Genomic DNA, 56885 nt, shown 5'->3' on the forward strand with positions numbered 1-56885 from the left:
ACGGTCTGCCGCCAGGAAGGCGGGGCTGCAATGATGGCCGATGCCTGGGGCAAGCTCACCGGCAAGCCGGGCATCTGCATGGTGACCCGTGGTCCCGGGGCTACCAACGCTTCTGCCGGTGTCCACGTGGCGGCGCAGGATTCCACGCCGATGATCCTGTTCATCGGACAGATCGAGCGCGGCATGCGCGAGCGTGAAGCCTTTCAGGAAATCGACTACCGCCAGATGTTCGGCGGCATCGCCAAATGGGTCGCGGAGATCGATCACGCGGATCGCGTACCGGAGTTCATTTCGCGCGCCTACCATGTCGCCACGTCCGGTCGTCCGGGACCGGTGGTGCTGGCGCTTCCGGAAGACATGCTGGTCGAAAAGGCGGATGCCCCGCAGCCGCCTGCGTGGACCCAGGTCGAAACGCATCCGGGCCTCACCCAGATGGCGGACCTGCAGAAGCGCCTTTGGGCGGCCGAGCGGCCGATCGCCATTCTGGGCGGCAGCCGCTGGTCGGAAGAGGCCGTCGCCGGCTTTACCCGCTTTGCCGAACGTTTCGACCTGCCGGTTGCCTGCTCGTTCCGCCGCCAGATGCTGTTCGACAACCTGCATCCGAACTATGCCGGCGATGTCGGTATCGGCATCAATCCGAAGCTGCTGGCACGGGTCAAGTCCTCCGACCTGATCCTGCTTGTCGGTGGCCGCTTGTCGGAAATGCCGAGCCAGTCCTATTCGCTGCTCGACATTCCCTCTCCCACACAGCAACTGGTGCATGTCCATCCGGATGCCGAGGAACTTGGCCGGGTCTACCGGCCGACGCAGGCAATTCATGCCAGCCCGACTGCCTTCTGCAAGGCGGCCGAAGGCCTCCAGCCGCCGTCCGAACTGAAGGGCGCAGGCGAAGCGGCCAAGGCCCATCAGGATTATCTGGACTGGTCCGGTGCCCGGCCACAGGTACCCGGCAACCTCCAGATGGCCGGCGTCATGGAATGGCTGGAAGCCAACCTGCCGGAAGATGCGGTCTGCACCAATGGGGCCGGCAACTACGCCACCTGGCTGCACCGCTTCCACCGGTTCCGTCGCTACGCCACCCAGGCAGCGCCGACGAGCGGTTCCATGGGATATGGCCTGCCGGCAGCCGTTTCCGCCAAGCTTGCCTTTCCGGAGCGCGAAGTCGTCTGTTTTGCAGGCGATGGCTGCCTGCAGATGACCATGCAGGAGTTTGGCACCGCCTGTCAGGACGGCGCCAACATCATCGTGCTTGTGATCGACAACGGCATGTACGGCACCATCCGCATGCATCAGGAACGCACCTATCCCGGTCGCCCGTCGGCAACCAAGCTGGTCAATCCGGATTTCGCAGCGCTTGCCCGCAGCTATGGTGCCTTCGGTGAGACAGTCGAGACGACAGACGCTTTCGGTCCTGCATACGAACGAGCCCGTGCCGCCGGCACACCCGCAATCCTGCATCTGAAGCTCGACCCGGAAGCCATCACCCCGGCCGCCAGCCTCAGCCAGATCCGCGCGGCGGCGCAGGGAAAGTAAAAGCCCAGCCTTGAACGAAAAAAGCACGCCCGTTACCCGGGCGTGCTTTTTCATTTATAGGGGGCTTCGATGCCTACCTCAGCACCTGCGGCAGCCACAGGGTGATGATCGGAAAACAGACCAGCAGGATTACGCGCAGGATCTCGGCACAGAAGAACGGTGCAACGCCCTTGAAGGTCTCGATCATCGGCGTTTCCCGGTCGAGCGAGGAGATGACGAAGACATTCATGCCGACCGGTGGCGTGATCAGGCCGAGTTCGACCACGATCAGGGCGAGTACGCCGAACCAGATCTTCAGGTCCTCCGTGCTCATGCCGAAGCCTGCCCCTTCCGCTCCCTGGTAGATGCCGCCGTTGATCTCGACCAGTACCGGCCAGAAGAACGGGATCACCAGCAGGATCATAGACAGGCTGTCCATCAGGCAGCCGAGCAGGATGAGCGCGATCAGCAGCAGGATCAGAACCGTCATCGGTTCGAGCCCGGAGTTGGCGATCCAGGAAGCGGTTTCCTGAGGCAGGCCAACGCGGGACATGAAGATCTTGAGGAGTTCCGCCCCAAGGATGATCAGATAGATCATGCCTGAAGTGGACGCGGTTTCCTTGAGCGCCTGAATGAAGTCGTGGCCGGACAGCTTGCGTTGCAAGAGCCCGAACAGCAGGACCAGAAAAACGCCGACGGCAGCTGCCGGTGTCGGGTTGAAAAATCCGAAGTAGATGCCGCCGATGACCAGCCCGAAGATGATCAGCACCGGGATCATGCCGGCAGTCGCCTCCAGGAATTCCTTGCGGTCGGCAACACCTCCCTTGGGCCCGGCTTCCGGCTTGATGGTAACATAGAGGGCGATGGTCAGAAGGAAGAGAACCACCGCCAGCAGGCCTGGCAGAAATGCTGCCATGAACATGGTGACGATGTTTGCTTCCACGATGATGGCATAGATGATCAGCACGACCGAGGGCGGGATCAGGATGCCGAGCACGCCGCCCGCGGCGAGCGTTCCTGTCGCCAGCGCACCGGAATAATTGTAACGCTTGAGTTCCGGCAGCGCGACCTTGCCCATGGTGGAGGCGGTTGCAAGCGACGAGCCGCAGACCGCACCGAACCCGGCGCAGCCGGCGATGGCCGCCATGGCCGTGCCGCCGCGCAGCCAGCCGAGCCAGGCATTGGCCCCCCGGAACAAAGCCTGGCTAAGGCCGGTCTTCGAGGCGATCGCCCCCATCAGGACGAACATCGGCACGACGGAAAGGTCGTAGATGGAGAACTGGCCGTAGGCGAGGGTCTTCAGCTGGCTGAGGACGAGGGCGGGGCCGTTCAGCATCATGGTGCCGACACCGCCGACAAGGATCATCGCATAGGCAATGGGCATGCGGATCGCGATCAGGGCGATCAGCACCACGAGAGCGCCAAGCCCGAGGACAAGTGCGTCCGTCATTCTAGTGGTGTCCTCTCGACAGCGCGGTCATGTCCTGCAGCAGCGTGACCAGCGCGGCCAGTGCCAGCAGGGCAAGCGATATCAGGATCGGCACGAAGGCCATCCAGTGCGGGATCTGCAGGATGGTGGTGGTGTAGTCGTAGTTCTTCTGGTCCAGCATGCCGTAATACATGCGCCAGATCAGCAGCAGCGCAAACACAAGGGCAACCAGCGACCCGAGCAGGGTGAAGAAGGCAATCACCCGTCTGGACGCGCCGGCGGTGAAGATGTCCGCCGAGACGTTTGCCCCGACCAACTGGCAATAGGGCAGGAACGCGAAGACCGCGATGGCCACGCCCATTTCGGTCAGCTCGAAATCACCCGGAAACGGTGTGCCGAAAACCGAGCCGATGATCGACAGCATGTTGACAGCAACGACCAGCAACAGCACGGCGCCGCCAAGGAGTGCCCAGAGCGTTATCAGGCGGCTGGCAGCCCCGGTGAACCCGGAACTGCTGGCTTTGAGAGTGTTCGACATCAGTTGGCCGAGTGGCTGGCCACCGCTGCGCGGGCCTTTTCAACCAGCGCGGCACCGTCGATACCCTTTGCGGAGACTTCCTCGACCCAGCGGTCGGCAACGGGTGCCAGCGCCTGACGGAAAGCTTCGGTCTCTTCCTCGGTCAAGGTGACGTGGGTGTTGCCTGCCTTGGTGGCCAGACCGATCCCGAAATCATCCGAAGCAGCCCAGATTTCGCCAACCTTCACGATCCACTCGGGACCGGAGGCATCGCGAAAGGCCTTCTGAATGTCTTCCGGCAGACCATCCCAGCGTTCCTGGTTCATGGAAACCTGGAAGGTGGTGGTGCCGAAACGCTCCTTGTCGACGCCTTCGATCTGGTACTCGGTCTGCTCCTGGATCTTCAGCGGCGGAATGATTTCCCAAGGAATGAAGGCGCCGTCGATAACACCCTTCTGCAGCGCAGGCGGCAGTTCCGGAACCGGCATGGCGACCGGCGAAGCGCCGAGTGCCTCGATCACCCAGGCACCGGTACGGGTCGGGATACGGATCTTCTTGCCGGCGAGGTCTGCCGGGGAGTGAACTTCCGTGTCGCGCATGTGAATGGCCTGGCCGGCATGCACATGCAGGAACATTACTTCAACGCCCTTGTATTCGTCCTTCAGGTCCGTTTCGTACAGATCCATCAGCGCCTGGTTTGTGGCCGCCGGATCGTTGGTGTGAATGCCCGGAAGTTCGAACACCTCGGTGCGCGGGAAGAGGCCAGGCGTATAGCCGTTCACGGTCCAGACCAGATCGACCACGCCGTCACGCACCTGGTTGATCAGTTCGGGCGGACGGCCGCCAAGCGTCATGGCCGGATAGATTTCGATATGGACCTTGCCACCGGAATTTTCTTCCACCTGCTTGGCCCACGGCACCAGCATCTGCGTGTGCGCAGGGGCTTTCTCACCCAGAAAGTGGTGCAGCTTGAATTCGTAATCGGCCGCGGCTGCGGACGATGCGCCGGCGGCGATCATGGCAGCGGCCAGAAACGCGTTCTTGAGAATGCTCATGTTGTCTCCTCCCATCGGAAGCTCTTGTCGACTCCCGGTCTGTAACTTGCTGGCCAACCTTCAATGTGTGCGATCGCGGAACGCCCTTCAACGAAGTCGGAAGACCTTTCGGGCGCACCTCTTGCAGATTTGCAGCCAGCAGGGAACGTAGCTCCGCGATCATCTTCACTAATTAGTTTGGTAATGTAAAATGAGATAATAGCCATTATACTTTCCAATTCTGGAAAGAAAATTCCTTGTTCCCATTGCCGTTTTTTATCGTCTAGGGTGCGCGTCAAAGCAGATGCGAAGGCGGCGGTTCGCGGAGGGGCTCCTCTCCCGCAAGAGCCTGAATTGCCTCGCAATTTCTGCATTCTGCATCCAAAAGGAACATGGGAGGACGGCATGGCCGACAGGATGGACAGCACCACAATTACCGCGGGTGGAGCGGTGTTCGGCAAGTTGAAGGCGCTCGGTGTCGACTATGTCTTCGCAAATTCCGGCACAGATTTTCCACCGATCATCGAGGGACTGATCGAGGCAACACAGAACGGGCTCGACCTTCCGGTGCCGATCACGGTGCCGCACGAACATGTTGCCGTCGGTATGGCACACGGCTTTTACCAGATCTCCGGCAGGATCCAGTCCGTCATGCTGCACACCAACGTGGGGCTCTCCAACGGCATTACCGGCGCCATCAACGCCTGGTGCGATCAGATCCCCGTGCTGATGATGTCCGGTCGCACGCCGGTGATGGAAGCCGGCCGCTTTGGCGCGCGCACGGTGCCGATCGGCTGGGGACAGGAAATGTTCGACCAGACCGCGCTGATCCGCGAAGTCACCAAATGGGACTACGAGTTGCGTTTTCCCGAGCAGATCGCGGATCTCTTCGACCGGGGCTGGGCGATTGCCAATTCCACGCCCAAGGGCCCCGTCTATCTCAGCCTGCCGCGTGAAGTTCTGTGCGAGCAAACTCCGCCGGACGGCCTTGATACCCCGTCGAAACAGTCACCGGTCATCGCAGCACCGGAACCCTCGTCCCTGAGGCGCGCGGCAGACCTGCTGGCGCAGGCCAAAAGCCCGCTGATCATCAGTCAGCGAGGAGCCGGATCGGAAGAGGCCTTTGCAGCCCTCGGACGGTTTCTGACGGACTGGGCCCTGCCGCTGTCGCATTATTGGGCAAACCAGCTTTCCGTGCCCCTGTCGCATCCGATGCAGGTCGGCGCGTCGCCGGAAGCCCTGCTTGCCGAGGCGGACGTGGTGCTGGTGATGAACTCTCTGGCGCCCTGGTGGCCGGACAAGGTCGCCCTTCGCGATGATGTCACCGTGATCCAGCTCGGGCCGGATCCCCTGTTCACCCGCACGCCTATCCGCAACTTCCAGGCGGATGTGACCCTGGCAGGAGAAACCGCTCAGACGCTGCTGGCCCTGATTGCCGAAATGCAGAGCCGTCCGCGTGACGAAGCCGTTTTGAACGCCCGCAGACATCGTATTGCCGAACTGTCGTCCGCCAATCGAGCGGAGGTTGTCGCCCGGGCCAAGCGCGGCAATGCCGGCCCGATGAGCAAGGACTGGGTCAGTCTTTGCCTTGGCCGCGCCATCAAGGGGCGGAGGGCCACAATCTTCCATGAGCTTGGTTGTCCGCTCGAGCCGCTCGACCTGGAGCAGCCGAACAGCTACTTCCAGGAACCGCATTCCGGGGGGCTAGGATGGGGTCTCGCAGCGGCGCTTGGCGCACAGCTTGCCGACCGCGACCGGCTGGTCTTCGCAACCATCGGCGACGGCAGCTACATGTTCGCCAACCCGACGGCCTGCCACATGGTTGCCGAAGCGCATGAGTTGCCGGTGATCACCCTTGTGCTGAACAACGAGGAGTGGGGCGCAGTGCGTCACTCGGTGGTGGGCACTTACAAGGATGGTCTTGCCAGCAAGGCCAACGATGTGCCGCTGACGTCCCTTCGGCCAAGCCCGGATTTCACCAGAACCGCGGAGGCCAGCCGCGCCTACACCGAAACGGTGACGGAAGGCGACGCGCTGCCGGCAGCGCTGGAACGTGCCATCAAGGTGGCGACGGAGGAAAAGCGGCAAGTTCTGCTCAACATCGCCATCGCGCGGGCTTGAGGCGCGGGTTCAATTGATCGGAAGAATAAGAAAATCAAGGGACGATTATCTTGTTTTTCCGAAAGGAGCTCTTCGGACATGCCCCGTGGTCCGGCCTCGAAAGGCAGGTCATAGTTCCCGGTAACTGGTTTTGTTGAAGAAGAAGGTTGGCCGTGTCCCAGTCCATGCCCCCAAGATCCTATTACGCGCCGACCGGCGGTCATCCCGGTCAGGAAACACTCCTGACAGACCGGGCTGTCTTTACCGATGCCTATGCGGTCATCCCGAAAGGCACCATGCGTGACATCGTCACCAGCTATCTGCCGTTCTGGGACAAGACCCGCCTGTGGGTGCTGTCGCGCCCATTGTCAGGTTTTGCCGAAACCTTCTCGCAATATATCGTCGAAGTGTCGCCGGGTGGCGGCTCTGACCGGCCGGAGACAGACCCTTCCGCCGAAGGTGTGCTGTTCGTTGTCGAAGGTGAGGCTGTCCTGACAGCCGACGGACAGCGATACGACCTGAGGCCCGGAAGCTACGCCTTCCTGCCGCCGCAAACCGACTGGAGCCTGAAGAACACAGGCAGTGAACCGGTGCGGTTCCACTGGGTCCGCAAGGCGTTCGAGCCTGTTGAGGGCCTGGAGCGACCAACACTTTTCGTCACCCACGAAAACGACATCGAACCGCGGGCAATGCCCGGCACGGACGGCAAATGGGCGACGACCCGCTTCGTCGATCCGGAAGACGTGCGCCACGACATGCACGTCAACATCGTCACCTTCCAGCCGGGTGCCGTCATCCCGTTCGCGGAAACCCATGTGATGGAACACGGGCTTTATGTCCTGGAAGGCAAGGCGGTCTATCGCCTCAACCAGGACTGGGTCGAGGTGGAAGCCGGCGACTACATGTGGCTACGCGCCTTCTGCCCGCAGGCCTGCTATGCCGGTGGCCCGGGCCCGTTCCGCTACCTCCTCTACAAGGACGTCAACCGCCACATGAAGCTGCAGGCGGCAGGCCGTTTCGAGGCCAGTTCCCGGCAGAGCTTCCGCAGCGCCGCGGAGTAAAGAGAAAAGCCCCTTCCTCCTTGCACCCTCATCCTTCGAGACGGACCTGACGGTCCTCCTCAGGATGAGGGAGAGGGTGGGATTGGCCGCTTCAGGGTGTGGGTGTAACGAACTCCTCTGGATCAGGTCGGGAGTGAAGCAAGCGCCCTCATCCCACGGTCTTCGTTTGCGGCGGAGCGATTTCGCCGCCGAGGGCGGCGGTCAGTGCAGCGGCCGCCGCCTTCACCGCTTCTGCGAAGGGTCCGATCCTGTCCGGGCTGACCCGGCTGGTCGGGCCCGAGACGGACAGACCGGCGACAGCTTCGCCATAGTGATTGAACACGGGTGCCGCGATGCAACGCATTCCGAGGTTCTTTTCTTCCCCGTCGATCGAGAACCCGCGTGCACGGATCGCTTCCAGGTCCGCGGTCAGCAGGCCCGCGTCACACAATGTGTGCTCGGTGAAGCGTTCCCGGTCGGTCTGCTTCAGGATACGCTTGCATTGATCCTCGTCCATGAAAGCCAGAAGCGCCTTGCCGATGCCGGAGGCATGTAGCGGTGACAAGGTGCCGGGCGGGAAGAAGGCACGAATGCTTTCGTGGGTTTCGACCTGGCTGACAAACAGCACCTGGTCCGCCTGTGCCACACCAAGATTGGCCGTTTCCCCTGTCTGCTCCATCAGGGAGCGCAGGACAGGACGCGCCCGTTCCACCAGACTGGTGCGCCTTAAAAATCGTGCGCCGATGATGAAGGCGCCCGGACCTATGTGCCAGAGCTGCTGCGCCTGGTCGAATTCCACCAGGCCACGTGTCTCCAGCGTGAACAGGATGCGATAGAGCGTTGCCGTGGATTCTCCAAGCTGATCCGACAGGGCTGAAAGAGAGACGCCGGACTGGGAGCTCAGATGCTCGAACACCGCCATCGCCCGGTCGAGCGACTTGATGGTGTTCTGTTCGGTCTTGTCGTCCCAGGCACGCGGTCGCCCACGGGCGCGTCTGGTGGCGGAACTATCGGATTTGAGATCTGTCATCAGCTCATTTTTTCGGAATTTGAAAAATCAATTCACCATATGAAAAATATAACATACTGACAAGATTGGCAATTTATACAAAATCTATTTTTGAAAAAATATTTTAAAAAAATTGCGGAGCTTCGCCCCTGCACGGTACCGTTTCTCAAAATTCATAAGAGGAAACGGCCATGAGCTTCCAAAATCCTGTTTTCATTCCCGGCCCCACCAACATGCCGGAAGCGCTCCGCAGAGCGTGCGACATGCCGACCCTGGACCATCGCTCGCCGCTGTTCGGACAGATCCTGCAGCCCGCGCTTGCAGGCGTCAAAAAGGTGCTGAAGACGGAAATCGCCGAGGTGTTCCTGTTTCCGTCGACCGGAACCGGCGGCTGGGAAACCGCGATCACCAACTGCTTGAGCTCCGGCGACAAGATCCTGGCTGCCCGCAACGGCATGTTCAGCCATCGCTGGATCGACATGTGCCAGCGCCACGGCCTAAAGGTTGAGGTTGTCGAGGCAGCCTGGGGCACGGGGCTGCCGGCAGACCGCTACGAGGAAATACTCGCCGCGGACACAAACCACGAGATCAAGGCGGTGCTGGCAACCCACAACGAAACCGCGACCGGCGTCAAATCCGACATTGCCGCGGTGCGCCGCGCGCTGAATGCCGCGAAGCATCCGGCGCTGCTCTTTGTCGATGGCGTCAGCTCGATTGCCTCGATGGATTTCCGCATGGACGAATGGGGTGTCGATGCCGCGGTCACGGGCTCCCAGAAAGGCTTCATGTTGCCACCGGGGCTTGCCATCATCGCCCTGTCGCCAAAGGCACAGGCTGCCGTTGAAAGCGCCCGGTTGCCGCGCACCTTCTTCGATGTTCGCGACATGATGAAAGCCTACGCCAACAACGCCTATCCCTACACGCCGGCCGTCGGCCTGATGAACGGGTTGAAGCAGAGCTGCGACATGCTGCTGGCAGAGGGCCTCGACAATGTCTTTGCCCGGCACCACCGCATTGCAGAAGGCGTGCGTGCCGCGGTCCGGGCCTGGGGCCTGGAGCTTTGTGCGCAGACACCGGACGTCTATTCGGATTCGGTCAGCGCGATCCGTACGCCCGAGGGCTTCAACGCCACCGGCATCGTTACCCACGCCGCCGCGAAATACGGCGTCGCCTTCGGCGTCGGCCTCGGAGAGGTCGCAGGCAAGGTGTTCCGTATCGGCCACCTGGGCAGCCTGACCGACGTCATGATGCTGTCGGGGCTGGCGACCGCCGAAATGGTCATGGCCGATCTCGGCCTCGACATCCAACTGGGCTCCGGTGTTGCGGCCGCCCAGGAAGTCTATCGCAGCGACAGCGCCATTGCCTCGAAGGAAGCCGCATGAAAACCGACGCCTTGACCCAGTACATCCCGACGCTTGAGGACATGCTCGTCGCTCATGAGCGCATCAAGCCGCATATCCACCGCACGCCGGTTCTGACCTCCTCGTTCCTGAACGAGCTGACCGGTGCGGAACTGTTCTTCAAATGCGAGAACTTCCAGAAGGCAGGCGCCTTCAAGGTGCGCGGTGCATCCAACGCCGTCTTCGGTCTGGACGAGGAAACCGCCAAGGCCGGTGTGGCGACCCATTCCTCCGGCAACCACGCGCTCAGCCTGTCCTATGCGGCTGGCCGGCGGGGCATTCCGTGCCACGTGGTCATGCCGAGAACGGCGCCACAGGCCAAGAAGGATGCCGTTCGTGGGTACGGCGGCATCATCACCGAGTGTGAACCGTCCACCTCCAGCCGCGAAGCGGTCTTTGCGGAGGTCGAGGCCCGGACCGGAGCGGAATTTGTTCATCCCTACAATGACCCGCGTGTCATCGCCGGTCAGGGCACCTGTTCCAAGGAATTGATGGAGCAGACAGATGGTCTTGATGCGGTTGTCGCACCGATCGGCGGTGGCGGCATGGTCTCAGGTACCTGCCTGACCCTGTCGAACCTGGCGCCCGAAGTGAAGATCTTTGCTGCCGAACCGGAGCAGGCAGATGATGCTGCCCGCAGTTTCAAGGCGGGTCACATCATTGCCGACGACGCTCCGGAAACTGTTGCCGACGGGCTGAAGGTGCCGCTCAAGGAGCTGACCTGGCACTTCGTCTCGAACCACGTCACCGACATCCTGACCGCGTCGGAACAGGAAATCGTCGACGCCATGCGTCTGATCTGGGCGCGGATGAAGATCGTCATGGAACCGTCTTCCGCCGTGCCGCTGGCAACGATCCTGAAGAACAGGGACGTCTTTGCCGGCAAACGCGTCGGCATCATCATCACCGGCGGCAATGTCGATCTCGGTAAATTACCCTGGAGCATCCTGCGTTCCGAGGACCGCAGCTAAGATGCTCCATCGCCCTAAAAACGATCAACTTTTCAGCTTTCGGATGAATTCCGAAAGCTGGTTGATCTGGAATGCCTGAGCCATTTGGAGAAGAAAAATGAACGCACAAACCGGATTTGAAAAACTCGAAGTCGGCTTCGACATTCCCGCCCTGCCCGGCATGGACGAGGCCGATATCCAGACGCCTTGCCTGGTGCTCGATCTCGATGCACTGGAGCGCAACATCAAGAAGATGGGCGACTACGCCAAGGCCCACGGCATGCGTCACCGGGTGCATGGCAAGATGCACAAGTCGGTCGATGTCGCAAAGCTGCAGGAACGGCTCGGCGGTGCTGTCGGGGTCTGCTGCCAGAAGGTTTCGGAAGCCGAGGTCTTTGCCCGTGGCGGTATCAAGGACATCCTGGTGTCGAACCAGGTTCGCGACAAGGCCAAGATCGATCGTCTGGCCCGGCTGCCCAAATTTGGCTGCCGCACCATCGTCTGTGTCGATGATCTTGCCAATGTTGCCGATCTGTCTGAAGCCGCTGCAAAGCACGGCACCACGCTGGAAGTCTTCATCGAGATCGATTGCGGTGCCGGTCGTTGCGGCGTTACCACGAGCGAGGCGGTTGTCGAAATCGCCAAGGCAGTGGACGCGGCAAGGAACCTGAAGTTCAGCGGCATCCAGGCCTACCAGGGCGCCATGCAGCACATCGACAGCTATGAAGCCCGCAAGGACAAGCTCGACATTGCCATTGCGATGGTCAAGGACGCCGTCGAGGCGTTGAAGAAGGAAGGCCTGGAGCCGGAACTCGTTTCAGGTGGCGGCACGGGCTCCTACTATTTTGAATCCAATTCGGGCGTCTACAACGAGCTGCAATGCGGTTCCTATGCCTTCATGGATGCAGACTACGGCCGCATTCTCGATAAGGACGGCAAGCGCATCGACCAGGGGGAATGGGAAAATGCCTTCTTCATCCTGACCCAGGTGATGAGCCACGCGAAAGCCGACAAGGCGATCTGTGATGCGGGCCTCAAAGCCCAGTCCGTCGACAGCGGTCTGCCGTTCATCTACGGCCGCAACGATGTCGAATACATCAAGTGCTCGGACGAGCACGGGGTCATTGCCGACCCGAAGGGTGTTCTGCAGGTGGGCGAGAAGCTGAAGCTGGTGCCCGGCCACTGCGACCCGACCGCCAACGTCCACGACTGGTATGTCGGCGTGCGGGGCGGCAAGGTTGAGACGGTCTGGCCGGTCTCGGCCCGCGGCAAGGCTTACTGAAGTTACGACTTAAGGCCTCCCTTTCGTCATCCCGGCCAAGCGCAGCGCGAGCCGGGACCGGAGAGCCACCTGGTCTTCGGGTTTAACCCGATACGCCCCGGCTCACCGATCCCGGATCTCCGCTACGCTGCGTCCGGGATGACGATGGAGGGTTTGGCATTAAGTGCACAAACGAACACCAACACCTCATCCTGAGGAGGGCAGACAAGCCCGTCTCGAAGGATGGGCCAAACACTCCGAGCGAGCCGCCTATCCTTCGAGACGGCGCTTCGCACCTCCTCAGGATGAGGTCGGGGGAAGACGATGTTTTGCTGGAGACACACATGATCATCGTTCCTGAAAAGGAAATCGCCGGCCTGATCGGCCGCCAGGAATCCTTTGACGCTGTCGAAAGCGTCTTTGCTGCCATGGCGGGCGGGGCGGCCTATAATTTTCCGGTTATTCGCGAGGCAATCGGCCATGCCGATGCGCTATACGGGTTCAAGTCGGGCTTCGACCGGTCCTCGCTCGCGCTCGGCCTGAAATCCGGCGGATACTGGCCGGGCAACATGGCAAAGGGCCTGACCAACCACCAGTCGACCGTGTTCCTGTTCGATGCCGATACCGGCAAGGCGAAGGCCGTCGTCGGCGGCAACCTGCTGACCGCCCTCAGAACAGCGGCAGCATCTGCGGTTTCCATCAAGCATCTGGCACGCAAGGACGCGAAGGTGCTTGGCATGATCGGAGCCGGCCACCAGTCCGCATTCCAGATGCGGGCCGCTGCCGAACAGCGCGACTTCGAAAAGGTTCTCGGCTGGAACCTTCATCCGGAGATGCTGGTGCGTCTGGAGGAAACGGCGAACGAACTCGGTCTGCCCTACGAATCTGTCGATCTGGCCAGGCTGGGTGCGGAAGCCGACGTGATCATCTCGATCACTTCCAGCTTCGATCCGATCCTGATGGAAGAGCATGTTTCGCCGGGCACGCATATCGCGTGCATGGGCACCGATACCAAGGGCAAACAAGAAGTCGATGTTGCGCTTGTTGCCAAGGCAAAGCTCTTCACGGATGAAGTCGCTCAGTCAGCGACGATCGGTGAATGCCAGCATGCGGTGGCCAGCGGAATTGTCTCTGAGGACAATATAATTGAGATCGGCGCGGTCATTAATGGTAATCATCCAGGCAGGACGTCGCAGAGCGATATCACCCTCTTCGACGGTACCGGCGTCGGCCTTCAGGATCTTGCCGTGGCATCCGCCGCGGTCGATCTGGCAATCCAGAAGGGCGTCGCGATCGAAGTGGATTTCTAGACGGACCGTGGAAAATGCGGATTGTGATCAACGGGTTCGGCCGGATCGGCCGGACCCTCTTGCGTCAAGTGCTGAAGCTTCCGGAAACGGAACGCATCGAGGTGGTGCGGATCAACGATATCGCACCGCTTGAGACCTGTGCCTATCTCTTCAAGTATGACAGCGTCTTCGGTCCGTGGACGGGCGAAGTAACAGCGGGCGAGGGCACCTTGACGGTAGACGGACGCGAGATTGTCTTCTCCGCCGAGCCCGATTTGTCTTTCCTTGATCTTTCCCAGGTGGACGTGGTGCTGGAATGCACCGGCAAGGCTGACACGCGCGAGATCGCGGAACGTGGCCTGAAAGCCGGCGCTGCCAACGTGTTGATTTCAGGCCCCTCCAGGGCAGCCGATATCACCCTGGTGCTTGGCGCGAACGAAGACCAGCTAGGCGACCACCGCATCGTCTCCAACGGTTCCTGCACCACCAATGCCCTCGCTCCGCTGCTACGCGGTCTTGATGATGCTATCGGCATCAAGAGCGGGCACATGACCACCATCCACTGCTACACCGGCAGTCAGCCGATGGTGGACGCCCCGAGGGGGCCGCTGGAGCGCAGTCGTGCCGGCGGCGTCTCCATGGTGCCCACCACCACCAGCGCCACCAAGCTTGTCGGCAAGGTTCTGCCGCAGCTTGAGGGCAAGATCAGCGGCGCTGCGGTCCGGGTGCCAGCGATCAGCGTTTCCGCGGTCGACCTGACGGTGACGCTCGCACAGCCCGTGAAGGCCCCCTTCAACACCAGACTGCTCGAGATCTTTTCCGGCAATCCTGTGATCGGCTTCGTACGGGACCGGGTGGTATCGACGGACATGCGTGCGCGACCTGAATCCCTGGTTATCCATCTGCCTGAAACGCTCGAGGCCAATGACTACCAGGTGCGTATTTTCGGCTGGTACGACAACGAATGGGGCTTTTCCGCCCGCATGATCGACATGGCACGGCTGATGGCGGGGCGGTAGGGACACAATTTCTCCTCGCCTGTCATTGCGCACAAGTACAGCTTGGCTGTACGCAGATCCGGAACCCAGCGCATCAGCGTGAGCGAAGCGAACACCTCTCAAAAATAGAGACGCGTTTTCAGCGCGAAATATGTCTGGGTTCCGGATCTGCGTCCGGCTGCGCCTCCCTTGTCCGGAATGACGGAGGGGGAAATTTCCAACTGCTGAAACGCCTGAAATTCTTCCCTGCAGACCCCCTCCATCGTCATCCCGGCCAAACGAAGTGCGAGCCGGGATCGGGTCCACAGAGGACGGGGGTCTTTTACGTTGCATATCGACAGACCCCGGATTTCCGCTGCGCTGCGTCCGGGATGACGTGCAAGAAGTCATAAAAAAGGGCCGCTCACGCGGCCCTTTCTCATACTGGTATGGCTTGTCCTTACGCGGTTTCTTCCTTCGGCAGGGAGCCGCGTCCGTGGCCCGAGAGACCGCCGGAGACCTCTTCGGTGGATTCGTCGGAGAGTTCTTCCGGCAGCACCAGGTTGAGGACGATGGCGATCAGGGCAGCCGGCAGCAGGCCGCTGGTCAGAAGGATACGTGCGGTGTCCGGCATGTGCTGCAGGGCGCCCGGTTCCAGCTGCAGGCCGAGACCGATGGAAAGCGAAATGGCGAAGATCACCATGTTGCGCCGGTTCCAGTTCACATCCGACAGCATCGAGATACCGGCGGCAACAACCATGCCGAACATCACGATGACACCCCCGCCGAGAACCTCGATCGGAACGGTGCGGATGACCGCGCCGACCTTCGGGATCAGACCGCAGACGATCAGGAAGATCGCGCCGATGGTCACCACATGGCGGCTCATGACGCCGGTCATGGCGATGAGGCCGACGTTCTGGCTGAAAGAGGTGTTCGGGAAACCGCCGAAGAAACCGGCGACAGCCGTGCCGAGACCGTCGGCAAACGTCGCACCGGCGATTTCCTTGTCGGTCGCTTCCCGGCCGGCGCCACCCTTGGTGATGCCGGATACATCGCCCACGGTTTCCACCGCGGAAACGAAGGCCATCAGGCAGAAGCCGAGCACGGCCGCGAACGAGAATTCGAAGCCGTATTTGAACGGCTGCGGCAGGGCAAAGACGGCCGCACGGTCCCAGGACGTGGAGACGGCTTCAAAGGTCAGCATGCCGGTGGCAAGGGCGAAGATGTAACCGGCGATCAGACCGAGCAGAACCGCGGAGACCGACATCATGCCCCTGCCGAAGAACTTCAGCCCGAGTGTCACCACGATCACCACCAGAGCGGCCGCCCAGTTGAGCAGCGAGCCGTATTCCGGCGTGCCGATGGCGGGGACGCCGCCGGCGGCATACTGGATGCCCACCTGAACCAGCGCGAGACCGATCATCGTCACCACAAGTCCTGTCACCAGGGGAGGCAGGGCGAAGCGGATCTTGCCGATGACGAGGCCAAGGCACGCATGGAAGAAACCGCCGATGATCACGCCCCCGAACAGAGCCGCGAGACCGTCGACCCCCTTGCCGGCAACAAGCGGAATCATGATCGGCAGGAAGGCAAAGGATGTGCCTTGAACGATCGGCAATGCCGCACCGACCGGGCCGAGGGTGATCGTCTGCAACAGGGTCGCGACGCCGGCAAAGACCATCGACATCTGGATGAGATAAAGCAGTTCGGGAAAGTCGGGAGAATTGGACCCGAAGCCGAACCCGGCTGCACCGGCCACGATGATGGCAGGTGTGACGTTGGAGACGAACATGGCCAGGACATGCTGGATGCCGAGCGGGATCGCCTTGTAAAGCGGTGGCGTGTAATTGGGATCCCGGAGCTGCTCCGGAGATCCGATCGATGAATTAGACATTTCTGCTCCTCTGAAGGTCGTGTGAACGTCTCCGCCTCGTTGAGCGGGCAGGGATCGTTCTGAAAGGGAGGCTTATTCCTTGTTGTCGGCCTCCACTGTCCAAGGGTCGGGAAACCAGTGTTCCTCCAGGTTGGTTCCTTCCCCGATGCGGTCCACGACCGCGTAGCGGCCCGCTTGCCAGAGCGGGGCCAAAACACCGTGCCAGGTGCCGCGATACAGGTTGATCGCCTGTCCGGGCTGGCTGATGAATGCCTTCAGGTTGACCGGCTGGCCATTCTCGTCGTCAGCGACGACAACCAGCATCGGCACACCGTCCAGCGGTATGAAGGCCTGACTGCCTTCCGGGTGTCGCTCGACCATGTCGACGACATAGGGAAACGACCGGGCCTTGGCATCGAACAGGCTGATGCCTGCCCGGCCTTCGCCGAAGTCGAGCTTCGCCCGGTCATGATGACGGCCGCACATGCCCTGATTTATGATTTTGTCGGGTGCGCCCGCCACCTCGAGAACATCGCCATAGGGGGCGAAGGCCTCTGCGGTCAGGATCGATGGGGCAATGAGACGGCTCACGGCAGCAGGTCCTTGAGCCGGAACTGGGCAATCCGTTCCACCTGGCGACAGGCTTCCTTGAATTCGGTCGCCCGGTCGTTGTCGATCCGGCGCTGGAAGGCAGCCATGATCGAGGCCTTGTCATGATCGCGCACTGCGATAATGAACGGGAAGCCGTGTTTTTCGACGTAGGTATTGTTCAGCCGGGTAAAGGTCTCGCGTTCCTCGTCGGTCAGCATGTCGAGACCGGCGCTGGCCTGCTCGTTGGTGCTTTCCGCCGTCAGGCGGCCTGCCTGTGCCAGCTTTCCGGCCAGATCCGGGTGGGCAGTCAGAACGCCGAGGCGCTCTTCCTCGCTTGCGGAGCGGAACATGCGGCACAGCGCGTTGTGAACACCGGCGGCACAGTCATGAGCCGGGCCGAGTTCCAGCTCGAAGGCACGTTCGGCGATCCAGGGGGAGTGCTCGAAGATGCCGCCGAAGGTTTTGACGAACTCGGCTTTTTCCATGCGGCTGGGGCGAAGACCCTTCTGCGGCGGGTGTGTCTTGGCCCAATGGTCAGCGATCTCGATGCGGCGCGGGCACCAGACGCCTTCATGAGCCTGGATATGATCGATGAACTTCTTCAGCGCCATGATCTTGCCCGGACGGCCGACGAGGCGGCAATGCAGGCCGATGGACATCATCTTCGGCGTGTCCGTCGTGCCTTCCTCATAAAGCATGTCGAAGGCGTTCTTCAGATAGAGGAAGAAATCCTCTCCATCCGTCCATCCCGGTGCCGTCGCGAAGCGCATGTCGTTGGCTTCCAGCGTATAGGGAATGATCAGCTGATCACGGCCATCGGAATCCAGCCAATAGGGCAGATCATCATCATAGGTGTCTGAAATATAGGCAAAACCGCCCTCCTCGGCGACGAGGCGAACGGTGTTTTCCGAGCAACGGCCCGTGTACCAGCCGAGCGGGCGACTGCCGACCACTTCCGTGTGCAGGCGGATCGCCTCGGCAATGGCCGCACGTTCCTCTGCTTCGGGCATATCCTTGTGTTCGACCCACTTCAGGCCATGGCTGGCGATTTCCCAACCAGCGTCCTTCATTGCCTGTACCTGTTCCGGGCTGCGGGCCAAAGCGGAAGCGACACCATAGATGGTCAGCGGAATATCGGCCCGCGTAAACAGCCGGTGCAGGCGCCAGAAACCGGCGCGGGCGCCGTATTCATAGATGGATTCCATGTTCCAGTGACGCTTGCCCTGCCACTGGGCCGCACCCGGAATATCAGACAGGAACGCCTCGGACGCCGCATCGCCATGCAGCACGCAATTCTCGCCGCCTTCCTCGTAATTCAACACGAACTGGACAGCGACCCTGGCCCCGCCTGGCCACTTTGGATCCGGCGGGTTCTGACCATAGCCACGCATGTTCCGGGAATAGCGATTCAAGACGGACCTCCTCGTGATACCAACGTGTTTTGAACCAAGCAAAGACTATGCCTCATTCAAGGGCTGGCATGTTGTCTTCTTATAAAACAGAATAATGGACATGACTTTCTCGTCTTTTTAGAAAGTGCTTCCTGTGAACCACGGGTGCCCTTCGATTGAGGCCCACAGCATCATGCGCGCAAACTGACATTTGGAGGAGGCCAAGATGGCCGGTTACCTGACGACTCACGTGCTCGACACCGCCCAGGGTTGCCCTGGAAAAGGCATCAAGATCGATCTTTATGCAATTGATGGTGACAACAGGACCTACGTCCGCAGCCTGGAAACCAACGACGACGGCCGCACCAACAGCCCGATCCTGCCGAAAGACGAATTCAAGACCGGAACCTACGAGCTGGTGTTCCATGTCGGCGCCTATTTCGACGCCGCAGGAATCGCTTTGCCGGACCCGAAGTTTCTCGACACGGTGCCGCTGCGGTTCGGCATGTCGGAAGAAGCCCACTACCACGTGCCGCTTCTGGTCTCGCCATTCAGCTATTCGACCTATCGGGGGAGTTGAGGAAAGTCGCTGTTTCGAGTGTCTTTCCAAAGTTTCAGCCTCATCCTGAGGAGCGAGCCTGCTCGCGTCTCGAAGGATGGGACCCTTGCTCGAAACAAGCGGCCCATCCTTCGAGACGGACCTAAGGTCCTCCTCAGGATGAGGTTTTTTGCTGTGCTGGGGTATCGACAGCTTCGATCGGTGATCACCCGTCCGGACAAGGTTGAAGCGCTACCGGCTAATCGATTTCATTCTGCTTTCCGCGGACTTCTTGGAACGCCTCGGCAGGCAATCCATTGCCCGTCTCCTTCTTCATGATGATTTCACGGTGCGGATACGGGATGCCGACGTTGTTTTCCTTGAAGGTGTCCCAAAGCGCCAGCAACACCTTGCCGCGTACGTTGGTGAGGCCCTGTTGCGGATCGCGGATCCAGAAACGCAGGACGAAGTCGAGTGAACTGTCGCCGAAGCCCGTAAGCCAGCAGACCGGACGGCGGGAGCCTTCCACCCGGCCGACCGTCATCGCCGCTTCGATGGCAAGCTTCGAAACTTCATGCGGGTCGGCGTCGTAGGAGACGCCGAAATTGACGTCAAGGCGGACAAGTTCGTCGCTGAAGGACCAGTTGATCACACGGTGGGTGATGAAGTCCTCGTTCGGGATCAGATATTCGCGTCCGTCCCGCGTTACCACTGAAACGAAGCGGGCGCGCAACTCGCGGATCCAGCCGAACGTGCCCTCCAGCGAGATGGTGTCGCCGGGTTTGATCGACTTGTCGAGCAGGATGATGATGCCGGAAATGAAGTTGGAAATGACCTTCTGCAGGCCGAACCCGAGACCGAGGCCGACCGCCCCGGTAAAGACGGTGAAGGCGGAGAGATCGATGCCAACCGAGGAAAGCGCAATCGTTCCGGCCACCAGGATCAGCCCGAACTTGGCGACCTTGCCGATCAACACGCGGATCGACGGGGTCAGCTCATCCGACTTTTGTACCTGCTCATCGAAATAGCGCCCGAGGACCACCGCGACCCAGACGGTTGCAAACAGCAAGAGAACCGCCTTCAGGATCAGCAGCAAGGACAACCGCATCTCGCCGAGTGGCAATGCCAGACTGTCGAGGAAGGTGCCGGCCTCGTCGTCAAAGCCCAGAATGACCAGCGCAACATAGATCCAGGCGAGCCAGCTGAGCGTTCTTGCCACCAGCCGGTTGCGGATAACCCTCGACAGAACCGAGACAAACAGCCAGGCGAGCGACAGCGACAGGGCGATCGCGATGAAATGGCTCCGGCTCGGCCAGGTGACGCTGCGCATCACCGTAAGCGCAATGAACAGGAACAGGCTGAAGAAGATCCACTCGATCCGCCGGAGCAGGGCCACCACCACACGAAGCAAGCCCGGATGGCCCCTGATTTCACGTGCACGGGCTTCAAGCCTCGGCTCGACGCGAAGGCTCAGCAGCTTGGCCAGGCCGAACAGAACTACGATGATGGCGAGCTGATAGGCAAACCAGGGCGCAGTCAGGTAGCTGAGAGCCAGCGTGGCCCAGGATTGAAGTTCGGCAACGAAACTTTCGAGGTTCATCAAACCACCCGTCCGTCTGTTTCCCGTCGAAGCATCAACAGCTTAACAGCATTCCTGGCCCGCGGCCAAGGCGGCTGCAAAACGCGTGCTTCTTCGAGAAGGATACGGCGCGGCCGTGCAGGTGGTTCACACAGGCGGCTTTAGCTGGCGCTGTCGATCTCCAGCTCAGCGCGGAAACGGGACACCCAGTCGGCATTGGTGGCATCTGCCAGTTTGGCAACGCCGGGCACGACACCCTCCGCTGCTGACGCTTCCAGGCCGAGCCGTTGAAGAACCAGTCTCAGCGTGGCCTGCGGATCTGCCGAAAGCGCGTCATAGGTAACCCGAAGTGGGGAAATGCCCTGGATTTCGAACCAGGCTTGCCAGTCGCGGTCAAACCGGGTGAAGCGATCGTGACAGGCGCGGATTTCAGCGGCGTCATATTGCAATTCGCGCGGTTCCGACAATCGCTCGAGCTCGGTGCCGTCCGGAGCCCTGTGCCAGAGGCCGGATTGCTCGGCGCGAACGAAGGAAACCGCCTGGTCGACCTTGTCAGCACGGGTCAGGTGAATGAACAGCGTCTTGCCGAAGGCTGCTTCAAGACGTGCAAGATCGCTTTCATGAGCCGGATGCAGGATGGCCAGCTGTTTCATGAAGAAATCGAAGCTGTGCCGCTGCAGCCGCAGGCCAAAAAGACCTTTGCCCCGCGTGCCCTTTTCGATAGCTGCCGCAAAGATGCGGCGCAGCGTTGCCTGCTCGTTTTCCCCCGGCACAACATCGATATTCAGGTCCTCAAGCCAATCCTCCTGGGACGGTACGTGAAAATAGGAGCCCGGGTGCCCGGAAACACCCGTCGCCGCCAGAAGCTTGCAGAGCAGCGTGCTGCCGCTACGGGGGGAGGTGCACAGGATGTAGGACGAGTAGCCGATCATGGGGTGTTCATTTCAAGGATCGACGACAGGTGCAAGACAGCTGAAGCAAAGCGAGGGGATTGCACTGGACACAGGCTTGAACTTGCGACGGATTTTGATCAAGAGGTGTCCGGCGGGCAACACTCTGTCCGTGAATTTGCCAGAGAGGATCGCTCATCCCGAGGTTGGCCGATGCCTCGAACTATTGGCGGCAAATCCGGAGCAAGCGGCCCATCCTTCGAGACAGCGCTGCGCGCTTCCTCAGGATGAGGGGGCTGGGGGGCTGGAAGATCGTCTCTGTTGCCGGACAGGTTTTGGGATACCTTGACAACCGCGCAGACGTTTCGTTTGCCATAGCCGGCAGTGCCGTTTTCGTTCAATCCCCGCCCCCCAAGGCCGTCACCCCGGACAAGCGCAGCGCAGATCCGGGGCCTACTCGCAGAGGCAGCTCGCTGAAGCGGTCGCATTGAGAACCACGCCTGAATTCTGGAAATGAGCAGACCCCGGGTCTCGCGTTGCTCGCCCGGAGGGACTTCAAAGGGATTAACACCGGCGTATGTTTGCGTCTGAGGTCTTGCTGGCAAGCACTCAAGTTACGCCAAGCGACGACTGTCACACCGCCATCAGTCGCAGGCGGCGGTGATAATGATCTCGACCTTCAACTCCGTCCGGGCAAGTTTGGATTCGCCGCAGGCCCGTGCAGGGGCATGTCCTTCGGGCACCCAGGCGTCCCAGACGGAGTTCATGTCGGCGAAGTCGCTCATGTCCGACAGCCAGACGATGGCTTGCAGAATATTCTTGCGTGAGGACCCTGCCTTTTCCAGCAAAGTGTCGATGCGCGAAAGGCAATCCCGGGTCTGGTCGACGACGCTCGTGCCATCGCCCACCTGTCCGCACAAATAGGCAACGCCGTTGTGCTTGACGATTTTGCTCATGCGGGGGCCGGTTTCGATGCGTTCTATCATGTGACGGGTTCCTGTTCGTCGGTTTCTAGATCTGTCATGGCCGCCAGTTCACCGAGTGTGACCGGTTTCAGGGGTGGCCGGATGCGGTAATAGCCGGTGCCGTCCTGTGAACGTCCACTTTCGTCCGCGAGAAGGTTCGTGACCGTCAGGCCACAATAGCGGCCCTGGCACGGGCCCATGCCGGGCCGTCCGAAAGCTTTGGTCTGGTTGGGTCCAAGGCAGCCCAGACCGGCATAGCGGCGAATATCGCCTGCTGTGACTTCCTCACAGCGGCAGACGATGGTGTCGTCGGCAGGCAGCAAGGCTTCGCGGAAAGGCGGATAGGCCCTGTCTATGAATGGCCGGGCGGCAAGTTCGGTTTCCAGTTGCCGATTCAGTGGGGCGGCGTTCCGGTCACGATCTGCCGGCGTGGTTTTACCGAGATCGCAAGCGATTGCCAGAGCGGCCAGCCTGCCTTGAAGTTGCGCAGCTGTTGCACCGCCAATACCCGCGCTATCACCGGCAATGAATACGTCCGGAAGCTGCGTGCGGCCCCAGCCATCCTTTTCCGGCACGAAGCATTGCTGAACTGCGTTCCAGTGATGCGGCACATCGATGGAGCGTGCAGCCTGAGTGTTAGGAACCACACCATGATGCAGCAGCACCGTTGCACACTCCAGCCTGTGCCGTTTGCCTTCCGATGTGAAGCTTATCGTTTCGGCCTGCGCCTTGCCGTCAATGGCAATTGCCGATGCGCCGGTGTAGCGGGGAACGCCCGCCTTGCGGATTTCGGCAAGCAGACCCAACCCCTTGGCAAGTAGTCGCCAGCTGCGCAGCGCTCCGGACAAATGCCGAAGCGCTGCCCGCCTGTCGGCGAATGTCTGTGTTTCCACCAGAGCCAGGGGCGGTGTGCCTGCCCGGTACATCTGGGCGGCGACCAGATAAAGCAGGGGACCGCTTCCGGCCAGAACCGCCCTTTCGCACATGAGGCCGGATTGCTTCAACAGGATCTGCGCCGCACCTGCGGTCATCACGCCCGGCAGGGTCCAGCCCGGGACTGGCATCGGCCGTTCCAGCGCGCCGGTGGCTATCAGCAGGCGTCTGGCTTTTGCGGCGGAGGCAGCACCGTCTCGTGTGAAGGAGACGCGTGGCCCTTTTTCGATTTGCCACGCGGTTGCGCCGCTCAGATGCCGGATCATCGGATGATCCAGCTCCTCGGTGAGAGCCTTTCCCTTGGTGTAATCGCTGCCAAGGATCTGCGCCCGGCCTTCCGGCACGCTTCCGACGCTGCGATAGATCTGTCCGCCGGACCGGGCCTGCTCGTCCAGAAGCAGAACGGAAAGCCCAGCATCCGCCGCCGTTCTGGCAGCCGCCATTCCCGCCGGACCGGCGCCGAGGACAAGGAGATCAGCTTCAAGCATCACCATCTCCTCCGGTGCCCGGCATGCCAATATTCATGCCGGCGGTCACCTCAGTCATACAGGCCTGGCGGGTGACACCGTCGATTTCGACAAGGCAATCGAAACAGGCGCCCATCATGCAGAACGGCCCACGCTCTGCGCCTGAAACGGGCGTCTGCCGGAAGGAACGGACACCGGCAGCCAGAAGTTCGGCTGCCAGATTACCGCCGTCGCGCAGCATCAGGTCCTTGCCGGCGAAGCGAACGCGGACCCGCCCGGCACTTTGTTCCAGCTCACGAAAGGGCGAAGCGGTCTTCACTGAACACCTCCAGGTCTGGCGCCGTGTTTGTCTTTTCCAGCCAGTCGGGCAGGAAAGAGGCATGGGCGGCGGCTAGCGTGATGCCGCTATGACAGGTCACGAGGAACGCGCCCGGCATCTCCGGACTTTCCTGATAAATCGGTAGGCCGTCAGGCGAGAGAACGCGCAAGGCACCCCAGCTGCGCACCAGTTGAGCCTTGGCCAGAATGGGATAGGCGGCGATCGCTTCGGCCGCGAGACCGGCAAGCCCCTTGGCGGTGACCTTGTCGTTGAAGCCGACTTCTTCGTTGGTCGCGCCGATTTGTATGCCACCTTCATCGACCTGGCGTGCAATCAGGGACGGCCGGTTGAGGATTCTGGGCAGTTTTTCCGTAATCAGAACCTGGCCGCGCTGCGGCCGGATAGGCGCCTTGAAGCCGAGTTTCGGGCCGAGTGCAGCCGAACCGAGACCGGCAGCCAGCACCAGCTTGTTCGCTTCGACCACGGTGCCATCGCTGCAGTTGATCCTGAAAGAGCTGTCACGCGTGACTGTGTCGACCGTCTTCCCGTTCAGCACGGTTCCACCGTTGCCGCGTACACCGGCAGCAAGGCCTCGCAGCAACTTCAACGGATTGGCGTGGCCGTCCTGATGATGAAGAATGGCCCCGGCGACTTTCGGGCCGACTTCCGGCTCTTCCCGGCGCAGTTCGTTGTGGCCCAGGATTTCATAAGGATAATCACCGCCAAGCTTTGCCTTCAGAATTTCATACTGGGCAACTGTCTCGGCTAGTGTCTCGTCCGAGAAATGGAGATCGTAGCCGCCCTTCTGCTCCAGCGCAGCGTCAAAGCCGGTGGCTTCGCGCAAGCTGGCTGCGAAATCTGCCCACGCGGCGGCGGAGCGCTGCGACCAGCGGGCATAGGCAGGCTGTTTCATGCCCTTGGATTGCACCCAGACGAGGCCAAAGTTGCCCCGGCTGGCGCGGAAACTGCCGTCGTCACCGTCAAGAACGGTGACCGACCTGCCGCGCTGGAGCAGACCCCAGGCAACGGAAAGCCCCACGACGCCTCCACCAATGATGGCGTAGTCCGATTCCATGATGTTTCCCGAATAAGATCAATGTCCGGGCGGCGGTTGCCGCCCGGCGGTTCACGGCTGTCAGTTAAGGGCCTTGTCGAGGATCGACTGGCCCCACTCCTGACCGACATCGTTGAGAAGCTCCGGCCAGACCGTTTCGCGAACCTTGGCAGCCATGCCTGCAAGCTGTTCGTCGGTGAGTTCAACCACATTCGCGTCGAGTTCGTCGGCAAGACGCTGTTCCCATTTGCCCTGGTCTTCCTCGGCAACAACCCAGCGTGCAGCCTCGAAGTCTTCAGCAGCCTTCTTCATGGCCGCCTGGTCGTCTTCATCGAGACCGGAAAGAGCCTCGTTGGAGATGATCATGAACCAGACCTCGAAATGAGTGTTCGCTGGAATGTAGGACTTGGTCACGTCCCGGAACGACGCGTAGTAGCCTTCCGCGCCGGAGCCGATGACACCGTCGACCACACCGACCTGAATGGCCGTGAAGGCTTCGGAGAAGGGGATCGGTGCCGGAATATAGCCGAGCGCCTCACCGGTGAGCTGGAAGCTCTTGATGCCTGGAACACGAACCTTGATGCCCTTTGGCTCGGTGGTGCCCGGTGTGACAGCGTCGCGGTTGAGCGAAATACCGCCGAAATAGACCGGGTAGGCCGCGAGCATGGTGATGTCCTGCTTTGAGAACAGTTCGGCCATGGTTTCGTGCAGCACACCGTCGGGACCGTAGATCTTGCGGGCGTCTTCCCAGTTGGAGGCAAGGAACGGCACGGACGCGATCTGCATGCGCCTGTCCGTGCCGGTTGCCGCCGGCTGGGTTGCCATTTCGATGGCGCCGACGGAAACACGTTCCTGGACGGTGGTGTAGTCGCCCAAGGCCGAAGCGGCGTAGATCTCGATGTTGACGTCGCCGCCGGTGGCTTCCTTCACGGCTTCGGCATAGGCCTTCAGTTCAACGTCGATGGTCGCGCCCTGTGGGCGGACGTGGCTCATCTTGAAATCGGCCGCCTGGGCAGCTCCGGAAAGTCCGATCAGTGTTGCGACGGCAGTCGCGGTCAGAAATTTCTTCATGTTGGTGTTCCCCGTGGTTTTCATGTTTGTCCTCCCAAGAAAGTCGGTTCGATTCTGTGTTTATGAGCCGGCTCAGTAGCCAAAGAGACGCGGCAGGTAGAGTGAAAGATCCGGCCAGAAAGAGGTCAGGAAGACCACCGGCACATATCCTGTCAGCACAAGGAACATCGCCGGCGGAATGACCTTGGTGACCTTCACCTTGCCGATGCGTGCGCCGAGATAGAGGATCGACGCATAGGGCGGGGTGACCCCGCCCATGGCGGTGTTGACACCCATGATCGCGGCGAACTGGACCGGGCTGATATCGAGCGCCTGCATCAGCGGCAGCAGAAGCGGCGCCACCAGGATGATGGCGGTGGCATCGTTGACGACCATGCCGATCAGGAACAGCAGGATGTTGATCAGGATCAGCAGAACGATCTTGTTCTCGGTGATGCCGAAGATGACGCTGACCAGTTTCTGCGGCACGCCCTCATAGACGAACATCTGTCCCAGGATCATGGAAAACAGGATCATCAGCATGATCGCGCCAACTGCCGTCGCCGCTTCCTTGCCGGCAAAGAGGAAGTTGTCGAGACGCAGGCCCTTGTAGATCAGGAAGCCGACCGGGATTGCGTAGATGACCGCAAGAGCGGCGGATTCGGTCGGTGTCATGATGCCGCCGTAGATGCCGCCAAGGATCATCACCGGCATCAGGAGGGCCGGAAAGGCATAGATGCCGCGTTTCGTGATATCGGCGGTGAACTCCCGCGCAGTCGGCTTTTCGTCCAGAACCAGGTTGAACTTGCGCGCCATCCAGAGGTTCACGGCCGAGAAGTTGAACATGATCAAGAGGCCCGGGCCGAGCGTTGCCAGGAAACAGGCTGCAATCGACGTGTCCGTTACCCAGCCGAACAGGATCATGGAGAGAGACGGCGGGATCAATAGGCCGAGGATCGACGAGTTTGCGATCAGCGCGGTGGCGTATTCCCTCGGATAACCGCGCTTTTCCATTTCGGGAATGAGCAGAGGCCCAATGGCGGAAATACCGGTGAGGCCCGAACCGGAAATCGCACCGATTATGGCGCAGCTGACCGCCGCAACGACGCCCAGACCGCCACGGACATGACCGACAAAGGCATTGACGAACCGCAGCAAGGCCGCCGCAATTCCGCTTTCCGACATGATGGTGCCGGCCAGAACGAACAGAGGAATGGCAAGCAGCGCCGGGTTGCCGAGCTGCTGGAAGCCCCAGAGTACCATGCCTTTCATGGTAACGTCGCCGATGAAATACATGACCATCAGTGCGGCGCCGAAGCACCAGGGCAGCGGGACGCCCAGGGTCAGCGTGATAACCAGAACAAGAATGGCCAGAAGCGCGATCTCGATCATCGTGCGCCTCCTTCCGCCGTCCGCAGGCTGCGGACATGCATCAGCAGATAGGTGACGGTGTAGGCCATCATCAGCACCAGCCCGACGACCAGCGCGACATCTGCATAGAAGGTCGGGATGTAAAGGGTCGGGCTCTCGCGCCAGACCCGCCAGGCATAGCGGGTGTAGTCCCACGCCCAGGTCAGCAGCCAGATGCCGACAACGAGGCTGATCAACTCGCCGACGATGGCCAGTATGGTGTGCTGGCGCTCTGTCTTGAGAAAGATTTCAAGGACGTTGGCGCGGATGTGGCTGTTTTCCCGCGAGGCGTTGACCGCGCCGAAAATATAGAGCCACAGCGTCGGATACATGATCGTTTCTTCCAGCCCCATCACCGGGACCTGAAGCACGTAGCGCGTGACGACCTGAACAAACTGGCCAAGCGCAACGATCAGGATCAGAGCCGTCAAAAGGCACTGCGTGAACCGTTCCAAAACCACCCCCGTATTGTTGGCGCCCTTTTTTTTGGCGCTCGAACACCCTCTGTCTGGAAGGGGAGTATGGAGTTGGCTAATCCATAAAGGCAAATTCGAAATATTGCTACTTTGATAGAGTGACTTTATAGTTTGGTTATGAACCTCTCCTTCCGCCAATTGCAGACTTTCGTGCAGGTAATGCGCACCGGATCCGTCTCCGAAGCAGGGCGTGCGCTGGGGCGAACGCAGCCTGCCGTCAGCGCCATGATCGCAGGGCTGGAACGGGAGGTCGGCTTCCAGCTGTTCGAGCGCGAACGCGGCCGCCTCGTGCCCAAGCCCGAAGCGCATTATTTTCTGGAGGAAGCGGAGTTTCTGCTGGAACGGCTGACACGTTCCACCCGCACGCTGCAGGACATCGGCAACCTGGAAAAGGGCAAGCTGCGTATTGCCTGCAATCCGGCTGCCTCCAGTTTCTTCATGCCCCGGGTTCTGGCCAACTTCTTGCGGGACAAACCTGACATCGAGGCCTCGCTGATGATGCGCTCATCGCCCGTCGTCACCGATTGGATCGCCTCCCAGCAATACGATATCGGCTTTGCCGAAACACCGGAGCCGCGGCGAACCATTATCTCGGAGGTCTTTGCCTTGCCGGGGGTTTGCGCCGTGCCGAAGGACGATCCGCTTGCCCGCAAGAAAGTCATCACACCCGCTGATCTTGACGGCAAGCCGATGGCGATGCTGTTTGACGATCACTCGATCAGCGAACAGACCCGCAAGGCCTTCAATGAGGCGGGAGCAAGGCTCAACAAGCGCTTCGAGCTCAGGACGTTCCTGCCCGCGCTGCAGCTGGTTTCCGAAGGTCTGTGCTACACGATCTGCGAGGGACTGTCGGCGATCAGCCACCAGGAAAGTTTCGGCGACCAGAACAGCCTGGTCTTCCGGCCTTTCAAGCCGGAGTGCTTTCTCAACATGTCGCTGCTTACCCCGGCCAACCGGCCGCTTTCCCTTCTGGTGGAAAGCTTTGCTGAGGTTTTGCGTGCCGAGATCAAGGCACTTGTGGAGAGAGCCGCCGGTCTCCGCGATCTTTCTTGAGGTCTTGGTGAAGAGGTGAGACGGCTAACCCTCAGTGGGCGTTTGCCAACTCCGCAAGTGATTTCTGGATATGCGCCACCATGAAATCCAGGAACAGGCGTACTTTCGGGTCCTGGCGGCGGCGGTGCGTGTAAAGGCAGGCCATCTGCACCGGGATCGGCGGTTCGTTTTCCAGCACCGGCACCAGTTTGCCCGAAGCCAGATAGTCGGCAACTTCAAACGCCGGTTTCAGCACGATGCCGTGGCCTTCCAGCGCCCAGCCGGTCAGGACATCGCCATGGTCGGATTCGAACGGGCCGGACACTGCGACGCGCTTGACGCCATTTTCCGTCTGCAGCGGCCACTGGAATTCCGGTGCACCGGGATAACGCATGTTGAGGCAGTCATGGCGGCCGGCGGCAAGCTCGTCGCTTGTTTTCGGGTTGCCCTTGCGGGCGAGATACTCCGGAGAGGCGCAAAGCAGCCGGTCGCAATCGGCGATCTTTCGGATCTTGAGATTGGAATCTTCCGGCAGGCCAAGGAAGAACGCGGCATCGAGACCTTCGCCCGTCAGGTCGACCTTGCGGTCGGACAGGCGCAGGCGAATGTCGATCAGCGGATTGGCTTCCTTGAATTTCGGGATCGCCGGGGCGATCAGCCGCTGGCCCATGCCGATGGGGGCGGCAACAAACAGCGTGCCGCGCGGTGAACGGGTGACATTGCTGATCTCCGCTTCTGCTTCTTCCACCGCCTCGATTATTTTTGTTGCACCGCGATAGAACAAGTTGCCATGCTCTGTCGGGCTGAGGGCTCGGGTGGTTCGCTGGAACAGGCGGACGTTCAGGTGCTCTTCCAGTTGGGACACCCGCGACGACGCGACGGCGGAGGAAATCCGCAGATCGCGTGCGGCGGCGGACATGTTGCCCAGCTCGTAAACGCGCAGAAAGGTTCGGATGTTTTCCAGATACGCCATGAGGATGTCCAACCGGGCCGGTTTATTGTTCCGATTTTTTTGAAACTGCTCGGAATTATCCCGAGATACCAGAAAATTCTTGCATGAGCTAGCTTGGGTCAAACGAATTTGGAGGGGAAGCAATGCTGGACATTGCCATCATTTGGGACTGGATCGCCTTTGCGGTTCGCTGGCTGCACGTGATTACGGCGATGGCCTGGATCGGCTCGTCGTTCTATTTCGTCGCGCTGGACCTTGGCCTGAAGAAAGCTCCGGATCTGCCCAAGGGGGCTCATGGAGAGGAATGGCAAGTCCACGGCGGCGGCTTCTATCACATCCGCAAGTTCCTTGTGGCCCCGGAAAACATGCCGGAACACCTGGTCTGGTTCAAATGGGAAAGCTATTCCACATGGCTGTCCGGCGCGGCTCTCCTGATGGTCGTCTACTGGGTCGGCGGCGAGCTTTACCTGATCGATCCGGCAAAGGCCGATCTTGCCCTTTGGCAGGGTATCCTGATTTCCGCCGGGTCTCTGACCATCGGCTGGCTGGTCTATGACCGGCTGTGCAAGTCGAAGCTCGGCGAAAGCCCGACGCTGCTGATGCTGCTGCTGTTCGCGCTGCTGGTGGCCATGGGATACGGGTACAACGAGATCTTCACCGGCCGCGCCACCATGCTGCATCTCGGTGCCTTCACCGCGACGATCATGACCGCGAACGTGTTCTTCATCATCATTCCGAACCAGAAGATCGTGGTGGCGGACCTGAAGGCAGGGCGGACCCCGGACGCAAAATACGGCAAGATCGCGAAGCTGCGCTCCACCCACAACAACTACCTGACCCTGCCGGTCGTGTTCCTGATGCTGAGCAACCACTATCCGCTCGCGTTCGCCTCGGAATACAACTGGCTGATTGCTGCCCTTGTCTTCCTGATGGGTGTCACCATCCGGCATTACTTCAACACCAAGCACACGGGTGCTCCGGCACCGACCTGGACCTGGCTGGCAACGGCGATCCTGTTCGTCGCCATTATCCAGCTGTCCATGGCACCGCTACAGCAGGATACCTGGGAAGCGTCGGAGGCCCGTCCGCTGACGCAGACCGAACAGGTATTCGCCAATGCGGAAGGCATCGATGATGTCATGAACATCATTCCCGGCCGCTGCGGCATGTGCCACGCCCGCGAACCCTTCTATGAAGGCATCCACTGGGCACCCAAGGGCCTGCATCTGGAAACCAAGGCAGACGTCGTGCGCGCCGCAAAGCAGATCTACCTCCAGGCCGGCGTCACCAACGCCATGCCGCCCGCCAACGTCTCCTTCATGGAAGAAGACGAGCGCAAGAAGATCATCGAATGGTACAAGAACGCCCGTGGACAGTTGTCTTTCGGTATGGCCGCAACGCACTGAGCATCTACAGATGATCCACCCGGGACGCTCCTCCTCGCGGGGAGCGTTTTTGTTTGGGGCAACGTCCATGTGGGCGTGCTGACAGGCAAACGGAAATCAGATGCGTTGCGGACTGCGCAACGCGTTCAGATCTGTTCCGGCACTTCCGCCACAGGCAGCGTCACGAGGGCTATGCCGGGATCGTCCGGAGAAGTGCCGACGGAAAAGCCGAGCGACTGGCACATGGAGATCATCGAGGTGTTTTCCTTCAGAACCTCGCCCTTGATGACCTCGATGCCGTCTTCCCTGGCGTAGCGAATGAGCAGTTTCATCAAGGTCCAGCCGAGGCCCTGTCCCTTCAGGTCGGAACGGACCATGATCGCGTATTCGCCGGTTTGATGGTCGGGATCCGCGTGCAGGCGGACGACGCCGAGCAAACTGCCGTCTTTGGGTTCGATGGCAGCAAAGGCGATTGCGCGGGCATAGTCGAGCTGCGTCAGCCGGGACAGGAACCTGTGGCTGAAATCGCGCACAGGTGCGAAGAACCTTAGGCGCAGGTCTTCGGGCGTTACCTGCTCGAAAAACGTCTTGAACAGGTCCTCGTCCTCCGGGCGCACGGGCCGGATGAAGATCTCGTGCCCATCCTTCAACTCAAGTGTCTGTTCCCATTCCTGGGGATAGGGGGCGATGGCCAGGCGGGAACTGCCGGCACGGCCCGGTCGCTTTTCCGGATGGCACAACGTCATGCGGGCATCGAGCCCGATAAGCCCGCTCGGCAGGGCAACCAGCGGATTGATGTCGAGTTCCTGTATCTCGGGAATATCGATAGTGATCTGGGAGAGTTTTACCAGCGCTTGGGCAAGGGCTGCCTTGTCGAGGGCCGGGCGCGCCGGTCCGCCGTCCAGAAGCCTGGCAATTCGTGTGCGGGATATCAGGGCTTCTGCCAGATTGAGATCCAGCGGCGGCAATTCCAGCGCGACGTCTTCGCTTTCCTCGATTGCGGTACCACCATGGCCGAACACCAGGACCGGGCCGAAGTCCTGTGTTTCGGCAACACCCATATAGAGTTCCAGCCCGTGCCGGTCTTCCAGCATCGGATGAATGGAGAGCCCGGCGATCCGGGCGTCCGGGTAGTCTCGTCTGGTCTTATCGATCAGTTCTTGTGCCGCGTGACGGACGGCTTCAGGGCTTTCCAGCCCCAGTCGCACACCATCGATGCGCGACTTGAACGGCAGATCCGGCGAAATCAGCTTGGCAACGCAATGAGCCGCGGTCTTGAAGAAAGGCTCCGACAGCTGGCCGGCTTCCTCTGGCGTTGTCGCCATGGCGGTTGCCATGATCGGCAGATCATATGCTTCCAGAACGGAGACCACTTCCGGCGGGCTGAGCCAGGTGCGGTCTTCCTGAAGCGCCGCTGTGACAATGCCGCGTGCCCGCGCAACATCGGGTGAAAACGTGCTGGGCAGGCTGGCCGGGGCCGCCATAAGGAATTCGCGCGCCTGCGCATCATGCGCCAGATGCATCAGGCTGCGGGCGGCCTCGGCCGGGCTGGCATAGTTCGGGATGCGCGCTTCGGAAAGGGCTGCCCGCGTTGCCCCATCACCACCGATAAGACCGGCAACAATGGCCTTGCGCCGCCCGGTGCGCCGCCTGTCCAGCGCCGCCGCATCGGCAATTGCCTTGGCGATGGCCGACAAGGGCTGGAAGGCACTGGCAGCCTGAAGCACGACAGCACCATCCACATTCGGGTCTTTCAACACCGTGACGATTGCCTCGGTAATCTGTTCCGGTGTCACGTTCTCCTTCAGGATTACCGAACCATCGGCAGCGGGTGTGACCGACAGGCCGGCATGGCTCCGGCTGGTGTCTTCAAGAGCTGTTCGAGTTTCGGTGCCAAGCTCGGCGAAGGAGCCGCCCAGATCCATCAGCCTGTCGACGGCAAGACTGGCAAGACTGCGACCGTTCGCAATGACGGCAAGCTTGTCGCAGCGGGGAACGCGAATGTGGGAGAGGGTTTCCAGTGCCTCGAACATCTCGTCAAGATCATGCACCCGCAAAAGGCCGGTGCGGCGAAACACGGTCTCATAGACCCTGTCAGTCCGTGCGAGTCGCCCGGCGTGGGTTCTGCCCGAGCCGCCTGTATCCCGGCTCTTGCCGGAGCGGATCACGATCACCGGCTTGCTGCGGGCAGCTGCCCTGGCGGCGGAAATGAATTTTCGCGGGACCGCGATGCCTTCCAGGTGAAGCACGATCGCACGGGTATGATAGTCCTGCGCGAAATAGTCGATCAGGTCGCTGATATCGACGTCCATCCGCGCGCCGAGAGAAACGACAGCGGAAAATCCGGTATTGTGGGTCTTCGCCCAGGAAAGCGTTGCATTGAGCACGGCACCGGAACGAGCGAAAAACGCGACTTCCCCCTTTTCGGGGCGCTCCGCGCTGAGGAGTGCGTTAAGTCCCCTGGCGGGAACGGCAAGGCCAAGCGTGCCTGGTCCGATAAGTCGCAAGTTCGTCGCCTGCGCGGCTTCGCGGCACTCCTGAAGCAACTCTTCAGGCCAGGTTTCAAAGCCGGGCGAAGGGATAAGCACGGCCTTCGTCCCACCAGCAGCAAGGATCCGGATCTTTTCCGGCAGCGCTTCCGCTTTGGCGAGATAAATTGCCAGATCCGGCATTTTCTCCAGATCGGCCAGCCGAGCGACCTTTCGGCCCTTGAAAGGGACATCCTCGTCGATCCCGACGAGCGTTACCGGATGGCCGGCCTCGATATCCTGCAGGCAGGAAATCAACTTGCTGGTCAGGACGCCCGGATGCCTGCAAGGGCCGATAATGGCTATCGATCCTGGCGCAAAGAAACCGTCGAGGTTGCGAATGGTCATGAGATCGATCCTTTGAAAAGCTCCGCAAGGAACGAGGCGTCTGAAACGAACCTAGGTCGCGCGTCATAAAATTCACGAACAAGAAGCGAAAAACAACAGGGTGGTTGCAGACGAGCGTCCGGCCTTGCCGGTGTTTCGACCCTGCAGTTTCATCATGTTTTCCGGTCAAAAAAAGCCCGCGGACCGGAGTGTGTCAGGTTCGCGGGCTTCATGCATCGCAAAATCTCGGCGATCGAGTGTGCGCCGGTGGCTTAATGGGCCATCAGAACCGGTACGGTCATGGCTTCCAGGATTTCCCGGGTTGCCCCGCCGAACAGGAATTCACGCATGCGGCTGTGGCCGTAACCGCCCATCACGACCAGATCGTTGCTGTTGTCGGAGACATGGTTGAGCACCGTGTCGGCAATGCCGGCTTGCGGGTTGGTGACAACCTCGACGGTGACATCCATGTTGTGGCGCGCCAGATAGTTGGCGACGTCGGCACCCGGTTGGCCGGTTGCTTTCGTGGCTTTCTTCTCGACGACCAGGACCGTGATTTTCTCCGCCTTTTCCAGAACGGGCAGAGCCGCATGGATGGCCCGTGTCGCGGTGGAGCTGCCGTCCCAGCCAACCAGCACGTTCTTCGGCTGGAAGGATTTGCTGCCGATATAGGGCACAAGCAGAACCGGTACGCCGCTTTCAAACAGGACGGTCTCGATCAAGAGCTCACGCATCGGCTCCGGCTTGTCCGGATTGGCCTGACCGATGACCACCAGGTCTGTCGGGCGGCAATGAACCAGCACGTTTTCCAGGGGACCGCCGGTGAGGATTTCCGCGAGCCTGCTTTCGCTCTTCACACCTGCCAGACGGGCCAGCTCGTCGAATTCCTTCTTGGCCTCGGTGGCTGCGGCAACCGCCTGTTCGTGCGCTGCCTGCAAATAGTCGACCGGCATCGGCGCGGCCGCGAATGCGGGAACGACCGGCTCGAACGACACCGCCAGTCCGGTGACATGGGCATCGTAGTTTCGGCCGAATTCCAGGGCGTATTTGGCGGCCGGCTGGTCACCTGCGAGATCCAGAACGGTCAAAATATCTTTGATAGGCATATATCCCTCCTGCGGCCGGTATCATGTCATCGAACCAGCCTCGTTAAAAATCTATAGGTCTGAATGTGGTGAGTCCTTGACGCGCATCAATGTCACCAACTTGTTCTGATAGCCGGTCGGGTGGCGGGAATGAAAAAAATGCGCAATATGGAGCCATGTCAAACCGTTGGTTCTATCTGGCCCTGCCACCGTTCCTGCTCGTGGCTGTCGCCTTCATGCTGGTTCAGCTCTTCATGGAGCTGGATGAGGACAGCGTTGACAGGAAGGCCGCCGAGCGGCTGACGCTTTATCGCCAGACGATTTTGGGCGAATACCAGAAGTACCGCTATCTGCCTTACATGATTGCACGGGATCCCCGCGCAACGTCAGCGCTGGGCCTTGGCCAGCCGTCGGAAAGCGCCAATCGGTTCCTGCAGGAAATGGCCGAAAATTCCGGCGTGGATCTGCTCTATGTCATGAATGCCGAAGGCACGACCCTGGCGTCAAGCAACTGGCAGGAAGACTTGTCGCTGGTCGGCCGCAACTACGGTTTCCGGCCTTATTTCTCAGCCGCCATTGAAGGCGAGGAAGGCCGGTTCTTTGCAATCGGCGCGACCTCGGACGAGCCGGGCCTGTTCCTGGCACGGCCGACGCCAGTCAGCGGCAAACCGGTTGGTGTGGCTGTGGTCAAGGTGGACATGGGCCCCCTGGAAGAAGCCTGGGCCGAAGGCGGTGAGACCGTCTTTGCCTCTGACGACAATGGCGTGATTTTTCTGTCGAGCCAGCCCGATTGGCGCTACCGGACGTTGACGACGCTGCCGCAGGAGGTGCGCCAGATGATCGAGGCAACGCGCCAGTATGCCGGGCGGGAATTGTCCCCGGTCAGCGATAGTCTGGATCAGGAAAGACAGCAGCTCGTCATCGACGGCAAGAACTACCGGCACAATTCGGCGGATGTCGGCCTGCTTGGCTGGACCCTGCATTTCCTGGTCCCGGTGGAGGAGACCCGCAAGAGCGTGCTGCCGATCTGGGCGGCAACCATTTCGCTCTGCCTTGTCTATGCGGTCATCGTCCTTGTGCTGCGCGGTCGGCGTCTGCGCAAGGCCTCCGCGTTGCTGCGTCAGGAATCGGCCGGACTGAAAGAGCTGAACACCCGTCTGGTGGAGGAGATTCAGGAACGGCGGCGCGTTGAAAAAGAGCTTCTGGAAGCACAGCGCGGCCTTGCCCGCTCCAGCCGTCTGGCGGCTGTGGGCGAAATGTCCGCGGCAGTCGTGCACGAACTCAGCCAGCCGCTAGCAGCCTTGCGCATGTTCGTTGCCGGAACACGCAAGTTCCTGGAAAAGGGCGACACGGAAACCGCCTCGGAAAACCTCGACGAAATCGATTCCCTGCAGATGCGCATGGCCAGCCTCACGCAGGAACTGAAGCGCTTTGCGCGGCCCGGTGAAAGCCGTATCGAGAAGATTGACCTGACAGAAAGTGTCCGGACCGCCGAAAAGATCGTGCGGCCCCGGTTTGAAGAGACCGGCTGCCTTTTGAAACTGGACCTTCCGCCCGATCCGCTGGAGGCGGAAACCGCACCGCTCAGGATCGAGCAGATCCTGGTCAATCTCTTGCGCAATGGTGCCGATGCAACGGCGGGTGAAGAGGCCGGTGAAGTCAAACTGCACGCGGATCGGCAAGGGACAGAGCTGGTGCTAGCAATTTCCGATAACGGCCCCGGCATCCCGGAGGACCTGAAGGAACGGATCTTCGACCCGTTCTTTTCCACCAAGACCAGCAGCGGGGGCATGGGGCTCGGCCTTGCCATATCCATGCGGCTGGCGGAAGACCTTGGCGGCAGCTTGTCAGTGCGCGCAAACACCCCCAAGGGTGCTGTGTTCGAATTGCGTCTGCCTGCCTTGTCCGGCGAGAAAGCCAGTGAAAGAGCCAGTAACAGCGCCGGTGACAGCGCTGGTGACAGCGCCTCCGGCACCAGGACCGAACGGGAACCAGAAGCCGCAGAATGACCGACCTTTCCCAGAAGACTCCAGTTCTCATCGTCGACGACGATCCGTCCATGCGCGCGGCCCTGCGCCAATGGATAAGACTTGCAGGTTTTGAAACCCATGAAGTTGCAACGGCAGGTCAGGCGCTTGCCAGATTGTCCGCCGAATTCCGGGGTTGCGTCGTTTCGGATGTGATGCTGGACGGGGAAGACGGCGTCTCGCTTCTGCGCAAGATCGGGGCGCTCGACGCGGATCTTCCAGTGGTGCTGATTACCGGTCACGGCGATGTGCCGATGGCGGTCGAGGCGATGCGGGCCGGGGCCTATGACTTTGTCGAAAAACCGTTCGATCCAGATCTGATTGCCGACGTGGTTCGCCGGGCATGCGACAGGCGTGCACTTGTTCTGGAGAACCGTTCGCTGCGCACGCAATTGCTCGATAGCGCGGGGCTGGAAAGCCGCCTGATTGGCAATAGCCCCGCCATGCAGGCCCTGCGCCAGCAGATCCTGCATTTTGCTGCAACGGATGCGGCGGTTCTCATTACCGGTGAAACCGGCACAGGCAAGGAAGTGATTGCCCAGGCTCTGCATGATTTCAGCCCGCGCAAGGAAGGGCCTTTCATGGCGATCAACGCGGCAGCCCTGCCGGAGGCCATGGTGGAAGCGGAGCTGTTCGGCCATGAGGCCGGCGCTTTCACCGGTGCAGACAAGCAAAGGACAGGAAGGATCGAGGCGGCAAGTGGCGGCGTCCTGTTCTTGGACGAGATCGTCTCCATGCCGCTGGCGTTGCAGCCGAAGCTGTTGCGCGTGCTGCAGGAGAAAAAGGTAGACCGTATCGGCGGCACAAGACCGGTCGATGTCGATATCCGTTTGGTCAGCGCCGCCAATGTCGACCCCAGGGAAGCAGTGCGCAGCGGACGGCTGCGCGAGGACCTGCTCTTCCGGCTGAATACGATTGAACTGCGGGTGCCGCCACTGCGCGAGCGAGGCCGTGATGCGCTCCTGCTGTTCGACACGTTCCTGAACCGCTTCGCCGCCCAGTATGGTCTGGATGCCCCGGCCACAAGCGCCCGCGACGAGGCTTTCCTTCAAACCTATGGCTGGCCGGGAAACGTCCGGGAGCTGCGCAATGCCGCCGAGCGCTTCGTGCTCAACGCACCGGTCACGCCGCAGCCGCTGGAAGAACTGGTGACCGGCCAGCGGGAAACGGGACCGGTTCCCGTTGGAGGTGGCCTGAAGGAACTGATGGACGCCTATGAGCGCAACCTGATCGAAGGTGCCTTGCGTCGTCACGGTGGGCGGATGGCCGATGTGATGCAGGAACTCAACCTGCCGCGGCGAACGCTCAACGAAAAAATGACCCGCCTCGGCCTCAGCCGCGATCAGGCGAATGCCGAGACTGTCGAGGGATAGGCATTCCTGAGAGCATTCACCCGAACGATGCCCCAACATCACCCCGAACCGGCGGAAATCCGCCGAGGGTATCGGGCTATCGGCAAGATCTTGCCGAGGTGCACTGCAGCAAATGGAGGGTAGGGCGGAAAGAAGCATCGATTTCCTGCCGGAAAGTGTTGCCAGCAAGAACTGGCACGGGTCATGCTACGGGCTCATCGACTTGGCACGGGCTTGTGCGCGGAGGTGTTCAGGCCGAGCTGTCAAGGAAATGAGCAAACGTCTTGGGAGGATTGCATGCTCTTTTCACTGAAATCCGCAACCGCTGTATCCGCGGCTGCGCTGTCTCTGGTATTCGCCACCGAAACCTTCGCCGCCGACGTAACCTGGAACGTGTCGCTCTGGGGCAAGCGCCGTGCGTTTACCGAGCATGTCGAAAAGCTGGCCGAAGAAGTGTCCGCAAAGACCGACGGCAAGTTCGAAATCAAACTGCAGTACGGTGAAGCCCTGTCGAAATCTCGCGAGAATCTCGACGGCATTTCCTTCGGTGCGTTCGAAATGGCGCAGATCTGCGCCTCCTATCACCCGGACAAGAACCCGAGCTTGACGGTTCTGGAACTGCCGTTCCTGGGCGTGAAGGACCTTGACCAGGAAATCAAGGTATCGATGAAGCTCTATGAGCATCCTGCCGTGAAGGAAGACCTTGGCCGCTGGAACGCTCAGGCTCTGATGCCTTCGCCGATGCCGCAGTACAACTTTGCTGGCAAGGGCGATGTGCCGAGCTCGATTTCCGACTTTGACGGCATGCGCGTGCGTGCCCTTGGCGGCATCGGCCAGTTGATGGAATCTGTCGGCGCGGTGCCGACCTCCGTGACCGCTTCGGAAACCTATCAGGCGATTGATTCCGGCACGGTGGCGGCTGCAAGCTTCGCACCGCATGCGCATCTGTCGTTCAAGGTGGTTGAAGTCGCCAACTGGTGGACCAAGAACCTGAACCCGGGAACCGTGCAGTGCCCGGTGATCGTGAACATCGACGCTTACAACGCACTTCCGGACGACTTCAAGGCAGCTCTCGACAGCTCGGTTGAGCCGGCCCTGGCGCATTACCTGGAGACCTATGACAAGGTCTACGAAAAGTGGTGGCCGGAACTGGAAAGCCGTGGTGTGACGCAGGTCGAGTTCTCCGATGCCGAACTGGCTGCCTTTGCCGAAAAGGCCGGTCCGATCCAGGCCGCCTGGGTGGAAGAGCAGTCCGCCAACGGTCTGCCGGCGCAGGACATCCTGGACATGGTCAAGTCGACCCTCGCGGAATAAGCCCGGCAAGCCTGGACTGTTTCACACTCTTCCCGGCGCGACCTGCGCCGGGAAGCCAATGCTCGGGGCTTAACTCATGAACACAATCGATCCCGGAGGACGTTCCGTTTCGGAGCGCCCGGTCACCTATATCCGCTTCGACGGCTGGCTCGCTCACGTCGAGAATGCCTTCAACCTGTTTGCCGCAGGAGCCATCCTGGCCTTGATGCTGCTGGCCGTCCTTCAGGTTGTCGGCCGCCTGGGCTTCAATACCCCGGTACCCGGCTTCATCGACATCACCGAACAGGCAATGGCCATCTTCGCCTTCGCCGGTATTGCCTATTGCCAACGCGTCGGGGGCCATATCCGCATGGAGATCGTGCTCGGCCGGCTCAGCGGCCGGACGCTTTACATCTGCGAAATGCTGGGTGTCATCCTGATCGCCTTCACGGTCGCGCTCCTGATCTGGGGCTCCTGGTACCATTTCGACCGGTCCTGGACGATCGGCGACAGCACCATGGATATCCGCCTGCCGACCTGGCCGTCCAAGCTGATGGTTCCGGTCGCGCTCAGTCTCCTGTTCCTGCGCCTGTGCATGCAGATCTACGGGTACGCCCGTCTGGTCGTGAACCCGTCTCGTGAAGCCTATTGCGTGCCGATGATCGAGGGTGTCGAGGAACACGCCAAACACGAGATCGAAGAAGCCTTTGGCGATGACGTGGAAGAAGGAGGCGCGCGATGACGCCGTTTGAAGTTGGCCTCCTGATGACCGGCGTCCTGCTGGTCCTCGTCGTCCTGGGTGTGCGTGTGGCTTTTGCCGCGGCCTTTACGGGACTGGTCGGCCTTATCGTGCTGTTCTCCCTGAAAATGGGGTTCTCGAAAGGCTTCTTCGTGGCCTTGCAGATGGCCGGCACGATCCCGCATTCCAAGTCGGTCACCTATGCCCTGTCGGTGCTGCCGACATTCATTCTGATCGGCTTCCTGGCTTTCTACGCCGGGTTTACCAAGCAGCTTTTCGAAGCGGCAAAGCGCTGGCTGGGCTGGCTGCCGGGCGGCATGGCCGTGGGCACGGTGTTCTCCACTGCCGGTTTCGCAGCCGTATCAGGTGCATCGGTGGCAACGGCCGCGGTCTTTGCGCGTGTCGCCATTCCCGAAATGCTGGCCGCCGGATATTCCAAACGACTGTCGGCTGCCGTCGTTGCCGCCGGTGGCACGCTGGCCTCGCTCATCCCGCCGTCCGCAATTCTGGTGATCTACGCCATTCTGGTGGAACAGTCGGTCGGCAAGCTCTTGATCGCCGGTTTCCTGCCGGGCGTGTTCTCGGCATTGATCTACGTCGGCATCATCGTGGCCGTTGCCGCCTGGCGCGGCGATGCACCACCGGTCGGTGGCTTTACCTGGAAAGAGCGCTTTGAAAGCGTGCCCGGCACCCTGCCGATCATCGCCGTCGTCGCGATCATCTTCTGTTCGTTCTTCTTCGGTCTGGCCACCCCGACCGAAGCCGGTTCGCTCGGCGCCTTCGTGGTGCTGGTCGTTGCGTTCATGAAAGGAATGCGCACCAAGCAATTGGGCCAGGCCTTGCACGAGACCGCGAAACTGACGGTGATGATCTTCACCCTGATCTGGGGCGTGCTTGTCTACGTGCGGTTCCTGGGTTTTGCGGGCCTGCCGGACGCCTTCAAGGACTTCATCGTCGCCCTGGATTATTCGCCCTGGGTGGTGATGGTCTGCATCCTCCTGGCTTACGCCGTTCTCGGCATGTTCATGGATGCGATCGGCATGCTCATCCTCACGCTGCCAGTGGTCTATCCTGCGGTTATGGCGCTGAACGGCGGTGAGGGCGTGTCGGCTGCCGACAGTGCGTTCGGCATGTCGGGTGAGGCCTGCTCGATCTGGTTCGGCATTCTGGTGGTGAAGATGGCGGAACTCTGTCTGATCACCCCACCGATCGGGTTGAACTGTTTCGTTGTCTCGGGAGTGCGGCCGGATATTCCGGTGCAGGAAGTCTTCCGCGGCTGCGTACCGTTCTTCGTTGCAGACGTCCTGACCATCGCAGGCCTTTTGGCATTCCCTTCGATCATCACCATCCTGCCCGAGCTGATGGCCTGACGGGAAAGCCGAATTCAAGAAAACAAAACGCCGCCGGAAGGTCTTTCCGGCGGCGTTTTTTGTTGCTGGCCGGGGAATTGCCCCGGGTTCGGGTTAATCGAAGATGTGAGCCTGGCTCTGCGGCGTATCGAACCGGTTGGGTCCCTGTGTGCCGGAGAAGAACATGTTGGCGAAGCCCTGACAGAGGGCGAAGAGACTGCCGACAATCGGAATGAACCAGACGAGCAGCCAATAGCCCGACACATCCCTGTCGTGGAACCGGCGAACCTGAACGGAGAGGTTCGAAATGGAGAACGGCAGGATCAGCAACCACATGGTCAGTCCACTTCCGCTTGCCAGCAGTTCGTCCGCGTTTGCGTAGTATTGAATCTCGTTCTCGATCGCAGTGAAATAGGCAAAGATGACCGCAACCATCATGATCAGGTTGAATGTGCCGATACCCCAGTAACCGAGCCTGCCGATGCGGCCGTTGAAGCTGAAAAAGAAACCGAGGAACTGCATCACCGCATCGATGATGGAAAGACTGCTGTCGCCGGCAACCTGAACGGCGGCGCCTCCGGCGCGCGCATACCCGCCGGCGCTCGAAGCATAGGCATTGTTGCCCGAATAGCCGTTCTGGCTCGGGCCCCACTGGCCCTGACCTTGCGGGTCCAGTCCACGTTTTCCAAATTGCTTGCGCTGCACAGGCATGAGTATCCCCCGTCCGAAAATTTCTTGTCAGAACGAAGGTAACCTTACGCGAGCCGGCTTAAGATTGACGTAAGGGACGTGGTTAAATCTTGGTGAAATTGCGGAGGGTTTTCTACCCGTTCAGAACAGGCTGCCCTGGCTGGTTGCCGGTCCCTTGCCGGTCGCCGGTTTTTTCACTTTGGCAGGCTTCGGGCCGGCACTGTCGCTGAGCGCGACGGCGTCAACCGTACCGTCCGCCAGTTCTATGGAAAGGGCTGCACCAGACGCGATCGCTGCCGCCGAGCGCACCGGCTGGCCGCTGTCGTCGCGCACCACGGCATACCCGCGTGCAAGCACATCCTTGTAGGAAAGCGACTTCAGCAGTTTCTGCAAACCGTCAAGGCGCGCTTTTTCCTGCGAAAGACGGGCAAGATAGGCCCGGTCAAGCCGGTCCCCCAGACCGGACAGGCGCTCGGTCCCGAGCGTCGTCTGCTGGGCGAGCCGGGCCGGTGTCAGTCGCACGGCCAGGGCCTCGAAGGCATGCCGCTTTTGCGAGACCGCGACCTGCAGCGCACGCTGCTTGCGTTCGCTCGCCTGGACAAGATCTTGCCGGGCTTTCGTGCTCAGGCGGGACAGGAGCAGCGGAGACAGGCGTCCGGCAAAATTCTGGTAATGGGTCCGGTGCGTTCTGGTGCTCACGATCAGTGCGCGTTCCAGGCTGCTGGCCAGCGTATCGAATTTCTGGCGCGGCAGGGCGAGAAGGTCTTGCGGCGCGGGCAGGGCGGCGCTGGCGGCACGCAGCTCTGTGCGCCGGGAGGTCACGAACCGCACCAGGCCCGAATTGAGCCTGCGGGAACGGTCGTCGACCATGGCCATCAGCTCGGCCTTCACCGGCACGGCAAATTCGGCAGCGCCCGTCGGCGTCGGGGCACGCAGGTCGGCGGCAAGGTCGATCAGCGTCCAGTCCGTTTCATGGCCGACGGCCGAGATCAGCGGGATCTGGCTGTCTGCGGCTGCGCGGACGACGGCTTCCTCGTTGAAGCCCCACAGGTCCTCGATGCTGCCGCCTCCGCGGGCTACGATCAGGACGTCCGGCCGCGGGATCGGTCCGCCGGGTTGCAGGGCGTTGAAGCCGCGAATGCCGTTGGCGACTTCCGCACCCGAGGTCTCGCCCTGGACGCGGACCGGCCAGACCAGCACATGCAGCGGAAAGCGGTCGGCGATCCGGTGCAGGATATCGCGGATGACGGCACCGGTCGGCGAAGTGACCACGCCGATGACACTCGGCAAGGGTGGCAGCGGACGCTTGCGCTCCTCGGCAAAGAGGCCTTCCGCGGCAAGTTTCTTCTTGCGCTCTTCCAGCAGCGCCATCAGGGCGCCAGCTCCTGCCGGTTCCAGGGAGTCGATCACCATCTGGTATTTCGACTGGCCCGGGAACGTGGTGATCTTGCCGGTGGCGATCACCTCCAACCCCTGTTCAGGCTGGATCTTCAGCTTGGAGGCTGCCCCGCGCCAGATAACGCCGGACAGGACCGAGCGGTCGTCTTTCAGGTCCAGATAGATGTGACCGGACCCCGGCCGGGAGATCCGGCCCAGCTCGCCGCGCACGCGCACGTAACCGAAAGCATCCTCCATCGTACGTTTGATGGAGAAGGAAATTTCGGAGACGGAGAATTCGGCGACGTTGGACTGGGTTTCGCTCACGCAGGTGATTCCTCTTCTGCCCCGAAAGTGGCCGTTCGGGGAGGCAGGGTCAAGGACCGTGCGGACCGCCTTTGCCCAAGGCTTGGGAAAAGAAGATACGGCTTAAGCAGGCGCGTAAGAATCGAATAGGCTGTGGAAGCTTCCACAGCCATCCGAACCGCCTTGAAACCCTCACAATCGAGCGCATACCTAAGCACCATGGCCAAATACGAGTTCAATATGCAACGACTGTTCCTGCGACATATCCTTGCCGATGGCGCGCGCATAGATGCGGACCGCAGCCAGGCGAACTATCTGCTGAACGTTCTGCGCCTCAAGGATGGCGACTACGTGCTTGTCTTCAACGGCAATGATGGCGAATGGCTGGCGAAGATCGTCAGCAATGGCCGGCGCGACTGCACTTTGCAGCTGATGGAACGCACTCGCGAGCAAACCTCGGCAAATGACCTGATGTACATGTTCGCGCCGCTCAAGCACGCCCGGCTGGACTATATGGTGCAAAAGGCCGTGGAGATGGGAGCTGGCAGCCTGAAGCCGGTGCTGACCCAGCATACCCAGGCCAGCCGAATCAATCTTGAGCGGATGGAAGCAAACGTGATCGAAGCGGCCGAGCAATGCGGTGTGCTGGCCGTGCCGGAAGTTCTTGCGCCCCAGCCGCTGACGGATGTGCTTGCGGTCTGGAACGAAGCACAGCCCGGCCGCAGGTTGCTGTTCTGCGATGAAGCGGAAGGGACAAACAATCCGCTTTTGACCCTGGCCCAGATGAAGGAAAGCGGTCCGAAGCCGCTCGCCATACTGATCGGGCCGGAAGGCGGTTTTTCCGATGAGGAGCGGTCTCTTCTGCGCAGTCTCGATTTTGTCACGCCAATTCCCCTGGGCCCACGTATCCTGCGCGCCGACACGGCAGCTGTCGCAGCCCTGGCGGTTCTGCAGGCAACGGTGGGCGACTGGAGGTAGGCGGCTGTCCGGCTGTCTGGCTGCACGGAACCGTTATTCATGTTCAGGATCACGTGACAGCGTTGGGGGAGGGACCTTGCTTGATATGGTATCGCTCCTCTGCGAGGTCAGGACAAAGCTGGGATCGGCACCGTTGCAGAAGCCGGTTGCACATTCCCCGACGAACGGCTTGCGTTCCTGAAACGGACCGGCATGATCACCACGCACACTTCGGTGTCGTTTCCTTGCTTGCATTCTTGTTTCAAGAAACCTAAATCACCGAGGCTCAAAAGCGTTCCTCCCGGAACGCGCCGGATCACTGCGGTTTGTAGGGGGCAGCCTGACGGGCCGCGCAGTTTTTAGGACGCTTTCATGGCCCGCGATACGGTCGACTCCACCCCGATTGAAACGGTTGCGGACCTTGCCGCGACGCTCGAGGAGGGCTGTAAGCCGGAAGAGAAGTTTCTCATCGGCACCGAGCACGAAAAATTCGGCTTCTGCCTGAACGAACTGACGCCAATTCCCTATGGCGGTGAAAAGGGCGTCGAGGCCATCCTGACCGGCATGGAAAAGCTGATCAACTGGGAGCGGATCGAGGACGCCGGCAAGATCATCGGTCTGGCAGACGACCGCGGCGGCGGCGCGATTTCCATCGAGCCGGGCGGTCAGTTCGAACTTTCTGGCGCGCCGCTCGACAACCTGCACCTGACCTGCCGCGAAGCCAACCAGCACCTTGCCGATGTGCGCCGCGTGGCCGAACCGCTCGGCATCGGCTTCCTTGGCATCGGCATGACCCCGACATGGTCGCGTGCCGACATGCCGCGTATGCCCAAATCCCGCTATGACATCATGACCAACTACATGCCGAAGGTCGGCTCGCTTGGTCTCGACATGATGTACCGGACCTCCACCATCCAGGTGAACCTCGATTTCTCGTCCGAAGCGGATATGGCCCTCAAGATGCGCGTCGGCCTGGCTCTGCAGCCGATCGCGACCGCCATTTTCGCCAATTCGCCCTTCACGGAAGGCAAGCCGAACGGCTTCAAATCCTTCCGCGCCCAGATCTGGACCGACACCGACCACGACCGCACCGGCGACATGCCCTTCGCTTTCGAGGAAGGCTTCGGCTTCGAGCGTTATGTGGAATGGGCAATTGATGTGCCGATGTATTTCGTCAAGCGCGGCTCGACCTACTACGACGTTACGGGCACCACTTTCCGCCAGTTCATGAACGGCGCGCTGGAAGGCAAGGTTCCGGACGCTACGCCAAATATCGGTGACTGGAACAACCACCTGTCCACGCTTTTCCCCGATGTCCGGTTGAAGAAATACATCGAGATGCGCGGCGCTGACGGTGGCCCGTGGCGGCGCATCTGCGCTCTGCCGGCACTCTGGGTCGGCCTGCTTTACGACAAGGGCGTGCTCGATCAGGCCTGGGAACTGGTCAAGGACTGGACCCAGGAAGAACGCGCGGCTCTTCGTGCAGGCGTTCCCAAAACCGCCCTGCAGACACCTTTCCGCTCAGGCACCGTTCTGGATGTCGCCAAACAGGTGCTTGCCCTGTCCCAGGAAGGTCTCAAGCGTCGCAATCGCCTGAGCGATGGCGATCTGGACGAGCGCGTGCATCTGGCTCCGATCGAGGAAGGCCTCGCCTCCGGCATGTGCCCGGCAGACGTTCTGCTGCAGCGCTATAACGGTTCCTGGAAGGGCGATATCAGCCAGGTCTTCCGCGACTACGCCTACTGAACAAGCTTCGCCCGCAGCATCAAGTTGTGGGCGACCGGCGCTGTCCGCAAAAGGCCTGAATTGACCTGAGGCCCGCGAAGCGTCACTCTGTCTGTGATCGGTCTTTTTTCTCAAGGCCTTGCAACAGCGTGAGCGGAGCGACGCAAATGACTGGCAGCGAGACGGGAGCTCCTCCCTTCGACATCTTTTCCTTGTCGGAAGATGTGCGCAACCGCTTCGGCTGGTCGAATGAAGACCTTAGCCGGGTGATGGAGCAGCTCCTGCCTGCCGCGCTCAACGGTTTCCGCTACTTCGGCAGCACGGTACCGGGCTTTTCGGAGTTCCTCGGGCAGACGTCGCCGCTTGGCTCAGTCGCGCAAAACCCCTTTGCCGGCTACGCAGGTCTGTTCCAGAGTCCGTCCGATGCGGCCCTGACACCCTTTTTCGGGCCTGAAGCTGTTCAAAAGGCGCTTGCCAGCCAGATTTCCGGCCTCACAGGCCTTCAGCGCGATGCCATCCAGGAAATGATGCCCGTGGCGGCGACGCTTGCCATGGGGCAGATTGCCAGGCCCTTTGTCCACGGTGAAGCTCGTAACCTGCTTGACGCCTATCTGCGCGGCTTTGCCAGAGGCCGGCCGAAACCGCAGCCGACCCCGGTCGACTACCTGCAAGGCTATGCCGAGGCGATGCAATCCTTCTGGGGCGCGTTCCTGCAACCGGCCAGCATCGTTACGAAATCCGCCTCGCCAGAGCCTGAGCCCGAGCCACAGGAAGAAGAATTGCCTCCGGACGACGAGCCGGAAGGCCCTGAGGGCAATGCGTCCGAGTTTGAGGAAATGGTGTCGAGCTGGATGTCCGCCGGCCGTGATTTCCAGTCCAACCAGTTCAAGGCTTTCGACAGTTTCTTCGAAAAGGCCGCCAAGGATTTCCGCGACGTTTGAGCCGTCTTCAGGCTTGGGCCGCCCTTAACGCTTTTTTTTAAAAAAAAGACCCGCCGGTGAGGCGGGTCAGGTTCGTCAGCAAGGCTTGCCGACAGGGGCTGCAAATGAGGGGAGGTCAGCCGAAAGGTCAGGCCGCCAGCTGGCGGGTCTTGCTTTCGGTCACGAGTGTCATCATCGGCTTGTCCTGCGCCGAATTGGCGGCGCTATAGCCGATGGTCTCGCGGAGCGCTGAAGATCCGTTCACCAGGGATGTCGGATCGGTATAGAACGGTTGGGCCAATGCGCGTCGAACGTCGCTCCGCGTCAGGCCGATGTCCTTCAACTGCTCGTCGGACCAGTCATTCAGTTCCGCGAACTGACGACGGTTTTTGGACACACGCCATACACGGGCAACCATCTGCCCGAAGAGAGCGAAGAACGGGGTGCTTGCTGTATGTGTCATGGCAAAATTCTCCTGTTGGCGGACGGAGGGATTCCGACTGCCTGTTCCGAGCCTGATTTGTCGTCGCTTGTTGTGGAACATCCCCTATGTGGACTGTTTGCTGCTATTAATCCAACGAATGTTTGTGATTGAAATTATCACTTTCTGTGAAGTCAAAATCCCCAAAGCGCTTCGATTGAAGCAAGGCGGCCGCTTCGCGAAATCATTTCCCCTTTAAATGGATGCCATGTTAAATATGAGCATCCTTTATCAGTGAGGCGCTCATGCTCGACCTGGATCAGCTCCGGACCTTTGTGGCCATTGCCGAAAGCGGCAGCTTCACCAAGGCGGCGGACAATGTGCACAAGACACAGTCGGCGGTGTCGATGCAGATGCGCCGTCTGGAGGAGCGGATCGGCAAACCGCTCTTTGTCCGGGTTGGCCGGCAGTCCCGCCTGACCGAACATGGCGAGCGTCTGCTTCACTACGCGCGCCGGCTCGTGCAATTGAACGACGAGACGCTTGCCGCTTTCGATGACACGGAACTTGCCGGGCTCGTGCGTCTGGGCACTCCGGACGACTACGCAGATCGGTTCCTGCCGGAAATTCTGGCGCGCTTTTCCAGGTCCAACCCCAAGGCGGAGGTCAGCGTCGTCTGCGCGCCGACACCCAATCTGGCCGACATGATCGCCGAGGGTGAGCTGGATGTCGCCATCATCACCCACGTACAGAAGCGTGGTCGCAAGAACGTTGATCTGGTACGGCGGGAACCTTTGCTCTGGGTTGTCTCGGCCCGCCACGCGGTGGAAAACGAGTCGCCTCTGCCTCTGGCGCTGGGGCGCGCAACCTGCGACTGGCGCCGGGCTGCGATCAATGCGCTCAGCGATCAGATGCGCGAACATCGCCTGCTTTATTCAAGCTGGAACTCTACGGCAGTCGGCGCCGCCGTCCTTGCCGGGCTTGCCATTTCCGTTCTGCCAGAATCTGCGCTTCGGTCCGGCATGCGGGTTCTGACGGAAGCCGAGGGTTTCCCGAAATTGCCCGATTGCGAAATCGGTATCATGCGGTCCTGGCATAACAATTCCCGGGTCACGGATGCCCTGGTCGAGCACATTGTTTCATCGCTCGACAACCTTTCGGTTCCGCTCGCGGCCGAATAGTTGCAAGCGAACGGAATTCCCGGAACGATTTCAAAATCTTACCTAGAGTATTGTTTTGTCCTGCTGGCCAAATATCGATTGAAGTGTAAGAAGTTGTGATGTATCTTTAGTAAATCAATTCGAATCTCAAATTTCACCACCGGTTTGTGGCTCATTTCATAGGGTCCTTGCATGCATCACGCACTGGACATCGACCAACTTCGAACGTTTTTGGCGATCGCGGAGTTGGGAAGCTTCACCAAGGCTGGTGAGGCTGTGCACAAGACGCAGTCGGCAGTCTCCATGCAGATGCGGCGGCTGGAAGAGCGTGTTGGTCAGCCGATCTTCATCAAGGACGGGCGCCAGTCCCGGCTGACGGAAAACGGCCTGCGGCTGGTCGAGTTCGCCCGCCGGATGATCATGTTGAACGACGAGACCCTGTCTGCCTTCAATGGCCAGAAGGAAGTCGGCCATGTGAAGCTGGGCGTGCCGGACGATTATGCCGACCGGCTGCTGCCGCAGGTGCTGGCGGCCTTCAATCGGCTCAATCCTTCCATTGAAGTGCAGGTGGAATGTCTGTCCAGTGCCCGGCTGACGGATGCGATCCGGGAAGGAACGCTCGACGTTGCCATCACGACCTCCCAGGATACGATGGACCTGCGCGGTGAAATCATTCGCCGTGAACCGCTCTACTGGGTTACGTCTAACCAACATTGCGCCCACACACAGGACGTTGTCCGGTTGGCACTCGGACCGGTGACCTGTGGTTGGCGCCGGATTTCGATGGATGCGCTCGACCGGGCGGGACGCCCCTACCGGGTCTCCTACACAAGCTCCAGCGCGGCGGCTCTCGTCGGTGCGGTTCAGGCCGGACTCGCCGTGACGGTGTTTCCTGAAAGCGCAATTCGAGACGGCATGCGTATTCTGGACGAGAAGGACGGCTTTCCGACGCTGCCCTATTGCGACATCGCCCTGCTGCGCTCGGATACGGCACGCGAAACCATGCACGATACGTTGTGCAACCACCTGGTGGCAGCGATCGGCAACGTTGGCAGCGGCACAACGCAACTGGCGGCGGAATAAACCTCCGCCGTCCGGTTTCTTCTCATGTCAGGGATAGACCTATCGGGCGCGCAGCATCATCAGGTTGCCACCGATGACACAGGCCAGACCGGCGGCGGCCACTGGCGTCCACTGATAGCCTTCGAAAATGGTCGACAGAGTGAGAGCGACCACCGGGAACATCACGGTGGCATAGCCTGCCCGCGCCGAGCCGATGCGGCCGAGCAGGGTCAGGTAGGAAGCAAAGGCGATGACCGAGGCGACAACAGCCAGATAGATCAGGCTTCCGAAATAGTTCACGGACCATTCGACGGAAAAACTCTGGCCGCGCAGGGCCGAGAACACCCCCAGGAAAAGCATGCCGTAGACCATGCCCCAGGCGGTAGCAGGTGTAACGCCGATGCCGCGCCGCTGGGTGTCAGCCGACAGCATGTTGCCAAGGCAGAAGGACAACGTGCCGCCGACACACATGGCGAGGCCAATGGCAGCTTCGTCGTTGAACTCTGCCCCGGCCAGCTTCGGCCAGAACATCAGGCCGATACCCAGAAAGCCGAGCAGCCCGGCACCGAGAGCGATCGGGCTTGGTCGTTGGCCGAACAGGATCAGTCCCAGAAACAGGTTGAAGATCGAGGCGGTCGAGAAGATCACCGCCAGCAAACCGGACGGCAAAATGGCCGCGCCGTAGTAGAACAGCGTGAAGTTGGTGGAAAACAGAAACACGCCAAGTCCGGCAAACCGCAGGTGATCCTGAAGGCCGAAGGCAAGATGGTGTCCGCGAAAGCGTGCCCACGCCATCATGATCGACGCTGCCAGCACAAAGCGCCAGAAGACAGACACTTCAGGCGCGACCGTTGCCACCTGGCCCTTCATTGCAATCCAGCTGAAGCCCCAGGCAAGAACCGTCGCCGCGTAAAGACCGTAGTCGGTTGCACTGAAGCCGGCAGAGCCGGGCCGGAGGCTGGGGGATGCAACGCTCATGAATGAACCGATCTTTATGGGGATGTTGTTCCTAAGATTGACGGTCAGGACACTTCAATGCAAATGATTGTTTTTGATGTTTTCATCAAGGTTGCGCATGGATAAAGTCCCGCCGGAATTGAAGCGGTAAGGCTCGTGAGCAGGTTAGAGGACAACATGCATTTTCTCGTCGTTGAGAACTATCAGCATACGGAACTTGGCATTCTCGGTCGTGTCGCTACGCAGGAAGGTCATAGCTGGCACACCGTCAAGGCATTTGAAGGCGAGCCGCTTCCTCAAGCCGCCGATGCTTTTGCCGGATTGGTCGTGCTGGGCGGAGCCCAGGATGCGCTGGCGGACGATGCCTACCCGCATCTGCCGAAGGTCTGCGATCTGATCCGTGCCTTTGACGATGCCGGCAAGCCCGTCCTCGGTATTTGTCTGGGCTCGCAGCTGATCGCCCGCGCCTTTGGTGGAGAGAACGTTCTGGGCTTGCCGGTTGAATTCGGCTGGCGCGACGTGACACCGACCGACGCAGGGCTGGAAGACCCCGTGGTCGGCAAGCTCGGGGCCGGTGCTCCTCAGTTCCACTGGCATTCCGACACCGTAACGCTGCCGGACGGGGCGGTGCTTCTGGCGAGCAGCGCCATGACACCGGTCCAGGCCTTCCGCATGGGCGATTTGACCTACGCAATCCAGTTCCATTTCGAAACCGGCCTTCCGGAAGTACGTAACTGGAGCGAAGCCTTCAGTGACGACATTCGTGCGCATACGCCGGACTGGCACAGCCGTTTCGACACCGAAGCGTCCCGCCATGCAGCAAAGGCCGACGAGACCGGCGCCGCAATTGCAAAGGCCTGGCTGTCGTTGCTTTGAGAACTTTCGCACTTCTGGTTCCGGGGTTGTGTCCCGGGATATTGTCATCCCGGTATTCAGACCACCGGTGTTCCACCGGTCAGAACTGTCTGCATTGCCGTTTCGTCCAGGTTGCCTCCTGACAGAATGATACCGGCCTTCCTGCCTTGAAGCTTCGGCGCATCCTGTATCAATGCGGCGAGGGCGGCAGCACCGGCACCTTCGGCGAGATTATGCGTATCTGCAAACAGGACGCGGATGGCGGCAGCGATTTCGTCATCCGTAACCGTTGCGATCCGGTTGGAACCGGTCTGCAGGATATCAAGCGCCGCCTGTACCGGCTCCCGGCAGGCCATGCCGTCGGCGAAAGTGGCTGCGGTTTCCGTGGTCACGATTTTTCCCGCCTCGACGGACAGGCGGTAGGCGGGGGCGTTTTCCGTAACGACAGGAACGATCTCGGTTTTAAGCCCCAGAAGGTCGCGCACCGTGATCAGTCCACAGGCGCCGGAACCCATGCCAACGGGGACATAAACCACGTCGAGATCGTCATGCGCCCTGAAAAATTCCAGCGCGTAGGTCGCAACGCCAAGGACGATGTTCCTGTGAAAGCTCGGCACCATCAGGAAACCGCTTTCACGGGCCAGCCGCTCGGCAGTGCGCCGGGAAATGTCGAAGTCGCGACCGTCGATCACGAGATCAGCACCAAAGGCCTTCATCGCCCGGTTCTTGCCCTCCGCATTTCCTTCCGGCACCACGATGGTGGCGGGCAGGCCAAGCGTACGGGCGGCCAGCGCCATGGACTGGCCGTGGTTTCCGCGGGTGGCCGTAACGACGCCGCTGGGGCGGCCGTGTTCTTCGATATGTTTCTGGATGTAGACGATGGAGCTGCGCGCCTTGAAGGCGCCGATCGGGGTGTGGTTCTCGTGTTTGACCGCGATTTCCAGGCCGAACCGCTCCTTCAGGAGCGGCCAGGCATAGCTTGGCGTTTCCGGCACAAGCTGGCGCACGATCGGAAAAGCGGCTTCAAGGTCGTCCAGGGTGAAGAGAGCGGTCATGGGCGTGGTCAGGTCCGGTTTCTGGTGTTGGTCGGCCGCGAGTATATCCGCGTGGTCCGCACTGTCTTTCAGGATCCTGAACCTATTCGGACTTGCGCAGCCCCTGTTCCTGCGTCAGGTTTGCGCGCCATGCAAACGGACACTGTTCATACCCAGCCTGGATCTGTGCCCATCTACCGGGAGGTCGCCGGATATGGGCTCCGCCTTTTGCCGGCCGCCGGTTACGATGTCGGTTTCGTGGCAGAGACGGGAACCATCGGCTTTGCGTTTGACTATCAATCGGGCAGCCATGCCATCGCTTCGGACAGGCGGGAAGATTTCGTTCGCTTGCCCAACACGCTGGCTTTGACACCCAGCGGCTGCGACATCCGCTCCCGTTCAGAAATGGGCGGTGAATATCTTCTGGTCAGCGGTCGCGAAATCTGTCTGACGGAAGGGTGTTACCGCACCAACATCCTGTCGAAATCTGCTTCCATGGCCGCAGGCAGACTGCGCAAGTGGCTGTTGTCGGATACGCCTCCGGATCATCTGGAAACCGAAGCCTGCATCAACGCACTTGCAGAGGCGGGGCTGAAGCCGCAGCGCCCTGGCAAGGCTGCCAGATGGATGACAGGCAATCGGTTTCGGAAAGTGGCGGACAGGATCGAGGCCGATCTCGGGTCAAATCTGTCCGTTGCCGTTCTGGCGCAGGAAATCGGCGTTTCGGCCAGTTTCCTGAGCCGTGCCTTCTCGGCTTACTGTGGGCAGTCGCCCTACGACTATATCGTCAGCCGGCGGCTGCAGCGCGCCCGGGCGCTCATCGTTTCCACCGGCAAGCCGCTTTCGGAAATCGCTCTCAGGTCGGGCTTTTCCTCGCAAAGCCACATGACGGCGAGTTTCCGGACGCGCCTCGGGGTCAGTCCCTCCAAGTTCGTGCGCCCGGATAGGTGACCCGTCAGAGCACCAGGTTGTGGCGGCCGACCTTTTTGATGTCGGTTTCGCCGCAAAGGCCCATGGTGACGTCCAGTTCCTTGTGCATCATTTGCAGCACCTTCGAGACCCCTTCCTTGCCCATGGCGCCAAGACCATAGATGAAGGCGCGGCCGATGTAGGTGCTCTTGGCTCCCATTGCGACCGCCTTGAAGACATCCTGGCCGGACCGGATGCCGCTGTCGAAATGCACTTCGATCTTGTCGCCGACCGCATCGACGATGTCCTGAAGCACCTCATAGGACGCAAGAGCTCCGTCAAGCTGACGGCCACCATGGTTGGAGACGACGATCGCGTCGGCCCCAACGTCCGCCGCGATCTTCGCATCCTCCACATCGTTGATGCCCTTGAGAATGAGTTTGCGCTTCCAGTGGGACTTCACCCATTCCACCGAAGACCAGTCGAGGGTCGGGTCGAACTGGCTGTTGGTCCATTCGGCAAGCGAGGTCATGTCGCCAACACCGGACACGTGGCCATGGATGTTGCCGAACTGGCGGCGCTTGGTCTGCAGCATGTGCCAGCACCAGCGCGGCTTGAAGGCAAGATCCAGCAGAACGTGCGGTTTGGGTTTCGGCGGCGTGGACAGGCCGTTTTTCAGATCCTTGTGCCGTTGGCCAAGAACCTGAAGATCAAGCGTGAGCACGAGTGCCGAACAGCCGGCAGCCGTTGCACGCTGCATCAGGTTTTCCGAAAAGCCCCTGTCGCGCATGACGTAGAGCTGGAACCAGAACGGGTTCTTGGTGTTCTCGGCGACATCCTCGATCGAGCAGACGCTCATGGTGGACAGGGTGAAAGGGACACCGAATTCTTCTGCGGCCTGGGCCGCGAGAATTTCACCGTCGGCGCGCTGCATCCCGGTGAGGCCGACAGGGGCAAGGGCAACCGGCATCGTTACGTCCTGGCCGATCATGGTGGTCTTGACCGAGCGGTTGTCTATGTTGCAGGCCACGCGCTGGCGCAGCTTCTGGCGCTGCAGCGCCGCTTCGTTCTCGCGGTAGGTGCTCTGCGTCCAGGAACCGGTATCCGCATAGTCGTAAAACATCTTCGGTACCCGGCGCCGGGCCAGGGCCTGCATGTCGGCAACATCGGTCACAACAGTCATCGAATTCCTCCTGAGGCTCACGCGCGAGCCGGTTTTCGGGTCCGTCTCAGGCCGGCCAGCTGCTCGCGCCGGTCCAGATCCTTCGTTTCGGCAAGGGTGCCGCGCACATAGTCGATATGGTTTTCCGAGGCCTGCCTCGCGCGGTCGGCATCCCCGGTCTGAATGGCGTCGGCAATGGCCTTGTGCTGCTGCAGCAGCTCGATCCGTGCCGACGGGTGGTGGTACAGGCGCCCGCGATTGTAGAAGACGCCGTTTTCCAGAAGCCGGTAACAGGACCTGAGAGTGTGCAGCATCACCACATTGTGGGCCGCTTCACCTACCGCGTGATGAAAGGCAACGTCCAGCCGGCTTTCGGCAGGCAGGTCCTCGTTGTCATGCGCTTCCTGCATCTGGCGAACAATGTCCTGCAGCCGGGCAAGGTCGGATGGGGCGGCCCGTGCGGCTGCAAGGCCTGCCGCCTGGCTCTCGATGCCCCGCCGGAATTCGAAATAGTCGTTTACCGCGCCCGGGTGCCGGGCAATCAGCTGCACCACTGCTTCGGAAAAGATCGGGCCGATCAGCTCGGCAACATAGGTGCCGCCACCCCGGCGCGACGAAATCAGCTCGCGGTCCTCAAGCGTCTTCAAGGCATCGCGAAGCACGGGACGGGAGACATTCATCTGGTCGGCAAGGTCGCGCTCGGCTGGCAGCCTGTCGCCGGACTGCAGCACGCCCTTCAGGATCAGATCTTCGATCTGCTCCACCACAGCATTTGCCGTTTTCTGATGATCGACCGGCTGAAACATGCCGCTCCCGCTCCAATTGTTGGCGCGGAAAATAGCGCCGCTTTCAAAATTGGTCAATTTTTTTGTCCAATTATTTGTTGCTGAAATGTCTCTCCGGAAACCCAATTGTCTGCTGCGGCAAAAATGCGGATTGGTTTCGGCGGTGCCTTAGCGGAATGTAGAATTGACAGAACATTTCCAAAGTCGGGGTTGCTCCTTGGATCAGGGATCAGAAAACGGGTCCACCTTTCCTGCCTTTCGCACATCTCCCTTGCGGGAAAAGGTGTTGGGGGAGGTTCATGCGCGGCCGTTTCGTCCGCTGCCCTGTCCGCGGACGGTGCTCCACTACGCTTTCCTGACAGATGCTGAGGAAGCCGCCAGAGATCATGCCTGGCTGTCAGAGTTCTGCATTTCTCGCGGCGGCCACGGCCCTGCGCCC

General features: G+C 60.7%; 50 protein-coding genes (2 of these 50 running past the window's edge). 24 read left to right on the forward strand and 26 right to left on the reverse strand.

The window, feature by feature from the left end; genetic code table 11:
- Positions 1-1533, forward strand: partial view of a thiamine pyrophosphate-binding protein gene (locus ACVDG9_RS03635; RefSeq protein ID WP_447237315.1) — the 3' portion only. It extends 132 nt beyond the left edge of the window; 1533 of the gene's 1665 nt are visible here — the last part of the coding sequence; its start codon lies off the left edge, out of view; it ends in the stop codon at positions 1531-1533.
- 73 nt (positions 1534-1606) lie between these two features.
- On the opposite strand, the gene ACVDG9_RS03640 is transcribed toward ACVDG9_RS03635, so the two are convergent.
- The 3 genes from ACVDG9_RS03640 to ACVDG9_RS03650 are packed head-to-tail and all read right to left on the reverse strand — an operon-like array spanning position 1607 to position 4513.
- On the reverse strand, positions 1607-2962 hold the full coding sequence (locus ACVDG9_RS03640) for a TRAP transporter large permease (protein ID WP_023002155.1): 1356 nt from the start codon (positions 2960-2962) through the stop codon (positions 1607-1609).
- A 1-nt stretch (position 2963) separates the two neighbouring features.
- Positions 2964-3479 carry a TRAP transporter small permease gene (locus ACVDG9_RS03645; RefSeq protein WP_297840185.1) on the reverse strand — a complete coding sequence of 172 codons (516 nt, stop codon included), beginning with the start codon at positions 3477-3479 and terminating at the stop codon, positions 2964-2966.
- Positions 3479-4513, reverse strand: coding sequence for a TRAP transporter substrate-binding protein (locus tag ACVDG9_RS03650; RefSeq protein WP_447237316.1), 1035 nt, complete (start codon positions 4511-4513; stop codon positions 3479-3481). The genes ACVDG9_RS03645 and ACVDG9_RS03650 overlap by 1 nt, the downstream gene beginning before the upstream one ends.
- 384 nt (positions 4514-4897) lie before the next feature.
- Here ACVDG9_RS03650 and ACVDG9_RS03655 point away from each other — a divergent pair, with 384 nt between their 5' ends.
- Together ACVDG9_RS03655 and ACVDG9_RS03660 are read left to right on the forward strand one after the other, a co-directional pair.
- Positions 4898-6613: a thiamine pyrophosphate-requiring protein gene (locus ACVDG9_RS03655; RefSeq protein WP_296601310.1), complete on the forward strand. Its 1716-nt coding sequence runs from the start codon at positions 4898-4900 to the stop codon at positions 6611-6613.
- 164 nt (positions 6614-6777) lie between these two features.
- Positions 6778-7653: a bifunctional allantoicase/(S)-ureidoglycine aminohydrolase gene (locus ACVDG9_RS03660; RefSeq protein WP_447238280.1), complete on the forward strand. Its 876-nt coding sequence runs from the start codon at positions 6778-6780 to the stop codon at positions 7651-7653.
- 148 nt (positions 7654-7801) lie between these two features.
- Here ACVDG9_RS03660 and bhcR read toward each other — a convergent pair whose 3' ends face one another.
- Entirely contained in the window at positions 7802-8662 is an 861-nt protein-coding gene (bhcR, locus tag ACVDG9_RS03665) for an HTH-type transcriptional regulator BhcR (protein ID WP_447237317.1), read from the reverse strand.
- A 170-nt stretch (positions 8663-8832) separates the two neighbouring features.
- On the opposite strand from bhcR, the gene bhcA reads away from it, so the two are divergent.
- The 5 genes from bhcA to ACVDG9_RS03690 all read left to right on the forward strand — a co-directional run bounded on the left by bhcA (position 8833) and on the right by ACVDG9_RS03690 (position 14560).
- Positions 8833-10023: an L-aspartate--glyoxylate aminotransferase BhcA gene (gene bhcA / locus ACVDG9_RS03670; protein WP_447237318.1), complete on the forward strand. Its 1191-nt coding sequence runs from the start codon at positions 8833-8835 to the stop codon at positions 10021-10023.
- Complete coding sequence (gene bhcB / locus ACVDG9_RS03675) at positions 10020-11012, forward strand: beta-hydroxyaspartate dehydratase BhcB (RefSeq protein WP_168691349.1); 993 nt, start codon at positions 10020-10022, stop codon at positions 11010-11012. The genes bhcA and bhcB overlap by 4 nt, the downstream gene beginning before the upstream one ends.
- A gap of 97 nt (positions 11013-11109) precedes the next feature.
- Positions 11110-12273, forward strand: a complete 1164-nt coding sequence (gene bhcC, locus ACVDG9_RS03680; RefSeq protein WP_289807314.1) for a 3-hydroxy-D-aspartate aldolase BhcC — start codon at positions 11110-11112, stop codon at positions 12271-12273.
- Between the two features lie 323 nt (positions 12274-12596).
- Positions 12597-13562, forward strand: a complete 966-nt coding sequence (bhcD, locus tag ACVDG9_RS03685) for an iminosuccinate reductase BhcD (protein WP_023002146.1) — start codon at positions 12597-12599, stop codon at positions 13560-13562.
- 14 nt (positions 13563-13576) lie between these two features.
- Positions 13577-14560, forward strand: a complete 984-nt coding sequence (locus ACVDG9_RS03690; RefSeq protein WP_447237319.1) for a type I glyceraldehyde-3-phosphate dehydrogenase — start codon at positions 13577-13579, stop codon at positions 14558-14560.
- A 418-nt stretch (positions 14561-14978) separates the two neighbouring features.
- Here the strand turns inward: ACVDG9_RS03690 and ACVDG9_RS03695 are convergent, their stop codons facing one another.
- From ACVDG9_RS03695 to puuE, 3 genes are all read right to left on the reverse strand, one after another.
- Positions 14979-16415 carry a uracil-xanthine permease family protein gene (locus ACVDG9_RS03695; RefSeq protein WP_023002143.1) on the reverse strand — a complete coding sequence of 479 codons (1437 nt, stop codon included), beginning with the start codon at positions 16413-16415 and terminating at the stop codon, positions 14979-14981.
- A 72-nt stretch (positions 16416-16487) separates the two neighbouring features.
- On the reverse strand, positions 16488-16985 hold the full coding sequence (locus ACVDG9_RS03700; RefSeq protein WP_023002142.1) for an ureidoglycolate lyase: 498 nt from the start codon (positions 16983-16985) through the stop codon (positions 16488-16490).
- On the reverse strand, positions 16982-18376 hold the full coding sequence (puuE, locus tag ACVDG9_RS03705) for an allantoinase PuuE (RefSeq protein WP_023002141.1): 1395 nt from the start codon (positions 18374-18376) through the stop codon (positions 16982-16984). The genes ACVDG9_RS03700 and puuE overlap by 4 nt, the downstream gene beginning before the upstream one ends.
- Before the next feature lie 226 nt (positions 18377-18602).
- On the opposite strand from puuE, the gene uraH reads away from it, so the two are divergent.
- Positions 18603-18956 (forward strand): hydroxyisourate hydrolase, encoded by a 354-nt coding sequence (gene uraH / locus ACVDG9_RS03710; protein WP_062490355.1) that lies wholly within the window; start codon positions 18603-18605, stop codon positions 18954-18956.
- Between the two features lie 217 nt (positions 18957-19173).
- Here uraH and ACVDG9_RS03715 read toward each other — a convergent pair whose 3' ends face one another.
- The 9 genes from ACVDG9_RS03715 to ACVDG9_RS03755 form a co-directional block, all read right to left on the reverse strand.
- Positions 19174-20514, reverse strand: coding sequence for a mechanosensitive ion channel family protein (locus ACVDG9_RS03715; protein ID WP_447237320.1), 1341 nt, complete (start codon positions 20512-20514; stop codon positions 19174-19176).
- 140 nt (positions 20515-20654) lie between these two features.
- Positions 20655-21425, reverse strand: a complete 771-nt coding sequence (locus ACVDG9_RS03720) for a Stf0 family sulfotransferase (protein ID WP_447237321.1) — start codon at positions 21423-21425, stop codon at positions 20655-20657.
- A gap of 602 nt (positions 21426-22027) precedes the next feature.
- Entirely contained in the window at positions 22028-22369 is a 342-nt protein-coding gene (locus tag ACVDG9_RS03725) for a RidA family protein (protein WP_447237322.1), read from the reverse strand.
- A complete protein-coding gene (locus ACVDG9_RS03730; RefSeq protein ID WP_447237323.1) occupies positions 22366-23769 on the reverse strand; it encodes an FAD/NAD(P)-dependent oxidoreductase in 1404 nt (467 codons plus the stop codon). The genes ACVDG9_RS03725 and ACVDG9_RS03730 overlap by 4 nt, the downstream gene beginning before the upstream one ends.
- Positions 23762-24067, reverse strand: coding sequence for a (2Fe-2S)-binding protein (locus ACVDG9_RS03735; RefSeq protein ID WP_447237324.1), 306 nt, complete (start codon positions 24065-24067; stop codon positions 23762-23764). Before ACVDG9_RS03735 ends, ACVDG9_RS03730 begins: the two co-directional genes overlap by 8 nt.
- A complete protein-coding gene (locus ACVDG9_RS03740) occupies positions 24042-25142 on the reverse strand; it encodes an NAD(P)/FAD-dependent oxidoreductase (protein ID WP_023002133.1) in 1101 nt (366 codons plus the stop codon). The genes ACVDG9_RS03735 and ACVDG9_RS03740 overlap by 26 nt, the downstream gene beginning before the upstream one ends.
- Positions 25143-25202: 60 nt before the next feature.
- Positions 25203-26216, reverse strand: a complete 1014-nt coding sequence (gene dctP / locus ACVDG9_RS03745; protein ID WP_447237325.1) for a TRAP transporter substrate-binding protein DctP — start codon at positions 26214-26216, stop codon at positions 25203-25205.
- A gap of 48 nt (positions 26217-26264) precedes the next feature.
- A complete protein-coding gene (locus tag ACVDG9_RS03750) occupies positions 26265-27563 on the reverse strand; it encodes a TRAP transporter large permease (RefSeq protein ID WP_055657662.1) in 1299 nt (432 codons plus the stop codon).
- Entirely contained in the window at positions 27560-28036 is a 477-nt protein-coding gene (locus ACVDG9_RS03755; protein ID WP_055659371.1) for a TRAP transporter small permease, read from the reverse strand. The genes ACVDG9_RS03750 and ACVDG9_RS03755 overlap by 4 nt, the downstream gene beginning before the upstream one ends.
- A gap of 138 nt (positions 28037-28174) precedes the next feature.
- Between ACVDG9_RS03755 and ACVDG9_RS03760 the strand changes: the two genes are divergently transcribed.
- On the forward strand, positions 28175-29110 hold the full coding sequence (locus ACVDG9_RS03760; protein ID WP_447237326.1) for a LysR substrate-binding domain-containing protein: 936 nt from the start codon (positions 28175-28177) through the stop codon (positions 29108-29110).
- Between the two features lie 31 nt (positions 29111-29141).
- Here the strand turns inward: ACVDG9_RS03760 and ACVDG9_RS03765 are convergent, their stop codons facing one another.
- A complete protein-coding gene (locus ACVDG9_RS03765; RefSeq protein ID WP_031269774.1) occupies positions 29142-30062 on the reverse strand; it encodes a LysR family transcriptional regulator in 921 nt (306 codons plus the stop codon).
- A gap of 122 nt (positions 30063-30184) precedes the next feature.
- On the opposite strand from ACVDG9_RS03765, the gene ACVDG9_RS03770 reads away from it, so the two are divergent.
- A complete protein-coding gene (locus ACVDG9_RS03770) occupies positions 30185-31447 on the forward strand; it encodes a urate hydroxylase PuuD (RefSeq protein ID WP_023002127.1) in 1263 nt (420 codons plus the stop codon).
- Positions 31448-31572: 125 nt separating this feature from the next.
- Here ACVDG9_RS03770 and ACVDG9_RS03775 read toward each other — a convergent pair whose 3' ends face one another.
- Together ACVDG9_RS03775 and ACVDG9_RS03780 are read right to left on the reverse strand one after the other, a co-directional pair.
- On the reverse strand, positions 31573-34302 hold the full coding sequence (locus tag ACVDG9_RS03775; protein ID WP_447237327.1) for a bifunctional acetate--CoA ligase family protein/GNAT family N-acetyltransferase: 2730 nt from the start codon (positions 34300-34302) through the stop codon (positions 31573-31575).
- Between the two features lie 251 nt (positions 34303-34553).
- Positions 34554-35387 carry a universal stress protein gene (locus ACVDG9_RS03780; RefSeq protein WP_055657672.1) on the reverse strand — a complete coding sequence of 278 codons (834 nt, stop codon included), beginning with the start codon at positions 35385-35387 and terminating at the stop codon, positions 34554-34556.
- 155 nt (positions 35388-35542) lie between these two features.
- Between ACVDG9_RS03780 and ACVDG9_RS03785 the strand changes: the two genes are divergently transcribed.
- The 5 genes from ACVDG9_RS03785 to ACVDG9_RS03805 all read left to right on the forward strand — a co-directional run bounded on the left by ACVDG9_RS03785 (position 35543) and on the right by ACVDG9_RS03805 (position 42147).
- Positions 35543-37375, forward strand: coding sequence for a sensor histidine kinase (locus tag ACVDG9_RS03785; RefSeq protein WP_447237328.1), 1833 nt, complete (start codon positions 35543-35545; stop codon positions 37373-37375).
- On the forward strand, positions 37372-38766 hold the full coding sequence (locus tag ACVDG9_RS03790) for a sigma-54-dependent transcriptional regulator (RefSeq protein WP_447237329.1): 1395 nt from the start codon (positions 37372-37374) through the stop codon (positions 38764-38766). Before ACVDG9_RS03785 ends, ACVDG9_RS03790 begins: the two co-directional genes overlap by 4 nt.
- Before the next feature lie 276 nt (positions 38767-39042).
- Entirely contained in the window at positions 39043-40059 is a 1017-nt protein-coding gene (locus ACVDG9_RS03795) for a C4-dicarboxylate TRAP transporter substrate-binding protein (protein ID WP_055657678.1), read from the forward strand.
- A gap of 76 nt (positions 40060-40135) precedes the next feature.
- On the forward strand, positions 40136-40780 hold the full coding sequence (locus ACVDG9_RS03800) for a TRAP transporter small permease subunit (protein WP_023002121.1): 645 nt from the start codon (positions 40136-40138) through the stop codon (positions 40778-40780).
- On the forward strand, positions 40777-42147 hold the full coding sequence (locus ACVDG9_RS03805) for a TRAP transporter large permease (RefSeq protein ID WP_023002120.1): 1371 nt from the start codon (positions 40777-40779) through the stop codon (positions 42145-42147). The genes ACVDG9_RS03800 and ACVDG9_RS03805 overlap by 4 nt, the downstream gene beginning before the upstream one ends.
- Positions 42148-42240: 93 nt before the next feature.
- On the opposite strand, the gene ACVDG9_RS03810 is transcribed toward ACVDG9_RS03805, so the two are convergent.
- Together ACVDG9_RS03810 and xseA are read right to left on the reverse strand one after the other, a co-directional pair.
- A complete protein-coding gene (locus ACVDG9_RS03810) occupies positions 42241-42837 on the reverse strand; it encodes a DUF805 domain-containing protein (protein WP_023002119.1) in 597 nt (198 codons plus the stop codon).
- A gap of 120 nt (positions 42838-42957) precedes the next feature.
- Positions 42958-44520, reverse strand: coding sequence for an exodeoxyribonuclease VII large subunit (gene xseA, locus ACVDG9_RS03815; RefSeq protein ID WP_077290771.1), 1563 nt, complete (start codon positions 44518-44520; stop codon positions 42958-42960).
- A 198-nt stretch (positions 44521-44718) separates the two neighbouring features.
- Here xseA and ACVDG9_RS03820 point away from each other — a divergent pair, with 198 nt between their 5' ends.
- From ACVDG9_RS03820 to ACVDG9_RS03830, 3 genes are all read left to right on the forward strand, one after another.
- Positions 44719-45477, forward strand: a complete 759-nt coding sequence (locus ACVDG9_RS03820) for a 16S rRNA (uracil(1498)-N(3))-methyltransferase (RefSeq protein ID WP_075284587.1) — start codon at positions 44719-44721, stop codon at positions 45475-45477.
- Between the two features lie 351 nt (positions 45478-45828).
- Positions 45829-47202 (forward strand): glutamate--cysteine ligase, encoded by a 1374-nt coding sequence (locus ACVDG9_RS03825; protein WP_023002115.1) that lies wholly within the window; start codon positions 45829-45831, stop codon positions 47200-47202.
- 146 nt (positions 47203-47348) lie between these two features.
- On the forward strand, positions 47349-48122 hold the full coding sequence (locus ACVDG9_RS03830; RefSeq protein ID WP_055657690.1) for a DUF937 domain-containing protein: 774 nt from the start codon (positions 47349-47351) through the stop codon (positions 48120-48122).
- Positions 48123-48249: 127 nt separating this feature from the next.
- Here the strand turns inward: ACVDG9_RS03830 and ACVDG9_RS03835 are convergent, their stop codons facing one another.
- Entirely contained in the window at positions 48250-48564 is a 315-nt protein-coding gene (locus tag ACVDG9_RS03835) for a DUF1127 domain-containing protein (RefSeq protein ID WP_023002113.1), read from the reverse strand.
- A gap of 263 nt (positions 48565-48827) precedes the next feature.
- Between ACVDG9_RS03835 and ACVDG9_RS03840 the strand changes: the two genes are divergently transcribed.
- Entirely contained in the window at positions 48828-49703 is an 876-nt protein-coding gene (locus ACVDG9_RS03840; protein WP_006935582.1) for a LysR substrate-binding domain-containing protein, read from the forward strand.
- 171 nt (positions 49704-49874) lie between these two features.
- Entirely contained in the window at positions 49875-50765 is an 891-nt protein-coding gene (locus ACVDG9_RS03845; protein WP_055657693.1) for a LysR substrate-binding domain-containing protein, read from the forward strand.
- A gap of 39 nt (positions 50766-50804) precedes the next feature.
- Here ACVDG9_RS03845 and ACVDG9_RS03850 read toward each other — a convergent pair whose 3' ends face one another.
- Complete coding sequence (locus ACVDG9_RS03850; RefSeq protein WP_023002111.1) at positions 50805-51722, reverse strand: DMT family transporter; 918 nt, start codon at positions 51720-51722, stop codon at positions 50805-50807.
- Positions 51723-51878: 156 nt separating this feature from the next.
- Here ACVDG9_RS03850 and ACVDG9_RS03855 point away from each other — a divergent pair, with 156 nt between their 5' ends.
- Entirely contained in the window at positions 51879-52577 is a 699-nt protein-coding gene (locus ACVDG9_RS03855) for a type 1 glutamine amidotransferase (RefSeq protein ID WP_228931377.1), read from the forward strand.
- A gap of 56 nt (positions 52578-52633) precedes the next feature.
- On the opposite strand, the gene ACVDG9_RS03860 is transcribed toward ACVDG9_RS03855, so the two are convergent.
- Entirely contained in the window at positions 52634-53611 is a 978-nt protein-coding gene (locus tag ACVDG9_RS03860; protein ID WP_367020102.1) for a threonine dehydratase, read from the reverse strand.
- 129 nt (positions 53612-53740) lie between these two features.
- On the opposite strand from ACVDG9_RS03860, the gene ACVDG9_RS03865 reads away from it, so the two are divergent.
- Positions 53741-54541: an AraC family transcriptional regulator gene (locus ACVDG9_RS03865; protein WP_447237330.1), complete on the forward strand. Its 801-nt coding sequence runs from the start codon at positions 53741-53743 to the stop codon at positions 54539-54541.
- Positions 54542-54545: 4 nt separating this feature from the next.
- On the opposite strand, the gene ACVDG9_RS03870 is transcribed toward ACVDG9_RS03865, so the two are convergent.
- Both ACVDG9_RS03870 and ACVDG9_RS03875 read right to left on the reverse strand, forming a co-directional pair.
- Positions 54546-55682: an alpha-hydroxy acid oxidase gene (locus tag ACVDG9_RS03870; RefSeq protein WP_023002107.1), complete on the reverse strand. Its 1137-nt coding sequence runs from the start codon at positions 55680-55682 to the stop codon at positions 54546-54548.
- 17 nt (positions 55683-55699) lie between these two features.
- Positions 55700-56467, reverse strand: a complete 768-nt coding sequence (locus ACVDG9_RS03875) for a FadR/GntR family transcriptional regulator (RefSeq protein ID WP_447237331.1) — start codon at positions 56465-56467, stop codon at positions 55700-55702.
- 250 nt (positions 56468-56717) lie between these two features.
- Here ACVDG9_RS03875 and ACVDG9_RS03880 point away from each other — a divergent pair, with 250 nt between their 5' ends.
- Positions 56718-56885: the beginning of a DUF3422 family protein gene (locus ACVDG9_RS03880; RefSeq protein ID WP_447238281.1), read on the forward strand. It continues 1077 nt past the right edge of the window; the window shows 168 of its 1245 coding nt (coding positions 1-168); its start codon is at positions 56718-56720; the stop codon falls past the right edge of the window.

It is taken from the genome of Roseibium sp. RP-7 (genome assembly GCF_053005225.1).

Excerpts from the sequence above, each read along its gene's own strand:
- ACVDG9_RS03640 (WP_023002155.1), bottom strand. The coding sequence starts at position 2,962 with ATGACGGACGCACTTGTCCTCGGGCTTGGCGCTCTCGTGGTGCTGATC.
- ACVDG9_RS03645 (WP_297840185.1), bottom strand. The coding sequence starts at position 3,479 with ATGTCGAACACTCTCAAAGCCAGCAGTTCCGGGTTCACCGGGGCTGCC.
- ACVDG9_RS03650 (WP_447237316.1), bottom strand. The coding sequence starts at position 4,513 with ATGAGCATTCTCAAGAACGCGTTTCTGGCCGCTGCCATGATCGCCGCC.
- ACVDG9_RS03655 (WP_296601310.1), top strand. The coding sequence starts at position 4,898 with ATGGCCGACAGGATGGACAGCACCACAATTACCGCGGGTGGAGCGGTG.
- ACVDG9_RS03660 (WP_447238280.1), top strand. The coding sequence starts at position 6,778 with ATGCCCCCAAGATCCTATTACGCGCCGACCGGCGGTCATCCCGGTCAG.
- bhcR (WP_447237317.1), bottom strand. The coding sequence starts at position 8,662 with ATGACAGATCTCAAATCCGATAGTTCCGCCACCAGACGCGCCCGTGGG.
- bhcA (WP_447237318.1), top strand. The coding sequence starts at position 8,833 with ATGAGCTTCCAAAATCCTGTTTTCATTCCCGGCCCCACCAACATGCCG.
- bhcB (WP_168691349.1), top strand. The coding sequence starts at position 10,020 with ATGAAAACCGACGCCTTGACCCAGTACATCCCGACGCTTGAGGACATG.
- bhcC (WP_289807314.1), top strand. The coding sequence starts at position 11,110 with ATGAACGCACAAACCGGATTTGAAAAACTCGAAGTCGGCTTCGACATT.
- bhcD (WP_023002146.1), top strand. The coding sequence starts at position 12,597 with ATGATCATCGTTCCTGAAAAGGAAATCGCCGGCCTGATCGGCCGCCAG.
- ACVDG9_RS03690 (WP_447237319.1), top strand. The coding sequence starts at position 13,577 with ATGCGGATTGTGATCAACGGGTTCGGCCGGATCGGCCGGACCCTCTTG.
- ACVDG9_RS03695 (WP_023002143.1), bottom strand. The coding sequence starts at position 16,415 with ATGTCTAATTCATCGATCGGATCTCCGGAGCAGCTCCGGGATCCCAAT.
- puuE (WP_023002141.1), bottom strand. The coding sequence starts at position 18,376 with ATGCGTGGCTATGGTCAGAACCCGCCGGATCCAAAGTGGCCAGGCGGG.
- uraH (WP_062490355.1), top strand. The coding sequence starts at position 18,603 with ATGGCCGGTTACCTGACGACTCACGTGCTCGACACCGCCCAGGGTTGC.
- ACVDG9_RS03715 (WP_447237320.1), bottom strand. The coding sequence starts at position 20,514 with ATGAACCTCGAAAGTTTCGTTGCCGAACTTCAATCCTGGGCCACGCTG.
- ACVDG9_RS03720 (WP_447237321.1), bottom strand. The coding sequence starts at position 21,425 with ATGATCGGCTACTCGTCCTACATCCTGTGCACCTCCCCCCGTAGCGGC.
- ACVDG9_RS03725 (WP_447237322.1), bottom strand. The coding sequence starts at position 22,369 with ATGATAGAACGCATCGAAACCGGCCCCCGCATGAGCAAAATCGTCAAG.
- ACVDG9_RS03730 (WP_447237323.1), bottom strand. The coding sequence starts at position 23,769 with ATGCTTGAAGCTGATCTCCTTGTCCTCGGCGCCGGTCCGGCGGGAATG.
- ACVDG9_RS03740 (WP_023002133.1), bottom strand. The coding sequence starts at position 25,142 with ATGGAATCGGACTACGCCATCATTGGTGGAGGCGTCGTGGGGCTTTCC.
- dctP (WP_447237325.1), bottom strand. The coding sequence starts at position 26,216 with ATGAAAACCACGGGGAACACCAACATGAAGAAATTTCTGACCGCGACT.
- ACVDG9_RS03750 (WP_055657662.1), bottom strand. The coding sequence starts at position 27,563 with ATGATCGAGATCGCGCTTCTGGCCATTCTTGTTCTGGTTATCACGCTG.
- ACVDG9_RS03760 (WP_447237326.1), top strand. The coding sequence starts at position 28,175 with ATGAACCTCTCCTTCCGCCAATTGCAGACTTTCGTGCAGGTAATGCGC.
- ACVDG9_RS03765 (WP_031269774.1), bottom strand. The coding sequence starts at position 30,062 with ATGGCGTATCTGGAAAACATCCGAACCTTTCTGCGCGTTTACGAGCTG.
- ACVDG9_RS03770 (WP_023002127.1), top strand. The coding sequence starts at position 30,185 with ATGCTGGACATTGCCATCATTTGGGACTGGATCGCCTTTGCGGTTCGC.
- ACVDG9_RS03775 (WP_447237327.1), bottom strand. The coding sequence starts at position 34,302 with ATGACCATTCGCAACCTCGACGGTTTCTTTGCGCCAGGATCGATAGCC.
- ACVDG9_RS03780 (WP_055657672.1), bottom strand. The coding sequence starts at position 35,387 with ATGCCTATCAAAGATATTTTGACCGTTCTGGATCTCGCAGGTGACCAG.
- ACVDG9_RS03785 (WP_447237328.1), top strand. The coding sequence starts at position 35,543 with ATGTCAAACCGTTGGTTCTATCTGGCCCTGCCACCGTTCCTGCTCGTG.
- ACVDG9_RS03790 (WP_447237329.1), top strand. The coding sequence starts at position 37,372 with ATGACCGACCTTTCCCAGAAGACTCCAGTTCTCATCGTCGACGACGAT.
- ACVDG9_RS03795 (WP_055657678.1), top strand. The coding sequence starts at position 39,043 with ATGCTCTTTTCACTGAAATCCGCAACCGCTGTATCCGCGGCTGCGCTG.
- ACVDG9_RS03800 (WP_023002121.1), top strand. The coding sequence starts at position 40,136 with ATGAACACAATCGATCCCGGAGGACGTTCCGTTTCGGAGCGCCCGGTC.
- ACVDG9_RS03805 (WP_023002120.1), top strand. The coding sequence starts at position 40,777 with ATGACGCCGTTTGAAGTTGGCCTCCTGATGACCGGCGTCCTGCTGGTC.
- ACVDG9_RS03810 (WP_023002119.1), bottom strand. The coding sequence starts at position 42,837 with ATGCCTGTGCAGCGCAAGCAATTTGGAAAACGTGGACTGGACCCGCAA.
- ACVDG9_RS03820 (WP_075284587.1), top strand. The coding sequence starts at position 44,719 with ATGGCCAAATACGAGTTCAATATGCAACGACTGTTCCTGCGACATATC.
- ACVDG9_RS03825 (WP_023002115.1), top strand. The coding sequence starts at position 45,829 with ATGGCCCGCGATACGGTCGACTCCACCCCGATTGAAACGGTTGCGGAC.
- ACVDG9_RS03830 (WP_055657690.1), top strand. The coding sequence starts at position 47,349 with ATGACTGGCAGCGAGACGGGAGCTCCTCCCTTCGACATCTTTTCCTTG.
- ACVDG9_RS03835 (WP_023002113.1), bottom strand. The coding sequence starts at position 48,564 with ATGACACATACAGCAAGCACCCCGTTCTTCGCTCTCTTCGGGCAGATG.
- ACVDG9_RS03840 (WP_006935582.1), top strand. The coding sequence starts at position 48,828 with ATGCTCGACCTGGATCAGCTCCGGACCTTTGTGGCCATTGCCGAAAGC.
- ACVDG9_RS03845 (WP_055657693.1), top strand. The coding sequence starts at position 49,875 with ATGCATCACGCACTGGACATCGACCAACTTCGAACGTTTTTGGCGATC.
- ACVDG9_RS03850 (WP_023002111.1), bottom strand. The coding sequence starts at position 51,722 with ATGAGCGTTGCATCCCCCAGCCTCCGGCCCGGCTCTGCCGGCTTCAGT.
- ACVDG9_RS03855 (WP_228931377.1), top strand. The coding sequence starts at position 51,879 with ATGCATTTTCTCGTCGTTGAGAACTATCAGCATACGGAACTTGGCATT.
- ACVDG9_RS03860 (WP_367020102.1), bottom strand. The coding sequence starts at position 53,611 with ATGACCGCTCTCTTCACCCTGGACGACCTTGAAGCCGCTTTTCCGATC.
- ACVDG9_RS03865 (WP_447237330.1), top strand. The coding sequence starts at position 53,741 with ATGCAAACGGACACTGTTCATACCCAGCCTGGATCTGTGCCCATCTAC.
- ACVDG9_RS03870 (WP_023002107.1), bottom strand. The coding sequence starts at position 55,682 with ATGACTGTTGTGACCGATGTTGCCGACATGCAGGCCCTGGCCCGGCGC.
- ACVDG9_RS03875 (WP_447237331.1), bottom strand. The coding sequence starts at position 56,467 with ATGTTTCAGCCGGTCGATCATCAGAAAACGGCAAATGCTGTGGTGGAG.